68 protein-coding genes (2 of these 68 only partly in view) are annotated in these 54226 nt (G+C 53.5%); 29 read left to right on the forward strand and 39 right to left on the reverse strand.

Going from position 1 to position 54226, the window contains the following annotated elements:
• Together ACT53D_RS07230 and ACT53D_RS07235 are read right to left on the reverse strand one after the other, a co-directional pair.
• Window positions 1–50: the 5' end (the start) of a response regulator gene (locus tag ACT53D_RS07230; RefSeq protein WP_194747259.1), read on the reverse strand. The gene continues 319 nt to the left of window position 1, outside the view; the window shows 50 of its 369 coding nt (coding positions 1–50); its start codon is at window positions 48–50; the stop codon falls past the left edge of the window.
• Window positions 51–76: 26 nt separating this feature from the next.
• Window positions 77–1054: a methyl-accepting chemotaxis protein gene (locus tag ACT53D_RS07235; protein WP_476155355.1), complete on the reverse strand. Its 978-nt coding sequence runs from the start codon at window positions 1052–1054 to the stop codon at window positions 77–79.
• Between the two features lie 256 nt (window positions 1055–1310).
• On the opposite strand from ACT53D_RS07235, the gene ACT53D_RS07240 reads away from it, so the two are divergent.
• A complete protein-coding gene (locus ACT53D_RS07240) occupies window positions 1311–3374 on the forward strand; it encodes a putative bifunctional diguanylate cyclase/phosphodiesterase (protein ID WP_476155357.1) in 2064 nt (687 codons plus the stop codon).
• A 107-nt stretch (window positions 3375–3481) separates the two neighbouring features.
• Here ACT53D_RS07240 and ACT53D_RS07245 read toward each other — a convergent pair whose 3' ends face one another.
• From ACT53D_RS07245 to nifB, 14 genes are read right to left on the reverse strand one after another with little or no spacing between them, the layout of a single operon-like run.
• Window positions 3482–3712, reverse strand: a complete 231-nt coding sequence (locus ACT53D_RS07245) for a zinc ribbon domain-containing protein (RefSeq protein ID WP_379077282.1) — start codon at window positions 3710–3712, stop codon at window positions 3482–3484.
• A gap of 10 nt (window positions 3713–3722) precedes the next feature.
• A complete protein-coding gene (locus ACT53D_RS07250; protein ID WP_476155360.1) occupies window positions 3723–4595 on the reverse strand; it encodes an SIR2 family protein in 873 nt (290 codons plus the stop codon).
• A gap of 34 nt (window positions 4596–4629) precedes the next feature.
• Window positions 4630–5811, reverse strand: coding sequence for a DegT/DnrJ/EryC1/StrS family aminotransferase (locus ACT53D_RS07255; RefSeq protein ID WP_476155362.1), 1182 nt, complete (start codon window positions 5809–5811; stop codon window positions 4630–4632).
• A 1-nt stretch (window position 5812) separates the two neighbouring features.
• Window positions 5813–6079 (reverse strand): hypothetical protein, encoded by a 267-nt coding sequence (locus ACT53D_RS07260; RefSeq protein ID WP_194747268.1) that lies wholly within the window; start codon window positions 6077–6079, stop codon window positions 5813–5815.
• An 11-nt stretch (window positions 6080–6090) separates the two neighbouring features.
• On the reverse strand, window positions 6091–6297 hold the full coding sequence (nifT, locus tag ACT53D_RS07265; RefSeq protein ID WP_194747269.1) for a putative nitrogen fixation protein NifT: 207 nt from the start codon (window positions 6295–6297) through the stop codon (window positions 6091–6093).
• Window positions 6298–6318: 21 nt separating this feature from the next.
• Window positions 6319–7485, reverse strand: a complete 1167-nt coding sequence (locus ACT53D_RS07270; RefSeq protein WP_476155364.1) for a cysteine desulfurase family protein — start codon at window positions 7483–7485, stop codon at window positions 6319–6321.
• The gene (locus ACT53D_RS07275) at window positions 7482–7823 is read right to left on the reverse strand and encodes a DUF3024 domain-containing protein (RefSeq protein ID WP_194747271.1); all 342 of its coding nucleotides are present in this window, start codon (window positions 7821–7823) and stop codon (window positions 7482–7484) included. Before ACT53D_RS07275 ends, ACT53D_RS07270 begins: the two co-directional genes overlap by 4 nt.
• A 17-nt stretch (window positions 7824–7840) precedes the next feature.
• Window positions 7841–8125, reverse strand: a complete 285-nt coding sequence (locus tag ACT53D_RS07280; RefSeq protein WP_476155367.1) for a nitrogen fixation protein NifZ — start codon at window positions 8123–8125, stop codon at window positions 7841–7843.
• Entirely contained in the window at window positions 8122–8463 is a 342-nt protein-coding gene (locus tag ACT53D_RS07285; protein ID WP_194747273.1) for a nitrogen fixation protein NifZ, read from the reverse strand. The genes ACT53D_RS07280 and ACT53D_RS07285 overlap by 4 nt, the downstream gene beginning before the upstream one ends.
• Window positions 8441–9301, reverse strand: a complete 861-nt coding sequence (locus tag ACT53D_RS07290) for a 4Fe4S-binding leucine-rich repeat protein (protein ID WP_476155369.1) — start codon at window positions 9299–9301, stop codon at window positions 8441–8443. The genes ACT53D_RS07285 and ACT53D_RS07290 overlap by 23 nt, the downstream gene beginning before the upstream one ends.
• Window positions 9294–9815 (reverse strand): hypothetical protein, encoded by a 522-nt coding sequence (locus ACT53D_RS07295; protein WP_476155371.1) that lies wholly within the window; start codon window positions 9813–9815, stop codon window positions 9294–9296. The genes ACT53D_RS07290 and ACT53D_RS07295 overlap by 8 nt, the downstream gene beginning before the upstream one ends.
• Window positions 9816–9841: 26 nt before the next feature.
• Window positions 9842–10234: a HesB/IscA family protein gene (locus tag ACT53D_RS07300; protein WP_194747275.1), complete on the reverse strand. Its 393-nt coding sequence runs from the start codon at window positions 10232–10234 to the stop codon at window positions 9842–9844.
• A gap of 13 nt (window positions 10235–10247) precedes the next feature.
• The gene (locus ACT53D_RS07305) at window positions 10248–10466 is read right to left on the reverse strand and encodes a 4Fe-4S binding protein (protein ID WP_194747276.1); all 219 of its coding nucleotides are present in this window, start codon (window positions 10464–10466) and stop codon (window positions 10248–10250) included.
• 24 nt (window positions 10467–10490) lie between these two features.
• Window positions 10491–12050, reverse strand: coding sequence for a nitrogenase cofactor biosynthesis protein NifB (nifB, locus tag ACT53D_RS07310; protein ID WP_476155374.1), 1560 nt, complete (start codon window positions 12048–12050; stop codon window positions 10491–10493).
• Between the two features lie 309 nt (window positions 12051–12359).
• Between nifB and ACT53D_RS07315 the strand changes: the two genes are divergently transcribed.
• The 3 genes from ACT53D_RS07315 (at window position 12360) to ACT53D_RS07325 (ending at window position 13729) form a co-directional block, all read left to right on the forward strand.
• Complete coding sequence (locus tag ACT53D_RS07315) at window positions 12360–12611, forward strand: hypothetical protein (protein ID WP_476155376.1); 252 nt, start codon at window positions 12360–12362, stop codon at window positions 12609–12611.
• 65 nt (window positions 12612–12676) lie between these two features.
• A complete protein-coding gene (locus ACT53D_RS07320; RefSeq protein ID WP_476155378.1) occupies window positions 12677–13042 on the forward strand; it encodes a hypothetical protein in 366 nt (121 codons plus the stop codon).
• Between the two features lie 66 nt (window positions 13043–13108).
• Entirely contained in the window at window positions 13109–13729 is a 621-nt protein-coding gene (locus ACT53D_RS07325) for a hypothetical protein (protein WP_476155380.1), read from the forward strand.
• An 85-nt stretch (window positions 13730–13814) separates the two neighbouring features.
• On the opposite strand, the gene nifA is transcribed toward ACT53D_RS07325, so the two are convergent.
• Window positions 13815–15428 (reverse strand): nif-specific transcriptional activator NifA, encoded by a 1614-nt coding sequence (gene nifA / locus ACT53D_RS07330; protein ID WP_476155382.1) that lies wholly within the window; start codon window positions 15426–15428, stop codon window positions 13815–13817.
• Between the two features lie 385 nt (window positions 15429–15813).
• Between nifA and ACT53D_RS07335 the strand changes: the two genes are divergently transcribed.
• The 15 genes from ACT53D_RS07335 (at window position 15814) to ACT53D_RS07405 (ending at window position 27193) form a co-directional block, all read left to right on the forward strand.
• Complete coding sequence (locus tag ACT53D_RS07335) at window positions 15814–17058, forward strand: IscS subfamily cysteine desulfurase (protein ID WP_476155384.1); 1245 nt, start codon at window positions 15814–15816, stop codon at window positions 17056–17058.
• 10 nt (window positions 17059–17068) lie between these two features.
• Window positions 17069–17488 carry a Fe-S cluster assembly scaffold IscU gene (gene iscU / locus ACT53D_RS07340; RefSeq protein ID WP_476155386.1) on the forward strand — a complete coding sequence of 140 codons (420 nt, stop codon included), beginning with the start codon at window positions 17069–17071 and terminating at the stop codon, window positions 17486–17488.
• Window positions 17489–17497: 9 nt separating this feature from the next.
• A complete protein-coding gene (gene erpA, locus ACT53D_RS07345; protein ID WP_476155388.1) occupies window positions 17498–17860 on the forward strand; it encodes an iron-sulfur cluster insertion protein ErpA in 363 nt (120 codons plus the stop codon).
• Window positions 17861–17876: 16 nt separating this feature from the next.
• Window positions 17877–18200: an iron-sulfur cluster assembly protein IscA gene (iscA, locus tag ACT53D_RS07350; protein ID WP_275357062.1), complete on the forward strand. Its 324-nt coding sequence runs from the start codon at window positions 17877–17879 to the stop codon at window positions 18198–18200.
• Window positions 18201–18246: 46 nt separating this feature from the next.
• Window positions 18247–20121 (forward strand): Fe-S protein assembly chaperone HscA, encoded by a 1875-nt coding sequence (hscA, locus tag ACT53D_RS07355; protein ID WP_476155390.1) that lies wholly within the window; start codon window positions 18247–18249, stop codon window positions 20119–20121.
• Complete coding sequence (fdx, locus tag ACT53D_RS07360; protein ID WP_379077240.1) at window positions 20118–20456, forward strand: ISC system 2Fe-2S type ferredoxin; 339 nt, start codon at window positions 20118–20120, stop codon at window positions 20454–20456. Before hscA ends, fdx begins: the two co-directional genes overlap by 4 nt.
• Window positions 20457–21395: 939 nt before the next feature.
• Window positions 21396–22826 (forward strand): nitrogenase iron-molybdenum cofactor biosynthesis protein NifE, encoded by a 1431-nt coding sequence (gene nifE, locus ACT53D_RS07365; protein ID WP_476155392.1) that lies wholly within the window; start codon window positions 21396–21398, stop codon window positions 22824–22826.
• Window positions 22827–22839: 13 nt separating this feature from the next.
• The gene (nifN, locus tag ACT53D_RS07370; protein ID WP_476155394.1) at window positions 22840–24264 is read left to right on the forward strand and encodes a nitrogenase iron-molybdenum cofactor biosynthesis protein NifN; all 1425 of its coding nucleotides are present in this window, start codon (window positions 22840–22842) and stop codon (window positions 24262–24264) included.
• Window positions 24265–24283: 19 nt separating this feature from the next.
• A complete protein-coding gene (gene nifX / locus ACT53D_RS07375; protein WP_476155396.1) occupies window positions 24284–24694 on the forward strand; it encodes a nitrogen fixation protein NifX in 411 nt (136 codons plus the stop codon).
• A 212-nt stretch (window positions 24695–24906) separates the two neighbouring features.
• Window positions 24907–25380, forward strand: a complete 474-nt coding sequence (locus tag ACT53D_RS07380; protein WP_275357067.1) for a NifX-associated nitrogen fixation protein — start codon at window positions 24907–24909, stop codon at window positions 25378–25380.
• A gap of 9 nt (window positions 25381–25389) precedes the next feature.
• Entirely contained in the window at window positions 25390–25602 is a 213-nt protein-coding gene (locus tag ACT53D_RS07385) for a CCE_0567 family metalloprotein (protein WP_313983516.1), read from the forward strand.
• 9 nt (window positions 25603–25611) lie between these two features.
• Window positions 25612–25908, forward strand: coding sequence for a ferredoxin III, nif-specific (gene fdxB / locus ACT53D_RS07390; protein WP_313983513.1), 297 nt, complete (start codon window positions 25612–25614; stop codon window positions 25906–25908).
• 11 nt (window positions 25909–25919) lie between these two features.
• Window positions 25920–26315 carry a nitrogen fixation protein NifQ gene (locus ACT53D_RS07395; protein ID WP_194747293.1) on the forward strand — a complete coding sequence of 132 codons (396 nt, stop codon included), beginning with the start codon at window positions 25920–25922 and terminating at the stop codon, window positions 26313–26315.
• A 3-nt stretch (window positions 26316–26318) separates the two neighbouring features.
• Window positions 26319–26663 (forward strand): rhodanese-like domain-containing protein, encoded by a 345-nt coding sequence (locus ACT53D_RS07400; protein WP_194747294.1) that lies wholly within the window; start codon window positions 26319–26321, stop codon window positions 26661–26663.
• A 68-nt stretch (window positions 26664–26731) separates the two neighbouring features.
• Window positions 26732–27193, forward strand: coding sequence for a TOBE domain-containing protein (locus ACT53D_RS07405; protein ID WP_476155400.1), 462 nt, complete (start codon window positions 26732–26734; stop codon window positions 27191–27193).
• Between the two features lie 10 nt (window positions 27194–27203).
• Here ACT53D_RS07405 and ACT53D_RS07410 read toward each other — a convergent pair whose 3' ends face one another.
• The 17 genes from ACT53D_RS07410 to nifV form a co-directional block, all read right to left on the reverse strand.
• The gene (locus ACT53D_RS07410; RefSeq protein ID WP_275357071.1) at window positions 27204–27545 is read right to left on the reverse strand and encodes a hypothetical protein; all 342 of its coding nucleotides are present in this window, start codon (window positions 27543–27545) and stop codon (window positions 27204–27206) included.
• A gap of 61 nt (window positions 27546–27606) precedes the next feature.
• Complete coding sequence (gene modC, locus ACT53D_RS07415) at window positions 27607–28677, reverse strand: molybdenum ABC transporter ATP-binding protein (protein ID WP_275357072.1); 1071 nt, start codon at window positions 28675–28677, stop codon at window positions 27607–27609.
• Window position 28678: 1 nt separating this feature from the next.
• Entirely contained in the window at window positions 28679–29356 is a 678-nt protein-coding gene (gene modB / locus ACT53D_RS07420; RefSeq protein ID WP_228518670.1) for a molybdate ABC transporter permease subunit, read from the reverse strand.
• Window positions 29357–29376: 20 nt separating this feature from the next.
• The gene (gene modA, locus ACT53D_RS07425; RefSeq protein ID WP_228518671.1) at window positions 29377–30135 is read right to left on the reverse strand and encodes a molybdate ABC transporter substrate-binding protein; all 759 of its coding nucleotides are present in this window, start codon (window positions 30133–30135) and stop codon (window positions 29377–29379) included.
• Between the two features lie 24 nt (window positions 30136–30159).
• The gene (locus tag ACT53D_RS07430; RefSeq protein ID WP_476155404.1) at window positions 30160–31689 is read right to left on the reverse strand and encodes a porin; all 1530 of its coding nucleotides are present in this window, start codon (window positions 31687–31689) and stop codon (window positions 30160–30162) included.
• A 66-nt stretch (window positions 31690–31755) separates the two neighbouring features.
• The gene (locus ACT53D_RS07435; RefSeq protein WP_476155406.1) at window positions 31756–32583 is read right to left on the reverse strand and encodes a TOBE domain-containing protein; all 828 of its coding nucleotides are present in this window, start codon (window positions 32581–32583) and stop codon (window positions 31756–31758) included.
• Window positions 32584–32706: 123 nt separating this feature from the next.
• A complete protein-coding gene (locus ACT53D_RS07440; protein WP_476155408.1) occupies window positions 32707–33153 on the reverse strand; it encodes a hypothetical protein in 447 nt (148 codons plus the stop codon).
• Between the two features lie 10 nt (window positions 33154–33163).
• Window positions 33164–33523, reverse strand: a complete 360-nt coding sequence (locus tag ACT53D_RS07445) for a HepT-like ribonuclease domain-containing protein (RefSeq protein ID WP_476155410.1) — start codon at window positions 33521–33523, stop codon at window positions 33164–33166.
• Window positions 33520–34032 carry a tetratricopeptide repeat protein gene (locus ACT53D_RS07450; RefSeq protein ID WP_476155412.1) on the reverse strand — a complete coding sequence of 171 codons (513 nt, stop codon included), beginning with the start codon at window positions 34030–34032 and terminating at the stop codon, window positions 33520–33522. Before ACT53D_RS07450 ends, ACT53D_RS07445 begins: the two co-directional genes overlap by 4 nt.
• 27 nt (window positions 34033–34059) lie before the next feature.
• Window positions 34060–34383, reverse strand: a complete 324-nt coding sequence (locus tag ACT53D_RS07455; RefSeq protein ID WP_194747301.1) for a (2Fe-2S) ferredoxin domain-containing protein — start codon at window positions 34381–34383, stop codon at window positions 34060–34062.
• Between the two features lie 36 nt (window positions 34384–34419).
• Window positions 34420–34713 (reverse strand): ferredoxin family protein, encoded by a 294-nt coding sequence (locus ACT53D_RS07460; protein WP_476155414.1) that lies wholly within the window; start codon window positions 34711–34713, stop codon window positions 34420–34422.
• A complete protein-coding gene (locus tag ACT53D_RS07465; protein WP_476155416.1) occupies window positions 34710–36008 on the reverse strand; it encodes an FAD-dependent oxidoreductase in 1299 nt (432 codons plus the stop codon). Before ACT53D_RS07465 ends, ACT53D_RS07460 begins: the two co-directional genes overlap by 4 nt.
• A 2-nt stretch (window positions 36009–36010) precedes the next feature.
• Window positions 36011–37102 carry an electron transfer flavoprotein subunit alpha/FixB family protein gene (locus ACT53D_RS07470; protein ID WP_275357080.1) on the reverse strand — a complete coding sequence of 364 codons (1092 nt, stop codon included), beginning with the start codon at window positions 37100–37102 and terminating at the stop codon, window positions 36011–36013.
• Between the two features lie 34 nt (window positions 37103–37136).
• Window positions 37137–37982, reverse strand: a complete 846-nt coding sequence (locus ACT53D_RS07475) for an electron transfer flavoprotein subunit beta/FixA family protein (RefSeq protein WP_194747305.1) — start codon at window positions 37980–37982, stop codon at window positions 37137–37139.
• Window positions 37983–38154: 172 nt separating this feature from the next.
• Complete coding sequence (nifW, locus tag ACT53D_RS07480; protein ID WP_194747306.1) at window positions 38155–38490, reverse strand: nitrogenase-stabilizing/protective protein NifW; 336 nt, start codon at window positions 38488–38490, stop codon at window positions 38155–38157.
• A gap of 34 nt (window positions 38491–38524) precedes the next feature.
• Window positions 38525–39277, reverse strand: coding sequence for a serine O-acetyltransferase (gene cysE, locus ACT53D_RS07485; protein ID WP_194747307.1), 753 nt, complete (start codon window positions 39275–39277; stop codon window positions 38525–38527).
• Complete coding sequence (nifV, locus tag ACT53D_RS07490; protein ID WP_476155419.1) at window positions 39268–40416, reverse strand: homocitrate synthase; 1149 nt, start codon at window positions 40414–40416, stop codon at window positions 39268–39270. The genes cysE and nifV overlap by 10 nt, the downstream gene beginning before the upstream one ends.
• A gap of 464 nt (window positions 40417–40880) precedes the next feature.
• On the opposite strand from nifV, the gene ACT53D_RS07495 reads away from it, so the two are divergent.
• The 3 genes from ACT53D_RS07495 to ACT53D_RS07505 all read left to right on the forward strand — a co-directional run bounded on the left by ACT53D_RS07495 (window position 40881) and on the right by ACT53D_RS07505 (window position 43433).
• Window positions 40881–41369 (forward strand): helix-turn-helix transcriptional regulator, encoded by a 489-nt coding sequence (locus tag ACT53D_RS07495; protein ID WP_476155421.1) that lies wholly within the window; start codon window positions 40881–40883, stop codon window positions 41367–41369.
• Window positions 41362–42018: a nucleotidyl transferase AbiEii/AbiGii toxin family protein gene (locus ACT53D_RS07500; protein ID WP_476155423.1), complete on the forward strand. Its 657-nt coding sequence runs from the start codon at window positions 41362–41364 to the stop codon at window positions 42016–42018. Before ACT53D_RS07495 ends, ACT53D_RS07500 begins: the two co-directional genes overlap by 8 nt.
• 71 nt (window positions 42019–42089) lie before the next feature.
• Window positions 42090–43433: a DUF5677 domain-containing protein gene (locus ACT53D_RS07505; RefSeq protein ID WP_476155425.1), complete on the forward strand. Its 1344-nt coding sequence runs from the start codon at window positions 42090–42092 to the stop codon at window positions 43431–43433.
• A gap of 198 nt (window positions 43434–43631) precedes the next feature.
• On the opposite strand, the gene nifK is transcribed toward ACT53D_RS07505, so the two are convergent.
• The 3 genes from nifK to nifH all read right to left on the reverse strand — a co-directional run bounded on the left by nifK (window position 43632) and on the right by nifH (window position 47683).
• Window positions 43632–45191 (reverse strand): nitrogenase molybdenum-iron protein subunit beta, encoded by a 1560-nt coding sequence (nifK, locus tag ACT53D_RS07510; protein WP_313983461.1) that lies wholly within the window; start codon window positions 45189–45191, stop codon window positions 43632–43634.
• Window positions 45192–45205: 14 nt separating this feature from the next.
• The gene (gene nifD, locus ACT53D_RS07515; RefSeq protein WP_194747314.1) at window positions 45206–46663 is read right to left on the reverse strand and encodes a nitrogenase molybdenum-iron protein alpha chain; all 1458 of its coding nucleotides are present in this window, start codon (window positions 46661–46663) and stop codon (window positions 45206–45208) included.
• Window positions 46664–46807: 144 nt separating this feature from the next.
• Window positions 46808–47683 carry a nitrogenase iron protein gene (gene nifH / locus ACT53D_RS07520; RefSeq protein WP_228518672.1) on the reverse strand — a complete coding sequence of 292 codons (876 nt, stop codon included), beginning with the start codon at window positions 47681–47683 and terminating at the stop codon, window positions 46808–46810.
• Between the two features lie 437 nt (window positions 47684–48120).
• Here nifH and ACT53D_RS07525 point away from each other — a divergent pair, with 437 nt between their 5' ends.
• From ACT53D_RS07525 to ACT53D_RS07545, 5 genes are read left to right on the forward strand one after another with little or no spacing between them, the layout of a single operon-like run.
• Entirely contained in the window at window positions 48121–48573 is a 453-nt protein-coding gene (locus ACT53D_RS07525) for a group II truncated hemoglobin (RefSeq protein ID WP_476155428.1), read from the forward strand.
• Window positions 48574–48606: 33 nt separating this feature from the next.
• Window positions 48607–49197, forward strand: a complete 591-nt coding sequence (locus ACT53D_RS07530) for a hypothetical protein (RefSeq protein ID WP_313983453.1) — start codon at window positions 48607–48609, stop codon at window positions 49195–49197.
• Window positions 49198–49214: 17 nt separating this feature from the next.
• Window positions 49215–50027 carry an NAD(+)--dinitrogen-reductase ADP-D-ribosyltransferase gene (locus ACT53D_RS07535; protein ID WP_476155430.1) on the forward strand — a complete coding sequence of 271 codons (813 nt, stop codon included), beginning with the start codon at window positions 49215–49217 and terminating at the stop codon, window positions 50025–50027.
• Window positions 50028–50031: 4 nt separating this feature from the next.
• Window positions 50032–50910 (forward strand): ADP-ribosyl-[dinitrogen reductase] hydrolase, encoded by an 879-nt coding sequence (gene draG / locus ACT53D_RS07540; protein WP_476155432.1) that lies wholly within the window; start codon window positions 50032–50034, stop codon window positions 50908–50910.
• Window positions 50888–51289 (forward strand): ArsC/Spx/MgsR family protein, encoded by a 402-nt coding sequence (locus tag ACT53D_RS07545; protein ID WP_476155434.1) that lies wholly within the window; start codon window positions 50888–50890, stop codon window positions 51287–51289. The genes draG and ACT53D_RS07545 overlap by 23 nt, the downstream gene beginning before the upstream one ends.
• Window positions 51290–51340: 51 nt before the next feature.
• Here ACT53D_RS07545 and ACT53D_RS07550 read toward each other — a convergent pair whose 3' ends face one another.
• Both ACT53D_RS07550 and ACT53D_RS07555 read right to left on the reverse strand, forming a co-directional pair.
• A complete protein-coding gene (locus ACT53D_RS07550; RefSeq protein ID WP_379077169.1) occupies window positions 51341–52531 on the reverse strand; it encodes an ammonium transporter in 1191 nt (396 codons plus the stop codon).
• 344 nt (window positions 52532–52875) lie between these two features.
• Window positions 52876–53472, reverse strand: coding sequence for a hypothetical protein (locus ACT53D_RS07555; RefSeq protein ID WP_338656891.1), 597 nt, complete (start codon window positions 53470–53472; stop codon window positions 52876–52878).
• A 171-nt stretch (window positions 53473–53643) separates the two neighbouring features.
• Here ACT53D_RS07555 and ACT53D_RS07560 point away from each other — a divergent pair, with 171 nt between their 5' ends.
• Together ACT53D_RS07560 and gluQRS are read left to right on the forward strand one after the other, a co-directional pair.
• The gene (locus ACT53D_RS07560) at window positions 53644–53952 is read left to right on the forward strand and encodes a DUF3301 domain-containing protein (RefSeq protein WP_194747322.1); all 309 of its coding nucleotides are present in this window, start codon (window positions 53644–53646) and stop codon (window positions 53950–53952) included.
• A gap of 6 nt (window positions 53953–53958) precedes the next feature.
• Window positions 53959–54226, forward strand: partial view of a tRNA glutamyl-Q(34) synthetase GluQRS gene (gene gluQRS, locus ACT53D_RS07565; protein WP_476155437.1) — the beginning only. 605 nt of this gene lie beyond the right edge of the window; 268 of the gene's 873 nt are visible here — the first part of the coding sequence; the start codon lies at window positions 53959–53961; its stop codon lies off the right edge, out of view.

The raw sequence follows: 54226 nt of genomic DNA on the forward strand, positions 1-54226 counted from the left end.
ACGGATCGCAAAGAAGAAGAGTCATCTACAATAAGTATGGTTTTTGCCATGGCTAATTCCTTATTATCTAAAGCGTTTAAAAGAAAGTGATGTCATCTGCATCGTTGCTGGTGCTGGCCGGTGGCGCGGCACTCGCAGTGAAAGATTTTTTGCTGGCAGCAACAGCTGGTCTGGAGCGCTTGTCGTGGATCTGGGTTTGCTCACGCATGGTGTAAGTGGACTTCAATTGTTTTAACCATTCATCAACACTGCCCAGTCCGTTCACATCGTCCACGCGCTGATTCAGTTTTTCGATATCCTGCTGAACGTGGCTTAGCATTTGACTGACACGGTCCTGAAACTGCAATGAAAACAACACTTGATCAATCTCTTGTGCCACATGCTGGCTTTCTTTAACCATCTGCTGACTCTCTGCGACCACTTCATTCGCGGTATGGCCAAATTTATCCAGCACGGTATTCACAATCTGTTCGGCCTCAACCAGGGTTTGCGCATCTTTCTTTTCAAACTCTTTTGAAACTTGCGATACATTTTTAATCGCTTGCGACACACGATTCACGGTTTCAGAAATATGCGAGCCGGTACGGCCGGCATCTGAGGACAGTCTTTTCACTGCATCGGCCACCACAGCAAACCCGCGGCCGCGCTCACCGACACGCGCTGCTTCAATCGCAGCGTTGACAGCGACCATCCCGGTTTCCTTGGCGATGCGAGTGACAATATCTGCCATATCCAACAGTTCTTTGGTATAACTGGATAAAGTTGAAACGGCCTCTAGCAGCGTCTGCTTTTCTTCGATGCTGTTTTTGAGCAAGGCAATCACCATGGCTAACTGATCCTGGCTTAAATTGAGCAATTCAAGCAATTGCGCATTACTCTGCGATTGTCCATGGCTGGTGACCGCACGGACGCTTTGCGACAATCCTGCAAACTTGGCACTTAACTCATCAATCGAGCTACTGGTCAGTGTTTTTGCAGCATGGATCTGATCTGCCCATAGTGGCAGCACCGATTGGCACAACTGCTGTAATTCCTCATTGTGAAATTCAGGCATATCATTGCTGCTCGCGGTGTGATCGTAATAATTTTGCATTCATGGGATCCTTACAGTAGTGCCAATGAAATTACATTTGTCTAGCTCAATTTTAAGAGACTGACGGATGCGTTAATCCTCTAATAAGCGTGGGTTTATTTATCCTAATCTAATCCTAGAATCAGGCCTAAAGCCTGCGCTATTTATGGCGTTATAGAGAGACGAGCGGCGCATAACCGCCAACGTGAATTTTTCACGTTAAAACAAGGAATTAGCTATGAAAATGCAGGAACTCAACATCAAACGGACCTTGTTGAAATTCGTCTTCATTATGATTATCAGCATTACCTTGACCGTTGGCTGTCTGATCTGGATGACGCATAAAACCTACTTCTCACGCGGCGTGATCATGAATACCTTGATCCCGAATATGGAGGCGCTGAACGAGGTCAGAACAGAAACCCTGATGCTGATTGCCGATGTACGAGAGTCGCTCAGAACGCAGGATTTATATGAGCGCAATCACGTCCTGCCAGAAATATTGAACAAACTCCATGTGCTGACTAACAAGGTGGAGCAGTTGAAACAACTCCCTGCAATCAACTCGCAAAATGCCAGTTTGATTGACGAAATAGAGAGCAACTTCCATCTGTTTAAAGACGAACTCAACCAGTTACTCATCCAGCAACCGGCTGATAAGTCAGAAGCCTCAGTGACAACACGATTTACACCTCTGTTTCATGCCGGGAAAGCGACCATAGACAGCGTGGACACCGCACTGGCCGGGAATCTTTCGCAAACCTGGCAAGAGTTCAAGTCACTGGAATATCTTGAATTTACCAATATCGGTATTTATCTGGCCAGCATGCTGCTCCTGCTGGCCGTGTTGTATTTTGCGGGCAAAAAAACCTATGCAAAGATTCTGGTGGTATTGGGGTCAGAGCCAAATGAGTTTATAGGTGTGATTAATGGTTTGCTGGAAGGCAAGCAAACGCCGCCACAACAAGTGCAAGAAAACAGTCTGATGTTCCAACTGCAGCAGTCCTTGCTGTTTGACAGGGAAACCGGAGTGCTGAATAAACTGGGCTTTTTGCACCATTACCCGCAGCGATTCTCCGCAGACCAACCCGTCGTTGCGACCCTGATCAGGGTACAGTCACTCGAAGAGCTGTCAGAGTTTATTGGACCTGCCAGCACCACTGAACTATTGAACCAGTTTTTGGCACGGCTACAAGAAAGAGTCGTGTCAAATAGCATGATTGCACGCGTCGCCTATTCGAGTTTTCTATGGGTCAGAGAAGAATGCGGGGATGATAAAAAGCTGGTGACCGAAATTGAAACACTGATTGCACGCCTGCAAGCCCCTTATTCGCTTGGCATACGCGCCATCAAGATCAAGACCTTTGCCGGGATCATGAAGCTGCCGCAAGATACTGAAAACTTCAAGCTATTGATTCCCTACACGACGCTGACAGCAACCAAGGCGGAAAAAACACTCCAGCAGTACCTGTTTTTTGCCCCGGGTTTTTTACAAGAGTCTCTTGACTATATTGAAATGGAAGCCGCACTGTCACATGCGCTTGAAAACAAGGAATTTGAAATCTACCTGCAACCGCAAGTGGATATTCGCGACAACCGGATTGCCGGTGCCGAGGCCTTGATCCGCTGGAAACATCCGCTCAAAGGCTTTATCCCGCCAGATAAATTTATTCCTGTGGCTGAACGCAACGGGCAGATTCTGGAGATAGGTGACTGGATTTTGAATCAAGGCATCGCTTATGCCGTCGAAATCAATCAGAACCGACTTGACATGATCCCGATTGCAATCAATTTGTCTTCGCACCAGATTCAGGCGCCGCAGTTTTTTGACAGCTTGCAACAAAAATTAAGCCATTGGCAGTGCGATCCGGCCTGGATCAAACTGGAGATCACAGAATCTGTGCTGTTGGAGAAGAGTGAAGAAGTACTAAAAACCCTGTTACAGATCGCATCACTGGGCATTACAGTTTCGCTGGATGACTTTGGGACAGGCTACTCATCACTGAGCTATCTAACCAAATACCCAATCAGCCAGATCAAGATAGATCGTGCCTTTATGAACGACATTCCCTTACATCTGGACAATACCGAGCTGGTGAAGGCCATCGTCAAACTGGCCGAAATTCTGCACTTTGAAGTAGTGGCAGAAGGCATAGAGTCTCTGGAGCAGTTAAACTTTTTGAACACCACTTCGTGCAAGTTCGTGCAAGGCTATTACTTTTATAAACCCATGCCTTACAGTAACTTCAAGACACTGGTGACTGTCCCCAGCAGCCCCACTGAGTCAGTATTGCTCAAGTAAAACTCATTCCGTGAAGGTACTCTGGATACTAAGAAAAACTGTTAACGCGCGCGCCCTTTGCGAAGCTTATATAGAGCGTCGGTCAGGTTTACCCTAGGCATGGCGCATCACAGCTTTTTTCTTTCGGCAGCAGCGTAGTTGCTGAAGTGCCCTTCGCGCTTGGCTTGCGCCCTGGCGCTGGCGATGATGCCAGCGGTTTTGCCGGGTTCAGCCAGTCTGGACACTTGTTTTTGCAGCGTACCACCGCAATGCGGGCAGGCGGGCGCACTGGTATTGAGTTTGAGCAACAGCTCTTGAGTTTTGCCACATTGGCTACACTGAAAATCGTACAAGGGCATGGCGGGCTCCTCAGGCAGCGACCAGCGGTTGCGCCAGCTCGGCGGTTTGCAGCCAGTGCACAAAATCAGCCAGCGGCAGGTCGATACGGCGTATCTGCTGTTCGGCCAGAAATTTTTCTTCCATGCGAGTCAGCGGCCCGGCAATTACTGCCCAGTGCTGCGCCGAAGAGCGTTTCATAATCTGTCTGGCATAGGTGCGGGTGAGTTGGTGGTTAAATCGGCATCCCATAAACAGAAAGTGCGCGCCATGGCGCAGCTCCTGCACGCGAGGCGGGATCGGCGTCTGGATGTCGATTTCGGTCAGGACCTCGACATAGTCAGAATCGGAAATAATATAGTTTTGTGCGGGCTGGTTGCTGCCCAGCGGCTGATAAAGCACGGTGGTCCAGGCATCGGCTTCGCTGGCTTCTATGCTGTTGCCATCGGGCTCGACATAGTGCACCCATTGCCCGAGGTGCTCGGATTGTGACACGCCCTGTATCATGCCCCAGTTGTGCTGCCCGGCCAGCGCCTGTGCCATGGCATTGCTATACCAGCTATCCACCACCAGCAGCGGCTTCTTGGGCAAAGCGGCCAGAAAGCGGTGCAAGGCATTGGGGCTGGCCCCGGCGGCATAGGCCTCCGTCATCAGGTTGACCAGTGTTTTTCGGTGCTTGAAGTTCTCGATAAACTGGGCAGCGGCGGTCAGATTGTTGCGGATTTTGTGTGGCACGCTGACCTTGGTGGTGAGCATGGCCACCAGCGCTTCCGGCGTGGCGGGCACCTGGCAGGTGGTCGGCGCAAGTTCCAGCACGGCAGGCCCAAGATAGGGAATCACACTGCCTGCGTTCAGGCTTTGACGGATGGCTTGCAGTTCGCTTTCTGGCAGTGGTTGCGTAGGCATGTTGTATTCCTTGTGATGACGAAGTCTTGCAGGATTAGAGATAAATGGCCGCACCGGCGCCGACATTGATGGAGGCGTCCTTGGCGGTTTTGACGATAAAGGCAATCTGGTCTTCGCTGAGCCCGCCATGAAAAGGCAGTGCAATGGCGCGGTCTGCCACTTTTTCGGTGACCAGCAGATGCCCTTTGCGCATGCCGTAGTGCTCGACATAGGCACGTTGCAAATGCAGGGGTCTGCAGTAGGCTGCAGCCTCCACCAGTTCGGTGGACATGTCTTCGACCATGGCATCACGGCTACTGGCTGAAAAACGGGTGCCCAGATGCACGCAGTACAGCATCCAGTGCACCTCATCGACGCCGGGGGCGATATAAGGCGGTTTGATGCCCTCAAAACTGGAGATCTGTGCCTGATACCAGGCTTCGACTAGTTTGCGTTTGGCCAGTATCTCCGGCAGACGTTGCAGCTGAATCAGCCCCAATGCAGCCGTGAGCTCGCTGATACCGGCATCCAGCGGTGGCCGCAGGCTGGCACTGAGCGAGGCCTGGTCGTCATGGCCATGCTGACGATAATGCCTGAGCTTGAGCGCCAGCGTGTCATCATCGGTGACGATCATGGCGGCCTTGCCACAGCAGAGGGCAGACGGCTGGCTGAAATCAAACACCGCCACATCGCCAAAGCTGCCGGTGAGCTGTCCATGATAACGTGAACCGATAGATTCGCTGGCATCTTCTATCAGCAACCATTGCTGGGCACGTGCCAGGGTGCGCAAAGCTTGCCAGTCTGCCGGATGACCATTGGTATTATTCACCAGCAGTGCCTTGACCCTGGCCTGTGGTGCCCGCTGCAAGGCAGCTTCAATCTTGTCTGCTGCCAGGGTTTGCGACCAGTAATCGATCTCGCTCAACACCGGTTGCGCCCCGCTCCAGTGGATGGCATGCGCCAGATGACGCCAGCTATACGAGGGCGCAATGACGCTGTCGCCACTGCCTATGCCGGCCGCCCGCAGCACCAGCAGGCAGGCAATGGTGCTGCTGCTAACGGCAATGGCATGCTTGCGCCCCTGCCAGCTGGCAAAAGCCTGTTCAAACGCCGGGACAAGCGGACCTGTACTTTGTGCATTGCGCTGCAAGACCATGGCCAACGCAGCAGCCTCGGCTTCGCCATAATCGGCGCTGCTCAAGGTGATGGCACTGCCCGCATAATCCTGGTCGGCCATGTCAGGCATCCCGCTGGGTGAGTACGATGCCGGTGGCATGCTCGAGCTGACGGGTCAGTTTGACACAGTGCTCGCGGGTATCCAGCAAATACAGGTTGAAATCACTCAGGCGACAGTATGGCGCTTCATCCATATCGCGCTCGGCCATGCGCAGAAAGCTGATGTCCGGATAGCACTCGCGCAACATGGTCAGCGGGTTGCTGGTCACAGTACGAAAATCGCCCAGCGCCGTCACAATCTCGTTCAGGGTTTGTTCAGCAATACACATTCTGTTCTCCTTTACTCACCGATGCGTTTCGCTTCTACCGTCACCGGCAGACGAGTATCGGCGGCCATTTCCGGCAAACTCAGCAGCCAGCCATTGGCCAGCTTGACGCTGCCGCCCCACAACTCTGGCTTTTCCTGTTCGACAATCGGCTCTTCCAGATCCTTTTTCGGGACATAGAGCGACAAGCCCTGTTCGGTACGGCGTATCATCACTTTCATCGTGTTTCCTTTCAAATGGGGTTAGGCGGCCTGTTGCAGTTGCAACTGTCTGACGCTGGTGACCACAGCCGCCAGTAACTGCTGCATGTCTGCGGCGGTATGGTGTATGCCCAGCGAAAAACGCAATGAGCACAAGGCTTGTTGCTCGCTGCGGCCCATGGCCAGCAGCACATGCGAAGGCTGATTGCCGCCTGCGCTACAGGCACTGCCACGCGAGGCAAGCACCCCCTGTTTCTCCAGTCGCAACAGCAAGGCCTCGCCATTGAGGTCTTTACTCGAGTCCGCACTTAACCCTGCAAAACACAGATGGCTGGTATTGGCCACCCTGGGGCCGCCGCCATTGACCTCGACGGCAGGCAGTGCCCGCAGCACGGCCTGCTCAAACTGGTCACGCAAGGCCGCCATGCGGCTGGCATGGGTGGCAATGTCTCCGCCCAGCACATCGCAGGCGGTGGCCAGCCCGACAATACCGGGCAGGTTTTCGGTGCCACCGCGGCGGTGACGTTCCTGATTGCCCCACAGCATGGGTTGCAGACTCAGGTCTTTTTTCACATAGAGCACACCTGTGCCTTTAGCGGCATACAGTTTGTGCGCAGAAAACCCGAGCAAATCACATCCCAGTGCGGCGATGTCCAACGCTAGCTTGCCTGCGCTTTGCGCCGCATCGACATGCATGAGCGCGCCATGGCGGTGCGCAATCTCGGCCACCTCGGCCACGGGGAAAATCACCCCGGTTTCATGGTTGGCATGCATGAGGCTGACCAGAGCAGTGTGCGGCCCCACCGCTGCCAGCAACTCCGGCATGGACAATTGTCCCTGTGCATCAACGCCAATTTCCACCACTTCCACGCCCTGTTTTGCCAGCTGTGCCAGCAGTAATCGGGTGGAGGTATGCTCCACTGCACTGGTGACAATCTGCCGCCGCTCGGGCCGGGCGGCCAGTGCCGCCTGAATGGCCAGATGGTTGGATTCGGTCGCGCCACTGGTAAACACCACCTCGGCCGGGTTGGCCTGCAAAAAAGCCGCCACGCTGGCGCGCGCATTGACCAGTGCCTCGCGCGCCTGGCGCCCCAGCGGATGACTGCTGGACGGGTTGCCATAGTGCGTACTAAGCCAGGGCAGCATGGCCTCCACCACTTGCGGTAGCGGCTGCGTGGTTGCGTTATGGTCCAGATATAGCCATTTCATCGCCAGAACTCCCGATTCACATCTGCAATCAGCACATCCAGCAAGCTGGACAAACTGTGAAACTCCGCATGCGCGCGCCAGCATTGCCTGACATCATCCTTGCGATACAGGCGCCAGAAATCACCGGACTGGTATTCAATGCGGGCAATATCAATCTCGCCGCCCTGCGGGTCTACTGTGCGCGAACAGCACGGACTGCGCACCAGATAACCGTCGGTACAGGGCGTGACCGTGGCCGCCACGTATTTGTAGCGGCTGCGCCCAGCGAGCAGTTTTTCGATGCGCAGGCGATCCACCGCGTTGGGGTGTGGACACAGAGAGGTGACCGGCATTGCCATCACTGTGTGCTGGCCCCTTACACCGGGGCCAGCTCCTCTTCGAGCACGCCGATGACCTTACCATCGGCAAACTCCACCAAGTAGACCGGGAGGCCACTGTCTTCCACCATGCCAACATTGACCACCTCGCCGCGCGCCCCGGCCTCGGCCAGCAAGGCGGCTTCGGCGAGGTCGGGATAACTGCCATCATTGAGCAAGTCCACCAGAGTCATCACCGGCTGCCCCCACTGAAAGCGCGGCGTACGCGGCTCCCTGAGATTAAACCCGGCCAGACTGGCGCCTGCGTTTACGACTTCAGTCATGTTGATGCCTCCTCTGTCTGTTGCGCGGCCTCATCGGCCAGCAGGTCTTCATCGTCATCTTCTGGCGCATCGGCTTCCAGCTCCTTGCCACGCATGCCGACGCGGTAACCCAGCTCGTAAAAATCCACACCATAGATATAAAACTGCTGCAAAAACGTGCCTATGCTGGTGACATAGCCGACATCGCCTTTTTTAACCAGAATCTCCCCGACCTCTTTGCCAGGGAAAGTGCCATCGTTGCGCACATATTTTTTCGAGCGCACCTTTTGCCCATAGTCAAACCGGGGCGGATTCACCAGTTCGACGACATCACTGTCACGTACGATATTGGTCGCCATGGACACTCTCCTTAGGTTCATTCGGGTGGGACGGGACAGGGGCTTGCAGATTCGGATATAACCTGGCGACAGCCGCCATCGCCACCGCCTCATCGCTATCGCGGCTCATGTCTGCTAAAAACTCGGGCGCAATGCGCAACACCACTTCAAAACGAATGCGCCAGTCGTCATCCAGCCGGAATGCAGGCAACATCGCGACCGGCAAGCGGCGAATAGCCGTCAAACGGACTTCCTGCGCACTATCATTTGCCAGTAAAGGCAGCCAGTCCATGCCGATACGTTCCGCCACTTCGCGGCGTACCGAGGCATCGGCATCGTGCATCAGATAAAACAGCTGTGTGGGGGCAATGCGGCGTGCCACGATCACACGCACGTAATAATCGCTGTCATACAACAGACTGCCCAGTTCAGATTCGGGTAAGCGCAAAGCCACCCGGATGCGAACTTCACGGTCAGGGTCATAGATGAGTTTGTGCAACAAATGTGACGGCAAGCGCAAAGCAACGCTGGCACGTACGGTTTCATCCACATCACTGACCAGGCGGTTCAGGTGAAAAACATCCAGAAACTTGGCCGCCACTGCCCGCACTTCAAAATAGGGGTGGTCAATATAGCGCACGGCCAATGCCGGATGCTGGCTAAAAAAGCGGTCTATGCGTTTGGCATAGCGGTCATGCACACAACTGCGCATCAACTGGCATAGCCCCTGCGCATTTAATTCCGCATGCTCACACCCAGCACATGACAAGGCGTTACCCTGCCAGTCAACCGCAGGCAAATCACTGTCCATCCAGTGTCTTTCTGCCTGCAAGCGATCCATAGATCCGGGCTCAATCATCCTCAGCCTCCCGGTCTGCCCGATCCAGCACATCCAGTAGCAACTGACCGCCCACTTTGTTGGCCGGATCCAGCTGCATCAGTTTTTCTGCCGCCTCCCGTCCAGCCTGCAACCGCTGTAGCCGCATCAGCAAATAGGCATAAGCCTTGAGACAAAATAGATAAAAGCGGTGGGCGGGTTCATCACTTTCAAACTGACCATGTTGCGGACTGACAAGCCGCCAACTGAGCGGAAAACCGAGCTCCAACGCGGTCATTGCCATGCATTGCTCGGCCACCCGCAGCGCCTCCTGCAACCGGGCCTGATAGAAATAAAAACGGTATTCCGCTACCTTGACGGCAGGATTGTGGGGCGCCATCATGCGCGCCATGACCAGATGCGTTTCGGCCCGGCTGCTGTCGGCGTAGTGAATGCTGGCCAATCGGAGTTGCTCGCTAGCCACAGCAGGCAAGTCGCGGTAGCGCTCGGCAAACCAGCTGTTTTCCAGCACTTCCGGTTTAAAGTCAGCATCCATGGCCGCACCCTACCCGCTGACAATCCTCAGGATTTCCGCTGGATACTGGAGATACTGACTGTCGCCGGGCCGCCATGGCTGGCATGGTCGCCATGACCACCGCCACTGCTGCCACAACCGCAGCTACCGCTGTTAGGCGTCAAAAAGGTCAGGCCAGACTCCATCGGGCTATCCATAAAGTCCACCACGGCACCATCCAGTAACATGCGCGATTCAGCCGGTAAAAACAGGCGTACGCCGCTGGCCTCAACAATGGCATCCCCGGCAAAAGGCGCGGCCTCCACGCTAAACTCAGAGCTCAGGCCAGAACAGCCACCAGGGCTAACTACCAGCCGAAAACCGTGCTGGTCTGTGCCGCCGTTAAAACGAATCATGCGGCTGATAAACTTTTCTGCCTTGGGGGTGATCGTCAGTTCCATATCGGTTCTCCGTTTATGCCTGATAACGCGGATAGGCATTATCAATAATGCAGGTGTTGTCTACCGGGCACGCAGCCACACACTGTGCTTCATCAAAATGGCCGATACACTCGGTACATTTTTCCGGCTTGATCATGAACACGCCATTTTTTTCATAAATGGCCTGGTTAGGGCACTCCGGCTCGCAGGCTGAACAGCCTGTGCATTGGGAAGTTACAATTTTGTATGCCATGTGAGGTCTCCTTTACTGTATGGCTCAGGCTGCTTTAAATGCGCCTTGTCGAATCGCAGCATCGCCGCGTGGAATATGGGTAATTTCGCCGCTGGCAACGCGGGCACGGTAACCGGCAAACCAGCCCAAAGCGGCTTTTTCAATAAACTCGTGGGCGTATTCCTCCACCGGCTCTATGCCTGCCGCCAACAATTCATCGCGGGGGCAAGCACCGATTTTCGACACCAGCACGGCATGGCAGTCATTAATCGCATTGACGATGGAGGGCAATTGCTCATCCTCGCCATAGCCGCCCTGGCAATACAAATCTACCCGGCGGTGACCGACAAACGTGGTTGAACTGGCTGTGAGTTCGTAAATCTGGAACTCGTCGGCATGGCCAAAATGCTGGTTGACCTTGCCGCCACCAGTGGTTGCCACTGCCACCAGCACTTTCATGCCATCATCAGCGCCCTGCTCGGCCAGTGCCGATTGCTTAGCCGCATGCTGGGCCTGTCGCTCGGCTTCGACTTGTTCCTGGTAAGCGCGGCGTTTCTCGATGTCGTACACCACGTCCATCTGCTCAATCTGGTCCAGGGTAAACTCATCACTGCGGTCTTCACCCAGCAAGCCCACCGCATCGGCGCGGCACTGACGGCAATGCCGCATCAGGTTAGCGCCGCCCATACAGGCATCCTGCACATCCTTGAGCTCCTGCGCAGTTGGCCCGCGCTGGCCATTGAGGCCAAAGTAAGTGCCATGCTCAGCCTCTGAGATCAGCGGCATGATGTTATGCAAGAAAGCACCACGCGCTTTCACCGCACGGTTCACCTTATACAGGTGCTCGTCGTTGATGCCGGGAATCAGCACCGAGTTGATTTTGGTGAGAATGCCACGCGCAGTCAGCATCTCCAGGCCCAGCATTTGCCGCTCGGTCAAAATCTCGGCGGCTTCGCGACCGTAAATGCGCTTGTGGTTGTAAAAAATCCAGGGATAAATCTGCGCACCCACATCCGGATCTACCATATTGATGGTGATGGTGACGTGGTCCACATTGTATTTGGCAATCTCGTCCACATAGTCCGGCAACGCCAGCCCGTTGGTTGAGAGACACAACTTGATGTCCGGTGCCTGCTCCTGCAACTGGCGGAAAGTCTCAAAGGTCTTGGCCGGGTTAGCCAATGCATCCCCAGGCCCGGCAATGCCCAGCACCGTCATCTGCGGAATCTCGCTCGCCACTGCCAGCACTTTTTTCACTGCCTGGTCCGGCGTCAGCTTTTGCGACACCACACCGGGGCGGGATTCGTTAGAACAGTCATACTTGCGGTTGCAATAATTGCACTGGATATTGCAAGCCGGCGCCACCGCCACATGCATGCGCGCATAATGGTGATGGGCTTCCTCGGAATAGCACGGGTGATTTTTAACCTTATCCCAGATTTCCGCAGGCATATCCCCCTGACCATCGGAGGAGCCGCAACTGGCTTTGCCTTCGCCACCAGTCGTACTACAACCGGAAGCCGCCTGACCAGCAACCTCCACCTTAATGCCGGGTAAGGGACGCAAGCGACTTGTGCTCGCTGGGCTTTCTGCCGAAATTGCCATTGCATGCTCCTCAATATGAATTTACAAGGAGTATTGCAATTCGCATGCCATCTGATAGATAAAAAATAATCCATTAAAAATCAATGGATTATATGGATAATTGTGGGTGATTTGGATTGTCAGCTATGTGACAAAGAGGGAAGATGATTGTCGGATTGCTAACAGCGTTAAGGATCAAAACTCAGATGATTGCAACCGACCTATCGACTCTTGCCGACCTTTTCACAACTATGGAATTGTCACAACCAAACTATCCTAATGGAATGATGATTAACTTATAATCATTTTTTTCACGTTAGGAAATTTCACATGCGAACTCAAAAAGGTATTTTTGTTCCCCTCCCTGAAGGATATCAAGCAAATGTTCACGGAAGAACAAAAATGTTTGATGCATCAATTACAGGTTTATATATCACGTATGATTTGCGTAGGGCTTGGATTAATTATGCGGGGCCTGATGCGGATAAATGCTACGACGTCATTGAAATTCCCTGTGATCCAGATGTTCTTCGGGATCTCGCAGCAAAACTAGAAGAGTTGGCAAGGGTTGTTGAAAACTAATCCTACCCAATCATTCAAGGGTACATGCTAAAGCTTGCCCTTTAATTCAGAAGTTAGGAATCGCTATGCAGCATAACAAACTCACTATCGAAATCCTTACGGAAGACAGGGACCTACTCACTGCTCTTCAAAACGAGAAGTTTGACGATGTAAGACTAATGACAAGGGCTTTCACTTGTGATTCTGCTGATTGGATTCCGCCAGTTGAGAGAGTCCTCACATATATTGTCGAAACGTCTAATACCGTCGTCTGGTCTCTTTTGGCTGCTTGGCTTTATGATCGATTTAAGACCAAACCACCGGAGCAAATTATCATCGACAACATAACTTTATCTACACCTCAAGAAATGGTGATAGTAATAAATAACAAGATTGAGGTTGTTGAACGAGAGCTAACAAAAATCGAAGAATCAATAGATGAAAAACACTAAATCTTTAGCAAGCTGTGCTGGCTTTAGCATAGCCTTATCTCCCCTTAATTCAGAAGTTAGGCGACTATGAGAACGATTAAAGAAATTAGTGAAGACGCGATTATTGTCGTCAAACAAGTTAGATTCTTGCAAAAATGGATATCCTTTTCGCATGGTCGCGTCACTTTCGTAATGCTCCTACTTGGCATTTGCTTGATTGGTATCCAGTATTGGTATCTGAATGATTTGCTGGCTAAAGCTCAACAGAACAGGCAAAACAAAGCCTCTAAGGTTGTTGAGCTCGTAAAAGCAAATGGCTACCAGTTCGCATTGGATGCCGTCGAGCTATGTCTGGAGGCAAAAAGAGACCAGACCAATCTTCAAAATTGGTACTGTCAGCAAGCAATTAATCAGTACAAGAATGCCTCCACAGATTGGCCTCAAGATCGAGTAAATGAGGTGTCAGAAAAGTTTGCATATGGCGCTATGAAAAGTGACCTATCTCGTTACATGCGAAGCCTTCAGGTTGACAGAGTTAGTCTTGCCCCTGCCTCAGAAGAGGAAAAGGTTCTGGAGTTGCTTCTTACCAAGACAATTGTCGCACTATGGGTTATCGTTCTTATTGCGGTCATGCTTGGTACATATCTTTTGCTTTGGATACTTCCGAATCGTCAGCGGACCACTCCTGTCGCTCGAATTGAGACATGAAGTAAAACTTCATGTTTCTTCGCCTTAGTAGCTACGCCGTTCGCCATTAATCCTAGACTGCAGTTTTCCCCCGCTGGAAAACCGATTAAAACCGCTTCACCTCAATATTGTATTTCTTCAGCGCATAGCCCATCTGCCGTGGTGTCAAGTTAAGCAACCGTGCGGCTTTGGCTTGTACCCAGCCACTTTTCTCCATCGCTTGCACCAGTTGTTCGCGCTCGGTCAGGGGCATTTCTTCAGCCGCCTCTTGCGGCGGTAACTCGACTGGGGGCGGTGGGCTGGCCGGGCTGACATTGACTGGGGCAATTGGAATTACAGTGCCTTGGGCTTGGTATTTCCACAGGGTGGAGGATAGGCAGTGGTTGGTCTGGCAAGGGATATCCACCTCGCGGATCAGGTGACTGCGCGCCATGGTGGCAAAGCGTTCAACGCAGTTTTCGAGTTCGCGCACATTGCCCGGCCAATGGCAGTTGCTGAGGACGTTCATGGCTTCTGGGGTGATACTGACGCGGGCGCTGTTTTCTTTGTTGAATTTGCCCAAAAAGTTTTCTACCAGCAAGGGAATATCATCGCGGCGCTCGCGCAAGGCAGGTAACGAGATGGAAATAACATTGATGCGGAAGTAGAGGTCGGATCGAAACTCGCCTTTGTTGACGGCTTCTTCTAAGTTACGGTTGGTGGCGCAAATGAGCCGTACATCAACCTTGATAGTTTTGTTGCCGCCAACGCGTTCCAGTTCGCGCTCCTGCAATACACGTAACAATTTGACCTGAAAGGCGGCTGAGGTATCGCCAATTTCATCCAGAAACAGCGTGCCGCCATGCGCTTGCTCAAAGCGGCCTTTGCGCTCTTGCATGGCGCCGGTAAAAGCGCCTTTTTCATGGCCGAATAGCTCGGATTCGAGCAGGCTCTCGCTGAGTGCCGCGCAATTAACCTTGATAAACGGCTTGTTTTTACGGGAGGAAAGAAAGTGGATAGAGCGTGCGATGACTTCTTTGCCGGTGCCAGACTCACCACGCAGCAACACCGTGCTATTGCCGGGAGCGGCCATATGTACATCGGCAAACACCTCGCGCATGCGTTTCGACTGGCCGATGACATTGTCTATGCTGTATTTACCGCCCAGTTCTTTTTGCAGGCGCTGACGCTCCTGCATTAACTGTTCACGGTCACTGGTGACTTGCTGGTTAAGCAATATGGTTTGCCCTATCAGGTTGGCCACCATGGTCAGCAGCTGCAAGTCTTCTTCAAACAGGCCCTGTTTATCCTCGGCAAACCGTTCAAAACTGAGGACGCCTATGGTTTCACGGCCGGTTTTAATCGGCACCCCCAAATAGGCGACGGTCATGCCATCCACCGCGCGGTGCGCACCAGTTCGATTCAAAAATAATGGCTCTTGCACCAGATCGGGAATCACGGCTGGCATGCCCATCTGGCAGATTTTGCCGGTGACGCCCTCGCCTACCTGGAAACGTGCACGCGCGACTTCTTCTTTACTAAAGCCCACAGAGGCAAGCACCTGCAAACTGTCGCCATCGTCTCGCACATAAACCATGCCGCGCTGCATGCCGAGGTGATTCGCTACCAGGTTGACCACTTGCCGCAAGGTCTTTTGCAAATCCAGCGATGAGCTAAGGATCTTGCCTATTTCATAAATCGTTACCAGTGCCACATGGCTGGAATCAGACAAAGTCGCCATCATTCACACCCGTCGATATCGTAATTAGCTTGAAATCAGCAATTTTCATGCCGAAGCAGTGCTTATTGCTTGCCTGAAACGGTAGTCTACCTCTGCAACCATCCCCAGGCGCACAGCGCGGGCCTTATGGTTTAACCATGGTTGGCTACAAATGACTTTTTTGCCGCAAGCGCCTAGCAAAACGGCATTTGCCTAAGCCGCCCCTATTCAGCGTGAATCTGACTGATTTACCGTTTGTCGCAAACATGACAAAGGCGACAATCCGGCGCATGTCTGCCATTTTTATAAAAAGATTATTTAAATCAAAAAGTTAATTCGTATTTTTAGCCTGTGGCACAGAGCTTGCTGAAACAGGGCTAACCCCCTCTTTTGTCAGGTTGATTGTATGAAACCGATATACCTTGATTACTCTGCCACCACGCCCGTCGATCCACGCGTGGCCGCAAAAATGATGATTTATCTGACTGAGCAGTTTGGCAATCCGGCCTCGCGCAGCCACCCCTACGGCTGGGAAGCTGAAGCCGCTGTTGAGGAAGCACGTGGCCAGGTGGCTGCGCTGGTCAATGCCGACCCGCGTGAAATTGTCTGGACCTCGGGCGCGACAGAATCTAACAACCTAGCGATTAAAGGCGCGGCGCAGTTTTATGCCAGCGGCAAGGGCAAGCACATCATTACCGTCGCTACCGAACACAAGGCGGTGCTGGATACCGTGCGCGAGCTGGAGCGTCAAGGCTTTAGCGCCACCTATTTGTCTCCGCTAGAAAATGGCCTGGTCGATATTGAAGCCTTCAAGGCGGCCATCCGGCCCGATACCGTGCTGGCCTCAGTCATGCTGGTGAATAACGAAATCGGCGTGATTCAGGACATTGCCACGCTGGGCGCAATTTGCCGTGAAAACAATGTGATTTTTCATGTGGATGCAGCCCAGGCGACCGGCAAGGTGGAGATCGACCTGAAAGCATTACCGGTAGATTTGATGAGCTTTTCCGCCCACAAAACCTATGGCCCCAAAGGCATTGGCGCCTTGTATATCAGCCGCAAACCACGTGTACGGCTGGAGGCGCAAATGCATGGCGGCGGCCATGAGCGCGGTTTCCGCTCCGGCACCTTGCCGGTACACCAGATTGTCGGCATGGGCGAAGCATTCCGCATTGCCAGGGCTGAAATGGCAGAAGAAAACGCCCGCGTCCGCTTGCTGCGTGACCGCCTGTGGGCAGGCCTGTCACAGATTGAGGAGTCTTACCTCAATGGCGATTTACAGCAGCGTGTACCGCACAACCTCAATGTCAGCTTTAACTACGTTGAGGGTGAGTCGCTGATGATGGCGATCAAGGAACTGGCTGTGTCTAGCGGCTCCGCATGTACCTCGGCCAGCCTGGAGCCTTCGTATGTGTTGCGCGCCATTGGCCGTGAAGACGAACTGGCCCATAGCTCTATCCGCTTTTCGATTGGCCGGTATACCACCGAGCAGGACGTGGACTTTGCCATTGCGCTCATCGGTGCCAAGATCGGCAAACTGCGAGAACTCTCGCCGTTGTGGGAGATGGTGAAGTCCGGCATTGATTTATCTTCCGTGAGCTGGGTGCACGGCACCGAATCGCACCGCGAACCCAGCGCGGCGGCTGTTTAAGGAGACACATATGGCTTATAGCGACAAGGTCATCGACCATTATGAAAACCCGCGCAATGTTGGCAGTTTTGACCAGAATGCCGAGGATGTGGGCACAGGCATGGTGGGCGCACCGGCCTGCGGCGACGTCATGAAGCTGCAAATCAAGGTCAATGCCGAGGGGGTAATTGAGGATGCCAAATTCAAAACCTATGGCTGTGGCTCGGCCATTGCCTCGTCCTCGCTGGTGACCGAGATGCTCAAGGGCAAAACCCTGGATCAGGCCATGGACATCAAGAACAGCCATATTGCCGATGAACTGGCCTTGCCACCGGTAAAAATCCACTGTTCGGTATTGGCCGAAGATGCCATCCGCGCCGCCATTTCCGATTATCGCAACAAAAACGGGCTGGAACAGGGCGAATACGACGCCTGCCAGCCCCACGCCTAGGAGCCCGACATGACTGAAGCCGTTTTGAGTGAAGAAATTGTATCGACCCCGATTATTTTTACCGACAATGCCGCCGGCAAGGTGAGCGAAATGCTGGCAGAAGAAGGTGACCCCAGCCTCAAGCTGCGTGTGTACGTGACCGGTGGCGGCTGTTCCGGTTTTCAGTACAGCTTTGCCTTTGATGACCAGGTCGCCGAAGATGACATGGTGGTGGAAAAAGCCGGGGTATCGCTGCTGGTAGATGCCATGAGTTTTCAATACATGATGGGCGCCACCATAGACTATCAGGAAGGCCTGGAAGGCGCGCGCTTTGTCATTACCAACCCTAACGCCACCTCCACCTGTGGGTGTGGCAGCTCGTTCTCGGTATAAACCACAGGAGTCGAACATGACTGTTACTCTCACCCCCAGCGCCGCCGGGCGTGTACAAAAATTCCTGGAAAGCCGCGGCAAGGGCCTGGGCCTGCGCGTCGGTGTTAAAACTTCGGGCTGCTCCGGCATGGCCTACACGCTGGAATTTGTGGATGAAGCGCGTGAAGAAGACCAGATTTTTGAAAGCCATGGCATCAAGGTGCTGGTAGACCCAACCAGCCTGGTCTATCTCGATGGCACCGAACTGGACTACACCAAAGAAGGCCTCAACGAAGGCTTTAAGTTTAGCAACCCCAATGCCAAGGCCAACTGTGGCTGCGGCGAGAGTTTCAGCGTTTAAGTTTCACAGCGGGGCATGCCCGCGCAGCGTATCCTGAGGAGTGACTATGGCACTGTTGCAAATTGCAGAACCGGGGCAAAGTGCAGCGCCCCACCAGCACAGACTGGCGGTCGGTATTGACCTCGGCACCACCAACTCGCTGGTGGCCACCGTGCGCAGTGGCGAATGTGTGGCACTGGCCGATGACCATGGTCGCCACCTGCTGCCTTCGGTGGTGCGCTATCAGGTGGCTGAGACCACCGTGGGCTGGGAGGCCAAGTTTGCCGCCGCCAGTGACCCGCGCAACACCATCGTCTCGGTCAAGCGCCTGATGGGACGTGGCCTGCAAGACATACAACACCTGGGGCAGTTGCCTTATCGCCTGGTAGATAGCCCGGGCATGGTCAAACTGGAAACCGTGGCCGGGGTGCGCAGCCCGGTCGAAATTTCTGCCGACATCCTCAAAGTGTTGCGTGCACGCGCCGAACACAGCCTGGGCGGTGAACTCACCGGCGCCGTGATTACTGTCCCTGCCTATTTTGACGATGCCCAGCGTCAGGCCACCAAGGACGCCGCCACACTGGCCGGTATCAATGTCTTGCGCCTGCTTAACGAGCCGACTGCCGCCGCCATTGCTTACGGGCTGGATAACGCCGCCGAAGGCGTGTATTGCGTCTACGACCTCGGTGGCGGCACCTTTGATTTTTCTATCCTGCGCTTGAACCGTGGCGTATTTGAGGTACTGGCCACCAGTGGTGATTCAGCCCTGGGCGGCGATTATTTTGACCTCGCCATCTACCAGTGGCTGTGTAGCACATTGCAATTGCACACGTTAGACGCTGCTGACATGCGCAGCCTGCTCAATGAATGCCGTCAGGCCAAAGAGCGCCTGACCAGCCAGGGCAGCACCGAACTCCGTTGCAGCCTGTCCAGCCACGGCGACATCCACGCCATCCTCAGCCGCGAACTGTTTTTTGAGCTGAGCCAGCCTCTGCTGGCCAAAACCTTTAGTCCGGTGCGCCGTGCACTGCGTGATGCAGGCTTGCAAACAAACGACATTCAGGGTGTGGTGCTGGTCGGTGGCGCCACCCGCATGCCGCAACTGCGGCAAGCCGTGGCCGATTTTTTCAAACAGCCACCGCTCACCAACCTCGACCCCGACCAGGTGGTGGCGCTCGGTGCCGCCATGCAAGCCAATGCGCTGGCAGGCAACCGCTCAGACCAGGAATGGCTGCTGCTGGATGTCATCCCGCTGTCGCTGGGCATGGAAACCATGGGCGGCCTCAGCGAAAAAATCATCCCGCGCAACGCCACCCTGCCCACGGCACGCGCGCAGGATTTCACCACCTTTAAAGACGGCCAGACCGCCATGAGCTTTCATGTGGTTCAGGGCGAACGCGAACTGGTGGCCGAATGCCGCTCGCTGGCCCGCTTCGAACTGCGCGGCATCCCGCCCATGGTAGCCGGCGCCGCCCGTATCCGCGTCACCTTCCAGGTCGATGCCGACGGCCTGCTCTCGGTCTCTGCCATAGAGCAAACCAGCGGCGTCGCTGCGCAAATCAGCATCAAGCCCTCCTACGGCCTGAGCGAAGACGAGATCACCCGCCTGCTGCGTGCGGGTGTCGATCACGCCGAACACGACAAGCGCATGCGCGCCTTGCGCGAAGCCCAGGTGGAAGCCAGACGCTTGCTGGACGCCACCGAAACCGCCATGGCCGAAGACGGCCACAACCTGCTCAGCAAAGCAGAATGGGACCATATCTGGCAACATATTTACGCGCTGGCGGAAACCCTGATCATGGGTGACAGCAACAAAGTCGAAGACCTACGCCATGCCACCGAAGCCCTCAACAATGCCTCCGCCAGCTTTGCCGCACGCCGCATGGACCAAAGCATACAGCAGGCACTCACAGGCCAGCATCTGGAAAGCCTGACCGTATGACCCAACTCACCATCCTCCCCCACCCCGAACTCTGCCCGCAAGGTATGCAGATTGAAGCCAAACCAGGCAAAGTGTTGTGCGACACCCTGCTCAATGCAGGCATCGCACTTGAACATGCCTGCGACGGCGTGTGTGCCTGTAGCACCTGCCATGTGATCATCCAGCAGGGTAATGCCAGCCTGGCAGCTGCCAGTGATGAGGAAGAAGACCAGTTGGATAAAGCCTGGGGATTAACGCCGCAATCAAGGCTGGCGTGCCAGGTGAAGATAGGCAGTGAAGCGTTGACGATTGCTTTACCGAAATATAGTTTGAACCATGCCAGAGAGATGGATTGAGGACTTTTGCTGTTTAAGCTGGATGACGGTGTAAAAACGTTATTCTGCTGACTGTTTAATTGATTATCGTAGCTTTAGGGAGGCATGGATGCCCACGCGGATGATTGATTTTTGTTTGTAATGTTCTTTTTCGCCTCTCGGCGAGTCACTTTCTGGTGCTTGTCCCCCAGAAAGTAACCAAAGAGGACGACACCCAGCCATCACGGCCTACGGCTCCCTTGCGTTGCTCGACAAAGTGGGCGGCCATCGAAACTCGCCCTGACAAGCCACACACTTCGTGGCTTGTTGCGGAACTCGAACAGCCGATGGCCGACATCCCCCACTTCGTCTGTGCTACTCAGCGTGATGGGATGGGACTCATCTCGCCTAACTCACACTGGTAAAGTTTGAACCGTTCAAAAAAATAATTCTTTTGTTAAATCCTATGATGCTGGCACTCGCATGGTTTTCGGGGTCCCCATCTGCCGCGCCGAGTAGCGCAGGCAAAATAAGGTGAAGCGAGCGGCTGTCCGAATCCCGCGGTAGCCTGCGCAGTGTGCAGGCTACTAGGATGAGTTCTGCGAGCGCTTATGCCTAAGTCCGGTAAAGCAACGGACGAAAGTCCTAAACCGAGCAACGCAGGAAACAAGCGGAAGTTGGGGTGCACTTTCTTTTGGTTACTTTATCTTTGTGCAAGCAAAGAAAAGTACCTCGCCGAGGGGCGAAAACTATCAATGCTTTAATCCTCGATTGATCTAATCCAACATCATCGCATCCGCGTGGGCATCCATGCCCACCCTACAACATGCCATCTATCCCCACACCGATTGTCGCATTTGTCTGCTTTCCGACATTCAATCACTTCAAATAATGTTGTTTAAATTCATACAGTTAAAACACATACACAGCGTGGCACACTCCTTGCAATAACCACAACAAGAACTCCACAGGTGTCTTGTCATGGTAAGTTTGAACGAAAAAATTCAGGACGTGTTTAATGAACCCGGCTGCGATAAAAATCAGGCCAAGGATGAAAAAGCACGCAAGAAAGGTTGCACCAAGCAATTGACGCCTGGCGCTGCCGCCGGTGGTTGCGCGTTTGATGGTGCCAAGATCGCCTTGCAGCCGATTACCGATGTCGCTCATCTGGTACATGGGCCGATTGCCTGTGAAGGTAACTCCTGGGATAACCGTGGCGCCAAGTCCTCTGATTCCAGTCTCTATAGAACTGGCTTTACCACCGACATGAACGAACTGGATGTGATTTATGGTGGTGAAAAACGGTTGTTCAAGGCGATTAAAGAAATCATCACCAAATATGACCCGCCTGCGGTGTTTGTTTACCAGACCTGCGTGCCTGCACTGACCGGCGATGACATTGAGGCTGTGTGCAAGAAAGCCAGTGAGAAATTTGGCAAGCCGGTGATCCCGGTGAATTCGCCAGGCTTTGCCGGGCCGAAAAACCTGGGCAACAAGCTGGCGGGTGAAGCATTGCTGGCGCATGTGATTGGCACACAAGAGCCTGATTACACCACGCCGTATGACATCAACATCATTGGTGAATACAACCTGGCCGGTGAGTTATGGCAGGTCAAACCGCTGCTGGATGAATTGGGCATCCGCGTGCTGGCCTGTATTTCCGGCGATGCCAAATACCAGGAGGTGGCGCAGTCGCACCGGGCCAAGGCGGCGATGATGGTGTGTTCCAAGGCCATGATCAATGTGGCGCGCAAGATGGAAGAGCGTTATGGCATTCCGTTTTTTGAAGGTTCGTTTTACGGCATTGGCGACATGAGCGACAGCTTGCGCCAGATTGCCCACCTGCTGATACAGCAAGGTGCAGATGCCGAGTTGATGACGCGTACCGAAGCAGTGATTACGCGTGAAGAAACCCGCGCCTGGGCGGCGATAGCCGACTACAAATTGCGCCTGAGTGGCAAGCGCGTGTTGCTGATTACCGGCGGCGTCAAATCCTGGTCTGTGGTGTCAGCCTTACAGGAAGCAGGCATGGAGGTGGTGGGCACCAGCGTCAAAAAATCCACCGAGGAAGACAAGGAAAAGATCAAGGAAATCATGGGCGAGGATGCCCACATGATAGACGACATGCGGCCACGCGATATGTATGCCATGCTCAAGGAAGCAAAGGCCGACATCATGCTCTCGGGTGGGCGCAGCCAGTTTGTGGCGCTCAAGGCCAAAATGCCGTGGCTGGATATTAACCAGGAACGTCACCATGCGTATGCGGGCTATGTGGGCATGGTGGAACTGGTCAAAAACATCACGCAATCGCTGTATCACCCGGTGTGGCAACAGGTGCGGCAACCAGCGCCGTGGGAAACGGCGGTCAGCAGCGATGAGCCGCCACTGACCAGCGGCGACATCGCGGCCTGAAGGGAGCAAGACCATGGCACAAGTACTCAACCCCGGTAAAGCCTGTAGCGTCAACCCGCTCAAGATGAGCGCACCCATCGGGGCGGCGCTGGCCTTTATGGGCTTGCAGCACTGCCTGCCTACCCTGCATGGTTCGCAGGGCTGTACTTCATTCGGGCTGGTATTGTTTGTGCGGCATTTCCGCGAAATGATCCCCATGCAAACCACGGCCATGAGCGAGGTCACCACCATCCTTGGTGGCATGGACAATATCGAGCAGACCATCGTCAATATCAGGAAACGCAACCAGCCGTCCATCCTCGGCATCGCCTCTACCGGGCTGACCGAAACCAAGGGCGATGATGTGGATGCCTATCTCAAGCTGATTGCGCAAAAACACCCAGAGCTGGCCGACATGCATATCCTGTATGTATCGACGCCTGACTACGTGGGCGCGTTTCAGGATGGCTGGAGCAAGGCGGTGCTGAAAATCGTGCAGCACTTTGCCCAGCCTGTGAGCGTGCGCCATGCGCGCCTCGTCAATGTGCTGGCTGGCAGCCATTTAACACCGGGCGACTTGCAGGAAATTCGCGACATTGTCGAACTGTTCGGTCTGGAGGCGGTGATAGTGCCCGATATTTCTGGCTCGCTAGATGGCCATATTCCAGACGACTTTACACCGACTACACTGGGCGGCACCACGCTGGAGCAGTTACAGACCCTGGGTGCGGCACGCTATACGCTCGCTATCGGCGAGCAGATGCGCCCGGCAGCGCAGGCGCTGGAAGCCCAATGTGGCGTCCCCTACCGTCTGTTTGAGCGGCTGACCGGATTGGCCGCCAGTGATGAATTTGTGCAATGCCTGTCCGAACTCACCGGCACCCCCGTGCCGATGAAACTGCGCCGCCAGCGCAGCCAGTGTCAGGACGCCATGCTGGATGCGCATTTTTATACCGGCGGCAAAACCGTCGCTATCGGTGCCGAACCCGACATGTTGTGGAGCTACGGCCAGTTTTTGCTAGAGATGGGCTGTGACTTGCGCGCGGTGACCACCACCCACTCGCCGTTATTGGCGCAACTGCCTATAGAACAGGTGCAAATCGGCGATCTGGAAGATCTGGAAGTGCTGGCACAAGACTGTGACCTGCTGCTCACCCACTCGCACGGCAGGCAACTGGCCGAGCGCCTGCATCTGCCTTTTATCCGTATCGGCATCCCCACCTTTGACCGTATCGGCGCCGCACACAAAGTTAGCGTGGGCTACCGGGGCACGCGTGATCTGGCATTTGAACTGGCCAACACCTTTCTGGCACAGAGCCATGAACCGGCCCCTGATCACTGGTATCCCACACCGGCTACAGAGGCCGGTGCTGCCAGCGGCTGTAACAGTTGCACGCCTGCTGGCAGTTGCCACAGCGCAAGCGACATGCATTTAGAAAGCACTGTGCATTTCAGTTAACCCCGTAAAGGAAACCCATATGAAAGTCGCATTTGCTACACAGGATTTAAAACGGGTCGACGCCCACTTTGGCTGGGCCAAGCACCTGGCCATTTATGAGCTGACGCCAGAAAGCTGGACCTTTTTGCACTCGGTGCCCTTTGATGGCGATTTAAAAGAAGACGGCAACGAAGACAAGCTGGCGCCCAAGCTGGAAGTCATTAAAGACTGTGCGCTGCTGTATGTGGCGGCCATCGGTGGCTCTGCCGCTGCCCGTGTGGTGGCGCACAAGATACACCCGGTCAAAGTCACCGCCGATGAACCGATAGAAGAGATTCTGGGCAAATTGCAGGACGTGCTCAAAGGCACCCCGCCCCCCTGGTTACGCAAAGCCCTGCTCAAAGACCAGACAGCCGCGCTGGATTTTGATGAGGAAGAAGAAACGGTATAGGTTTTAAAGGCTATTTACCACAGAGACACCGAGAACACAGAGCAGAAAGTGCACTCAGCAAACTAAGAACTTCTCTGTGACCTCTGTGCGCTCTGTGACTAATTAAAGCTTTTAAATTCATTTTGAGCCACCAAGGACACGGAGTGCTCAGAGAAAACCGAAGGCGTTTGAGTGTTAATGCGGTAAGCAATATTTATTTATAGGAGAAAAACATGACAGCAGTCGCTGAAGCGCCAGTAGCGAGTGATCCCTGGACCTCGCCATTTGTGATCGAACTGATTAAGCAATGGCGGGCGCAAGACACCCATGGCGCATGGGAAGGCAAGGATAATGCGACCTTGCTGGCGCCTTATATCATTAGTAAGGAGCAGCGCCGCGAGATGCCAATTATCGGCGACCCCGACCCGGAAACCTTGTGGCGGCTAGAATTGTTTTATAACGCGGTGGGCCTGGCGGTGGAGCGGGAAACCGGCGTCATGGTCTCGCCCATGATGAAAATGCATCACGAGGGCTTTGGCAAAATGCTGCTGACTGCAGGCCGCCTGGTGGTGGTGAACAAGCATCTGCGTGATGTGCACCGCTTTGGTTTTGAAACCATGGACAAGCTGGCCGCCGAAGGCCAGAAACTGGTACAGGCCGCGGTGGACATGATACAAAAGTTTCCCGAAGTGGTGAATTACGGTTAGGAGCGCGCCATGAGTGACATAGAAACAAGTGACGTAGACACCATCAAGGCCGAGGTGAAAAAGCTGAATGCCCAGGCCACCCAACTCAAAATGGACTTGCATGACTTGTCCGAAGACTTACCGACCGGCTGGGAAAAAATTCCGGAAGTGGCCGAGAAAACCTTCAAGGCCTATCAACAACTCACTGCTGCCCGCCAGAAATTGGTGGCAGCCGGTGGCTAGGAGCTTGCCATGGCATTTAGCGTAACCTTACCCAGCGGCGTGGCGTGGACGCCGCAATTTGCCGAGCAGATCGCAGAGGAAAAGTGCATAGGCTGTGGCCGCTGCTTTCGTGTCTGTGGCCGTGATGTGCTGGAGCTGGTGGGCATTACTGAAGACGGTGACCGCATCGCCATGACGCTGGGCGACGATGAGGATGATGAGTATGAAAAGAAAGTCATGACCATCGCCCATCCGGAAAACTGCGTGGGCTGCGAGGCCTGCGCCAAAATTTGTCCGAAAAAGTGCTATACCCACGCCCCGGCCTGAGGGGAACCCGTATGCAACAGAGCCTCTCCCCGCCCAGTGCTGTTGTAGCAAGTTCCCTAGCCTCATCTGGCCATGGCTGGGACGAGTTTGAGGATTTGATTGCATTATTGATGGCACATGCGCTGGATCAACACGTGAACACCTATGCACTGGCAAGATTGATTGCAGGCACCTGCTGCAGCGGCGCCAACCATTTGTGGCAAGACCTCAAACTGTCCAGCCGCGCCGAACTGTCGCAACTGATGCGCGACTATTTCCCGGCGCTGGTGGCCAAAAACAGCAGCGACATGAAGTGGAAAAAGTTTTTTTACCGGCAGCTGTGCGAGCAGGAAAACGTATTGATATGCAAATCGCCCAGTTGCGGTGTCTGTGTGGATTATGAATTATGTTTTGGACCAGAGGAGTAAGCTATGACTTGGCAAACCATTGCTGCGGCACAAGCCGCTGAAATGTTGAGTAACCCGGAACGCTTTGCGGAAATCGCGCTGTTTGATACCCGAGATATGCACAGTTACCAGAGTGGCCATCTGCCAGGGGCCGACCAGCTGTCCGAGTACAAACTGGAACAGGTCTTGCGCAGCCTGCCGCGCAATATCCCGGTGATGATTTATTGCTATCACGGCAATGCAAGCAAGGTGTTTGCGCAGATGTTTGACGACTTCCGCTACAAGGAAGTCTACAGCGTGGATGGCGGCTATGAAGCATTGGCACCACTGGTGCAGGCGCTGCCGGAAAAGCTGGCTCACGCTGCGTAATATAGCAGCGTTGACAGCCGCAGGCCCGACGCTGCGGTTGATGTTTTACAGCGCGCTTGCATACACTAATGGTATCTCAACCCGATCAGGAAAATATCGTCATGAAAATCAGCGCACGTAACCAGTTCCAGGGAAACATCACTGCCGTACACCCTGGCAGCGTACATACCGAAATCGAAATTGCCCTCGGCAATGGCGACACGCTAGTGGCCATGGTCACCCACAGCAGTGCACACAGTCTGGGCCTGACCAGTGGCAAATCGGTGCTGGCCCTGGTCAAAGCCTCTTCCATGATGGTGATGACAGAAAGCGAGGGCTATGCCCTGAGCGCACGTAACGTGCTGCGCGGCGTGGTGGCACAGGTGATCAGCGGGCCGGTCAGTGCCGAAGTCAAACTCGATTTGCCGGGCGGCAATGCCGTATTTGCCAGCATTACCCATGAAGCCGTTCGTGAACTGGGGCTCAGGCAGGGTGCCAGTGCCAGCGCGGTATTCAAAGCCTCTGCGGTGATACTGGCAGTTGCCAGCTAGGCGTTTTCCCTCAGAGGCTGGCCACCCATTCCGCTGGCCGGGTATGAAAGCGTGGCTGGCAAGCATCCAGTTGATCAGAGATGGTGGTAGTTTTTAACCAGCCACCGTCTTTCAGACGCCAGGCCATCACCCGTTCGTAATAGACATCGATGCGTAGCGGAAACTCATCGATATCAAAGCCCTCTTCCGACAAGACAAAACTGTGGTAATAAAAACACTTACCCCCGTCGGCGGCGTAGCCATGGATCTTGGTAGCTTGCAGTGAGGGTTCATCGTGCCTTTCAAAACGCTCGGCGCGAATCACTCGCTGTTGTTCAGCAACAGACAAATTGGCATAGAGTTGTTCTATCATGAGTGGACTCCTTTCTTGTGCATTCAAGATGCGGATGCGTCGTGCATGGCGCGAAACGCGCCTACTCCATCAGTGCCACCGATTTGACCTGTAGCCAGACTGACTGACCGACAGTGATGCCCAGGGTCGACGCCGAGCGTTTAGTGAGTCTGGCAATCAGCACCGAAGCTCCCACCTTGACACGGATCAGCATGACACCGGGATGCGTGTCTATGGCCATGGCATCGACCACACCCTGCAACTGGTTCTGGATACTGCTATCGGTTTGTGGCCGGATGGCCACACTGACATCACGGGCCTGAATATGTACCCGCAGCTGACGCCCCAGCGGCAGATCTCGCTGCCTGGTCCAGACGCTGCCACCGTCAAATGCCAGCCGCATCAGATGCCATTCCTGGTCAAGTTCGCTGACCTGCGCCTGCAGGACCACGCCGCTGTCCTCCCCTAGGCGGATCGGAGTATCCAGTTGCGCCAGCGTCTCCAGCAATGGCCCTTGTGCCAGCACTCTGCCGGCTTGCAGCATGACGATATGGTCAGCCAGGCGTGCTACTTCGTCATGAGCATGGCTGACATACAGCAATGGAATGTCCAGATTGTCATGCAGGCGCTCCAGATAGGGCAAGATTTCCTGTTTGCGCGCATAATCCAGGGCAGCCAGCGGCTCATCCATCAATAGGAGCCGCGGCCTTACTGCTAAGGCCCTCGCCATGGCCACCCGTTGTCGCTCCCCCCCGGACAAATGTGCCGGGTTTCTACCCAGTAGCGGCGTCAATTCCAGCAAGGCGATGGCCGCCTCCAGATCTGCTGGCCGCGCCTGCGTATTGCGCCTGAGGCCAAAACGCAGGTTTTCCAGCACCGTCAGGTGTGGAAACAGGCTGGCCTCTTGAAACACATAGCCGATGGGACGGCGATGTGTAGGCAGGCAATACGCACCCTCCTGCCAGCGCTCGCCGTGAAAGCGCAGATAGCCCTCCCTGGGTTGCTCCAGCCCGGCAATACAGCGCAATAGCGTGGTTTTGCCTGAACCGGAAGGGCCAAACAGGACGGTGATGCCGCGCCCGGGCAGGGTGAGGTCTACATCCAGAGTAAAGCTTGGCCTGGCCAGATGAAAACGTGCCTGTATCTCGCCCATGTCAGTAACCCCTGTTCGGTTGCGTGCGCCACACATGCAGCGCCAGCAACACCAAAAACGAAAACAGCAGCATGACCGCGGCCAGTGTATGCGCCTGACTATATTCCAGGGCTTCCACATGATCATAAATCTGTACCGAAGCGACGCGGGTTTGTCCCGGCACATTGCCCCCTATCATGAGTACCACCCCAAACTCGCCTACCGTGTGGGCAAAGGTGAGCATAGCTGCCGTCAGAAATCCCGGCCAGGACATCGGCACAACCACACTGAAAAACGTATCCAGTGGCGAAGCACGCAAGGTTGCTGCTACCTCCAGCGGGCGCTCACCGATAGCCTCAAACGCGGTGTGCAAGGGCTGCACCATAAACGGCAGGGAATATAGCACCGAGGCCAGTACCAGCCCCCAGAAAGTAAACGGTAAACTGCCCAGACCAGTGGCCTGTGTCAGCTTACCCAGCGGGCCTTGTGGTCCCATCGCCAGCAACAGGTAGAACCCTAACACTGAAGGTGGCAGCACCAGCGGCAAGGCCACGACCGAGGCCACCAGCCCTTTCCACCAGACGCGGCTGCGTACCAGCCACCAGGCGACGGGCGTGCCTATGATGAGCAATAGCAGGGTGACCAGACTGGCCAGCTTGATGGTCAGCCAAATGGTCTGTATATCCTCGATGCTTAACATGATGTTTCCTGTGTGATGCCTCAGGGCAATTTATAACCGTTTTTGGCAAAGATGGCACGCGCCTTTTCTGACTGCACGAACCCGTAAAACTTGCGGGCGGCATCCGCATTATTATCTATGCCATGCTTGAGGATGACCACGCCCTGCGCAATCGGCTCATAACTCTCTTCTGGCACAGCCACCCATTTACCCTTGCCTGTAGTCTCCGGTGCAACGACAATCGACTTGGCACTGAAGCCAACATCTACCGCTTTGCTATCCACGTACTGGCTTACCTGGGTAATGCTCTCGCCATAGACCAGTTTGGGTTCCAGCGCCACTTTCACCTTGTAGAACTCCATGGCCTTGAGTGCCTGTTTGCCAAACGGTGCCAACTTTGGATTGGCAATGGCCACTTTGCCGACAGCTGCATCCGTCAGTCCGGCCACGCCCTTGCTTAAATCGGCCCCGGTTTGTGACCATAGTACCAGCAACCCGTAGGCGTAAGGCTTGGGCGCAGTCACGGCAAAACCTTCTTTATACAAACCCTCGGGAAACTCCATATCGGCAGACATGAATACATCAAAGGGCGCGCCCTGGCGTACCTGAGTGGCAATTTTGCCAGAAGCGTTGAGCACGCTTTGTGCCTCGATGCCGGTTTCCTGTTTAAACTCGGCAGCCAGGTCATCGAACACGTATTTGAGGTTGGCCGCAATGGCCACAGTAAAAGGTTCGGCAGCCTGGACCTGCATGGAAACTGCCAGCACGCTGGCTATCAACAGTTGTTTGAGTGATCGCATGGGATCTCCTTGTCTGAATAAAAGTTAAAAGTCGAATTGGGCACGCATGGTGACGGCGTCTTCATGATCCAGCGTATACGTTTTGCTGCTACCTGAGACGGTGGCAGAGGTGGTCACCGGGGTATCAAAATGGGTGTGCACATAGTTGGCAATCACACGCACATAGGGCGTCAGCACCCAGTTGGCGCCTATCGTCCAGGCATCAAACGCATTGCTACGCCCGCTTGCCAGCTTGCCGGTTCCAGTAGCGTTAGTGCTGACAAAATCACCGCCATCAAACTTGCTGTAACGTGCCCCAAGTTGCAACGCACCCCAGCCCTCCCCCCCCCAGACAAAGTCCTGTTTGGGACGCAAGCGGCCAAACATGCCATCTTTATAGGTGCTGGCAAAAGTTTCGCCGCTCACCAGCCAGTTGAGGCTGGCATACCATGCGGTCAGGTCACGATCAAACCCCGTGCCATCAAAATTTTCACGTATATGTTCTGCCTGTAGCTTGACCGGACCGTGTGCCAGCCCAAGTTCATAACCCTCACGCGTACGGTCAACTGCGCGCGTAAAACCTTCACTGGTAGAAAATACGGTGTAACCGCGGCCTTCGGTCAGTACATTCAGGGTTGGCACGCTGCCAGGTTCCTGTTGACCCCTGGCATAAAAGCTGCCGACATGCAGGACACTGTCTTTCCAGTCGGCAAACTGGGCAATATTGCCGACCACACGTACCAGCGCATCCTTGTTGTCATATTTGGCATCGGTTTCATCACCATTCGCAGTGGCCGTGTTAACGCCTTTGCCATCAGTCCATGAAGCGTTGTAGAACAACCCTGGCACAGGTTCGCCAAACACCATCACGCCGCGGTCAAAAGTGGCACCCAGCAGATAGTCCGTGCCTGCCCGTTCCTGAAAATCTGTAAAGTTGGCATTCATGGCACGCTCAAGTCCATAAAAAGGCTTGAACTGACCTGCGCGTAATTTGAATCCGTTAAAGTGCAGGTAGTCGACGTGCGCATAGGTCAGGCCGACACTGCCATTATTGGCCGTACCGCTATATTCGGCTTCCAGTCTTGCCGTAAAATCCTTCATCGCCACATTGGCACCCAGCCGGGCGCGACGAATGTTGAAGGTATCTGCGGCTGCAATATCCGGAGAGAAACTGCGGTAGTCGGCTTGCACGCGCCCATTGAGGCCCAGTTTCCAGGCACCACTACCATCTTCAAAACTCAGGCCATTTTTAAAGTTGGCGTACACTGGCTGGCCACTCGATTTGCCACGGGCAGATTGTAGCGCCTTGATTTCATCGGCCATCGCGTCCATCTTCCACTGCTGATCACGCAAGACCTGTTTGTCATCGCTCGCTACCCCTCTGGTTTCCGCCGGTTTTTCTAACCGTGCCTGGAGCAACTTCAATGCATCTGCCATCTGTTGCATTTGTGTTTGTTGTACTTCCAGCATGTGCTGCAATTGCGCGATGCGGGCATCGGTTTCAGCATCTGCCCACGCCTGGCTGGTTGGCATCCCCAGCCAGGCCAGACTGACCAGTATGGATACTTTTTTCATGTAAAGCGCTCCCTGATGTATTCAAAGACTCGATATAAAGCAATATATATAGCGATAGAGAAAAAACTACTCGCTCACCCCTAAAATCACACTGCTGGCTTTAAAGATGGCTACCATCGTTTTACCAGCGGCCAGTTGCAGTTCGGCCACACTGTCATTGGTCACGGTCGCGGTGATCACATTGCCTCCGGTGCTGCGCAGGCTGACTTCGGCGTTGACACCGCCCTGGTGGACTCGAGTCACCTCGCCGCCCAGTTTGTTGCGTGCACTCAGGCCAGTCGCGGCTTCAGGACTGGCGAGGATCACCCAACTGGCCTTGACCAGTGCCCAGGCCTCGCTGCCCACCTGCAAGCCCAGCTCATTCAAGCCATCATGGGTAATGACAGCGTGTATCTGGTCGCCGCCAGTCAATTGCAGGGTCACTTCAACATTGACCTGCGCCTGCTTGATTGCCACCACCTTGCCAAAAAACTGGTTTCTCGCACTGGTTTTCACTGTCAGCCTCCGCATCCATGTATAAATGTTGTCAAAATCAGCGATGCCATCACTGGCCGCCTGTAAAAATTTCTGGTGCTCACGCCTTAACACGCGACTGGCATCCACGACACGGATGCCGGCTTCAGTCAATTGCGCCCCGCCCCCACCCTTGCCACCTGTGGTAGTCTGCACCAGTGCGTCGCCAAAGAAACTGTTCATGGCATCCACCGCATCCCAGGCCCCCTTGTAACTGAGTCCTGCCAGTTTGGCCGCCTGCGAGATAGAGCCGCAGCTACCGATATGCTCCAGCAGTGCCAGGCGACGGTCTGTCAGCAAGCCAGCCTGGCCATCACTGCCTTCGGGGCCCAGTACCAGTGAGCCACTTACCTGCATGGTCTGCGTCATCTGCGTTGTCATCTTTCTGTCTGCCTTTGTCATGTTTGTCACATTTGCTACGCTATAAAGTAGATTATATAGCGATAGGCAAGACTATGCAGTTTTTGTGCCAGCTGCCATGATAGACACCGGAAAAACTGCCAGTTACTGCCCCTCACCTCGCATAAACCAGTCAAACACCTGTCGCAATAACAATAACTCCTGCCTGTCAGCGCTACGCAAGGCACTCATATGCCTGAACTCACCGCCAAATAAGGCGATTTCGGACTTGGGCGCATCCGGTGTCATGTAACGACAAAGATGAATGCGTAATGGACCTTCATCAGTGGTGACCCAGGCCGTAAAATCATGCTGGTATTGCAGTGTGTCAGCAGGCACATTCAGGGTTTTGACGATTTCTACCCCTTGTGCTGCCGTGAGGGGCTGGCGCAACGGCTGGTCAGGCTCTGCTAATACGCTGGCACTGGCAGGCAAGGCAGCCGGTGCCAACAACCCGCCATGGGGCCAGCGCACGAACAGCAGTGCAGTACTGTAATTATCAAAATGACAGACAATCACACGTTGCGGCAGTAGGTTGGTGGCAGGTAGCATCATCATTCTCTTATACAGTCATACTGAACAGTGCCGGTTGTTGCTGCCTGAACACGCGCAGCCACATCAGGGTCGCTGGCACCATGGAGCGGATCGCAAACCAAATGGCATCGCGCTCGAAGCCGCCCGACGAACGGACTTGTGACAGCAGGACATTCCAGCCTGCCCAGTCGATTTCCGACATGGCCGTTTTGTTTTCCATAGGCAGCCGGTCTACATTTTCGGCAATAATACGCAGGTGGCGCAGGGTTTCAGCCTGGGTGAGTTGGCTGCTGAAAAAACCCTCTGGAGCGACATCCTCGGTGAGGGTCAGCACTGCCTCGCAGGATTGCAGCATAATATTAAGCATGGTGGCGCTAGCCAGGCTCATAGCGGGACTCCATCGGCATAAGCTTGTATGACTGAGGCGCCAACCGTGTCTTGTGGATCGATCTCCTGCAACTTGCTCAGTATTTGCCGTGCCTCTGACAGGCGTTGCTGACGCAGCCGGATATAGGCAAACGCCTTGAGACTAAACAGGAAAAAATGTTGCGGCGAATCGACCTGTGTCCAGTCGCAGCTTTGCGCGGTGAGTGATTGCCAGTGGCTGTCGATCTGCGCCAGCCTGGCTGCCGTGTCCAGCGCCATATGCACGGCCCGCTCGGCATCACTGAGACGATTGTGTACGGCATACAGCTTGTACAGTGTGTAATACACATGCAGGCAGTCGGGCGAGGCCTGTTGGGCTCGTAGCAACAATGATTCAGACTCGCGCCAGTCACGGGTAGCCGCGGCGGCAGCCAGATATCCGGCTATCGGTGACGGCAAATCCTCGTGGGCGACAATACCGCTCGGTCGTGTTGCGCTCAGAATATGCCCCGACGATTGCGGGGCTGACATAGGCCGAACGTGCATCTATCGCCTCGCTTACCAGACGCTGTCCGGCACTTTCAGGCGCTCGACCACTTCGCCTGCCAGCAGGTGCTTGTCTATGATTTCGGTCACGTCGTCTTTGCTCACACCACCGTACATCACGCTTTCCGGGTAGACCAGCACATGCGGGCCACTGTCACAGGGGCCCTGGCAGCCGCTAAACGTCACTGAAAACTGCTCCCACAGGTTGCGCGTCTGCACCTGTTGCCAGAACGCCTGCAAAATATCATTGCTGCCCCGTCCCTGGCACGAGCCGCGCGGGTGGCCCGGTGGCCTGGCCTGGTTACATACAAAGACTTGTCTTGCGGGTTTACTCATGGGGATGTCTCCAACAATGCAATACAAAAAAGGGGATTAGCCGAACTTGAACAGGATGCCGTAGCCACCACGCGGGTATTCCCAGGCCACATTGCAGTGCTCGTTACAGATAATGCGGCAGGTGCCACATTCCAGGCAGCCATCACTGATCACGGTGACATTGCCGTTACCTTCCATGGTCCAGCAGCCAGCGGGGCAACACACGGTACAGGCATGGCTGTCACAATGGCGGCAGACGTCAGCATCCTTGATCTCGATATGCGGCTTGCCGCTGTCCACCTTGTAGCGGTTCTGGAACAGTTTCTCTTCAACCTTGACGACAATACTCATTCAAAAGCCCTCCATAACTTGAACGCATCTCCCATCAGGCCCATCAGTGAGCGGCGTTGACGGAAGCTGTGGCGTATCTGCTTTTCTTTAGATTTTTTATCCACCCCATCCACAGTCAGCATGGTGTGGGCGGCTTTGGACAACAACTCGGGATAGTCATTAAAAAACTGCGGATTTTTGTGGAAGATTGCAGGCATGTCCTTGTATTTTTTCAGGTCTTTCATGACAAAGCTGTCGTTGAGCGTGGCCTCGTAGCGCTTGAGGTTGGCCTTGCTGAAGGGCAGGCCCTCGGCACGCAAGGCAATCAAGGTATCCGCCGCCACCATGCCGGTGGTCATGGCCAGATTGGAACCTTCGCGGTGCACGGCGTTAACAAACATGCCAGCGTCGCCAACGATGAGCCAGCCATCGCCAAACAAATCCGGCATGGCGTTGTAGCCGCCTTCTGGAATCAGGTGCGCGGTATATTCTTTCATCTCGCCGCCTTCAATCAGCGGCTGGATGGCCGGATGCGCTTTCATTTGCTCCAGCAAGGCATAAGGGGTGATTTGCTGGGCTTTGAAGTCGGACAGCATACAACCGACGCCTATGGTCACCGACTCGCGGTTGGTATAGAGAAAACCCGTCCCCATCATGCCCTTGGTGATTTTGCCCGCCATCTCGATGACCACGCCCTCTTCGCCCTTGACGTTAAAGCGTTGCTCGATAAGATCGGTTGGCATAAAGTGGATTTCCTTGACCGCCAGCGCCACATCCTTGGGATGCAGCTCGGGGTGAAAGCCGGCTTTTTTCGCCAGATAGGAGTTGACCCCATCGGCCAGTATCACCGCATCGGCATAAATCTCACCGCCCTGACGGTCGGTGCGTACACCGATGACACGCTGGCCATCCAGCAGCAGTTCGGTCACCGTGGTTTCGCATATGACCAGCGCCCCGGCCTTTTGCACGCGCTCGGAAAACCACTTGTCAAACTGCGAACGTATCATGGTGTAGCGGTTATATGGCGGCTTATTAAAGCTGTCCGAGCGGTAGTGCGAACCCATGTAGGAGTCGTCATCCAGCACCCACATGCGCTGTTCGATGATATGCCGCTCCAGTGGCGCATCGTCCCTGAAGTCAGGAATCAGTTTTTCCAATGCATCCGAATACAAAATCGCACCTTGTACGTTTTTCGAGCCTGAGCTTTCACCACGTTCCAATTGCAATACGCTGAGTCCGGCCTGTGCCAGACGCAAGGCGGCGGCGTTGCCAGACGGGCCCGCGCCCACAATGATCACATCAAATTTTTCACTCATGCTTAGCCTGCCTTTCTTGCAGTTGCCAGGTGTGCCTTAAATGCCTCGGTCAGCGCCGGTAATATGGTCATGGCGTTGCCGACAATGCCATAGTGAGCAAAGTCAAAAATCGGCGCATTAGGGTCGTTGTTGATGGCGATAATCACATCCGAGGCATCCATGCCCACGCGGTGCTGGATGGCACCGGAAATGCCCACCGCGATATAGAGTTTTGGGCGCACGGTTTTGCCAGATTGCCCGACCTGACGGTCCAGTTCCACCCAACCGGCCTGCACCACGGGGCGCGTAGCCCCGACTTCGGCACCCAGCACTTGCGCCAGTTCCCAGATCAGTTTGAAGTTTTCCGGCTTTTTCATGCCGCGACCACCAGCGACGATAATGTCGGCAAATGGCAGTTGCGGTTTGTCTTGCATCTCGTCCGGGATAAACTCCAGCACTTTGGTAATGATGCTGCTTTCTATCATGCCCAGGGTGTCTTCAATGATGCGGCCATTGCGCGTCGCGTCGCGCTCTGGCATTGCCATCACACGTGGCCGCACCGTGGCCATTTGCGGCCGATAATTCAGGGTCTGAATGGTACACAGCAAGGAGCCGCCAAAGGTTGGGCGACTCGCCAGCAGGCTGCGCACGTCGAGGTCGATATTGAGCTCGGTACAGTCAGCAGTGAGGCCGGTTTTGAGCGTGGTGGCGACACTGCCTGCCAAATCGCGGCCCAATGTGGTTGCACCAAGGAACAAGATTTCAGGCTGGTATTTGTTGACCAGATCGGTCAGCCCTTTGGTATAAGGCTCGTTACGATAATCTTGCAGCAGCGGGTCTTCAATCAGGTAGCACAAGTCTGCGCCATGGTAAAAGGCCTCCTGGCAAAAACTGCGGGTGGTCTCTCCGGGGGGACCCATCACCACGCCGGCCAATTCCACACCCAGCATATCGGCCAGTTTGCGGCCTTCGCCCAATAATTCCAGCGAAACGGGATGTATGGCGCCGCGCTCATGTTCAATAAACACCCAGACGCCTTTATACGCTTTCAGACGCTCATCAAGCTCAAATTTCTTCTTGCCTGCCGGTGCCGGTTTTTTGGTTTCTTCACTCATATGGATTCCTTTACTTCATGCTCCCTGGATCTGTTCAAGCCGACCGCTTCAGCAGCTCTTTCTCGATGTTGGGAAACTTGGTAAACATTTTGGCGAGCAAGGTCACGCTCAGGTCTTTGGGCTCGTTGCTTTCGCATTGAATGATCTCGGCCTTGGTCGCGCGTGGTGTCGGTGCAAACACTTTGGAAACCACGGTAGGCGAGCCTTTCAGGCCGGTTTTGGTCGGGTCTTCAATCCCGGCGGCGTCTTTGTTCCAGATTTTGACCGGATAACGGGCAGCACGGAACATATTGGCCATGGTGGCAAAACGCATTTCGTTATTGCCTTCGAGCACGGTAATCAGGCTGGGGATTTTGGTTTTGAGCACCTGCACGCCGCCCTCAGAACGCCGCTCGACCACGATTTCCTGCTTGTCAGTATCCAGGGAACGGATTTTTGAAACATAGGTGAGCAACTGCATCTCCAGCCGTTTTGCGACGCCGGGGCCGACTTGCGCAGTATCGCCATCAATGGTCTGCTTGCCGGTAAACACCAAATCAACAGGAATATCTTTGCTGATCTGCTGGATGGCCGCAGCCAGCGCATAGCTGGTGGCCAAGGTGTCAGACCCGGCAAAAATACGGTCGGTCACCAGCACGGCATCGTCTGCGCCATAAGAAATCGCCTTGCGCAAGGCCGCCTCGGCCATCGGTGGCCCCATGGTGAGCACGGTCACGCGCGCACCATATTCATCTTTCAGGCGCAACGCTTCTTCCAGCGCGAACAAATCATACGGGTTCACAATGGTCGGCACCCCCTGACGCATAATGGTGTTGGTCACCGGGTGCACCCGAATTTGTGCACTGTCTGGCACCTGCTTGATACAAACCACAATATGCATATCGAATCCTTCCTTTTGCCTGACTTTACCTTGATGACAGACCAGAAACACCCGGCCTTTTATTTCAGTATTGCAACAACCATGCCATGCTAAAAAAATTATTTTTATATATAAAAATCAGTAAGTTACAAGAAAAACTCACATTAAAATTATTTGTCGCAAACCCGACAAATCAGGCACGTTGTGAAGGCAATGTTTGTTTCAGACTGTTGAGATTAAAAGTCTTGCTGCCATCGGCTTCCTGAAACACCTTGAACACTTTTTCAGTAGCGGCGTTGGAGCGCACGAAGTCGTCATAAGCCGCATGCAACAAGCGCTGATAGGCATTGCGCTGCTCGTTCTCGGGCAAGGTCTGGCTCACAGGGTCACGCACCAGATATTGCTGAAAGCGTTTGAGGATATGCAGGCGATTGACATGTACCACCTGCGGGTCATAGGCGACACCGAGAAACGCGAAAAACTCTTCGGCAGCAGAAAAAGATTGCATCTGTGATAACAAGGCACTCATCAGGGTTCTCCAAACATAAAAAGGAAATGCAGGCTCAGGAATCGAAACGTTTGCGTGCACGCGCCTCGGCGACGCTGTGCTGTATCAAGGCTTCTGAAGCGGCCTGCTGGTTGTCACGCATCGCCGCCAGGGTATGCTCCAGTTGATCAATACGGTCTAGCAAAGCTGTGACCGCTTTGCCCACCGGGTCCGGCATCAGATGGTGGTCGAGGTCTATGCCCTGCTGTGGCTGGCGTCTGGCGTTGTCAGGCAGCACCACGCGACCGGGGATACCGACCACCGTCATCCTGGCCGGAATATCATGGATGACCACCGAGTTGGCGCCTACCCTGGCCTGTGCGCCCACCACCACCGGCCCAAGAATTTTGGCACCTGCGCCGACCATGACACCATCGCACAGGGTAGGATGCCGCTTGCCCGGATTCCACGACACACCGCCCAGCGTCACGCCGTGATAGAGGGTGACATCGTTGCCGACCACCGCGGTTTCACCGATAACAACACCACAGCCATGGTCGATAAAAAAGCGGCGGCCGATGCTGGCGCCAGGGTGGATATCAATCTGTGTCAGCATGCGCGTGACATAACTCAGCCAGCGCGCAGCAAACCGCCAGCCATGCCGCCACAAGCCATGCGAGATACGGTGCAGCAAGGTAGCGTGCAAGCCGGGATAGGTCAGCAACACTTCCAGCCGGTTGCGTGCAGCCGGATCACGCTCAAACACGCAGGCGAGGTCTTCGCGCAACAGGGCTAGCAAGCCAGACTGCACTGGCGAATTTACATGCATGACAGTCTCCCCGGTGTGGTCTGGCCTTCGAGATAAAACAGTTTGAGCTCATCACTGGCCGGGCTGCGCTTGGTGTTCACTGCAAACTGGCGTATGCGTTGCAGCAGCCATTCGGTTTCGTGATGTTGCACGCGTATACCCAGCTGCGCATAGACATGGCGCACACTGTGGCTACCGGAATGCTTGCCCAGCACCAGATGCCGTTCTCGCCCGACTGCAGCCGGGTCAAAGCCTTCGTAGGTGGCCGGGTCTTTGAGCAGGCCATCGACATGCATGCCGGACTCATGGGTAAACACCGCCGCACCGACGATGCTTTTATTGAGCGCCACGGCCCGCCCCGACGCCTGCGCCACCAGCTGCGAAATCTCTGGAAAGGCATGCATGTCCAGCCCCACATCCAGCCCGTGGATGCGCCACAGAGCGGTCACCACTTCTTCCAGCGGCGTATTGCCCGCACGCTCACCCAGGCCATTGACCGTGGTGTTGACATGGCTGGCCCCGGCACGAATTGCCGCCAATGCATTGGCAGTGGCCAGGCCGAGGTCGTCATGCGCATGCATTTCGATGTCCAGCGAAGTGACCGCACGCAAAGCCGCAATGCGCTCATACGTGGTAAACGGATCAAGGACGCCCAGGGTATCGGCATAACGAAAGCGGCAAGCGCCCGCCGTCTCGGCCACCGCCACCACCTGCTGCAAAAACTGCGGGTCGGCGCGGGAAGCATCTTCACCGCCCACTGACACCTGCAAGCCCTCTTGACAAGCCTGCGAGACCACCTGCGCCACCTGCTGCAACACCCACGCCCGGTCACGCCGCAATTTGCGCTCAATATGCAAATCCGACACCGGCAAGGACAAATTCACATGACGCACCCCGGTGCGCAAACATGCCAGCAAATCGCCCTCGGTCATACGCCCCCAAACCATTAGCCTGGTCGGCAATTGCAACGCCGCAATTGCGCGTATATCGGCAATTTCCGCCTCGCCCATGGCCGGGATGCCCACCTCCAGCTCTGGCACCCCAATCTCCGCCAGCGCCAAAGCAATTCGCAATTTTTCCTCACGGCTAAACGCCACCCCCGCCGTCTGTTCCCCATCGCGCAAGGTGGTATCGTTGATGACTAGCTTGCTTTGTCGCATCGTGACATCTCCGCATGTATTACCCTAGAGATAGCACAGGCTGTGCCAAGATGCACGAATCCAATATATTCTTTTATAAACAACAGGTTAAAAAATAACCAGAAGACAATTTCGATTGTAAGGTTTGCGACAAAGAAGGGTGTTATGTGACGAGCGTCCGGGTCAATATCCATTGCTTGGTATGCCAGTTGGCGAGATTAAATGAAGTACAAGACGCTTAAATGTTCGTACTCCTGCAATCACCATGACATGGCTTAGCCACTAGCAGTGTTCATGTGAAAAAGGAGTGATTAACGCATCAAGAAGGAACTCAAAACGCGCGCGTTTAACGCTTTAAGATAGCGATCTTTTAAACAAACCATAGCGCGTACCGTATGCTATAGCACCCTACAGAATCTGTAATACTGACAAATAAAAGTAAAGTATGCTTTACTTTATTTACGGACAAGCTTAAACTTTTTGCTATGAATATTCAAACAATAGGATCAATTATTAAACACGAGCGCGTAGCATGTGGCCTTAGTCAAAAGGCACTTGCTGAAGCTGCACATCTATCAAGAGTAACAATTGTTAATCTTGAAAACGGCAAGGTGGGCGACATTGGCGCTGTGAAGTTATCTGAGTTGGCGGATATTGTTGGCAAGCCACTATTTTCAACGGGTAAACCGATGAACTTTGTACAGATGTTACTTGGCAGCGTTAACACGAGTTACAAAAACACCATGACTCAGGATGAATTGGAAGCCGTCATGCTGAAAGGTGAAGTGCCAATGGGCTATGAAGGTCAGCTGTTTCATTTAATTGAAGAGGCCTCAATTGCCTTGTTGACCGGCGCAGTGAAACAGCTGGCAATGCAACAGCAGGCTAACCCAAAACATCTTTGGAAAAACCTTGCTAAATTGGCAATGGCCATAGAATCACCCAAGCCATTTTGGCAGGCGATCAATGGCTAACCCGTTACAGTTCCCTGCTGGTGTTTGGCAAAGCTTGCTCACGCAAGCTTTTAGTCTCATAGATGCAGTGGCAAAGGATGGCGTTGAACTGCCACGTTGGAGCCTCGGCGGTGGCACGGTGCTGATGTTTCACTATGCACACCGTTTATCTAAAGATATTGATATTTTTGTGCCAGACCCTCAATTTTTGGGGTTCATAAATCCGCGCCTGGGTGGAAAAGGTGAAGAGATTACCCAGCAATACACCGACAGCTCTGAATACCTCAAGCTTTATCTGCCAGAAGGTGAAATTGACTTTGTAGCATCATCGCCCTTAACCTCAACCCCTTTTGAGAGTCGTGAAGTTTTAGGGAGAGAAGTATTATTGGAAACGCCTGTAGAGATCGTAGCTAAAAAATTATGGCATCGGGGCGATAGAGTAACGCCACGTGACTTGTTGGATTTGGCCGTGGTGATTGATCATGCGTATGATGCAATTTTGCAAAACAGAATGATATTCACAAAAAATCTGGAAGCGTTTATCCATCAATGTGAAACAAGAAAATCTATTTTAGCGCCAGTCTATGCAGCAATTGAAAGACTCGATTGCGATTTAACCTATGGTGACTGCTTGGAAAGAGTTAAAAGGCTACAGCGTGATTTAAAGTAATTGTTGATGCTGTTAAACAAACCTTACGGGGTACCGCAGGCGGGTAAGCCCTACAAAACTAGGATATCTAAGTGAATAACAAAAAGAAATCAAAAGCTTTTTACTTTGATAACCTCGTCAACAAGCAACTTGATAAATTTCTTGAACCTGCCTCTTTAATTTCAGAATTATTTCTGGCGAAATTACGGGAAAACAAGATTCATTTGGATGCTCAGGAAGTCGCTAGCTTACAAAAAGCTATTGAGCACTTAATAAAATCTAGTTTATTCAGTTTTAATCTGGATGATAAACATTTAGTAAGCTCAGGGCTGAGTGAACAAGAGTTAACTGAAATAATTGAGAGTTTTATTACCGGACTGAGCGAGCAGATAACGAATACTGTTGAACGTCTCTCCAACTCATTAAAAACTATACTTTCTGAAGTATGCGAGAAACTAGCTCAAGACCAGTTTTCTAGTCTGAAAAAAAACTGTGCTGATACTTTAGAGCTTATTCAATCAGATATAAAAAAATTCGAGCTGAGACTAAGAGGATATTGGGGTCGTTCGCTTGATTGGTTGGAGGTTCTGATTGGTATTTCAATTGAGTCAGGTGAATTGATTTACCAAACGCATGCGTTATCAGAATTAGAAAAATCCCCTTCTGAAATATCTGATCGCAACCAAATATTATTTGCCCTCCACGCACGCGCATGTCAAATCGCTGGTGAGATTTTAGCTCTTCTTAAAACTGGTTTTGCAGATGGTGCGCATGGTAGATGGAGATCGCTTCATGAAGTTTGCGTAGTGGGCATCTACATTTCGCAATCTTCTGAAGAAACGGCAAAGAGATACTATCACCATAGGGCAATTGAAGATCTAAGGCATATGGAATCTGAGTTAGATAGATTTCCTTATTTGCAACACGACAAAAATGCCATGAAATATTATAAGTCCCTTAAAAACACCACAGAAAAACTCATAAATCAATTTGGTATTGGCTTTGAAACAGATTACGGTTGGGCTGCTGAAAGCTTAGGGAAGCGAAAGCCTACATTTCGCGACTTAGAAGCAGCTGCAGAAATTGATAGTTTAAGAGTGAAATATAAAAAAGCTAGTTTAAATGTACATGGATCAGCGAAAGGTACCTTTGAAAGATTGGGGGTACCTAAATCTGCAGGATTGGGCGTTTTGGCTGGAAGAAGTGATCATGGCCTTGAACACGCAGGCCAATTAACAGCTATGTCGCTTGGGTACTTTACTATTTATTTGCTGTCAATTGAGCCAACTGTGGATATGATTGTGCGAGCGAACCTCGTGAGCGAGATTTGGCCTGAAGTTTCAGGTAGCTTTTTGACGACGGCAACTAAGTTGAAAAGAAATATCTCCAAAAAGGAAGATTCAAAAATAGTTAGGCGTTTTGAAAGAAAACGCTAATCTAACCACATGCTCTCGCGCACAACAAAGCGCCTGACGGCTCCGGCAGTTTTTCCCTGTTCTCAAATAAAAAAGCCCCCCAACCGGGAGGCTTAAACACTCAACAATCGATCATTGCAAAGTGGGGGAAGAGACAGGACTACATTGCTACCGGGCCAGACATCGAACCGCCCTACCCGGTAGGCTTTCAATCACAGGCTAGCGGATAATATCGAAGCTGTAATCGGTGGTAGCGATGCCATTGGTGCTGATGTCCATCTGGTCAAAGATTTTGTCCAGGATAGTGACCAGCACGTTAAGGGCACCTTGATAGCCCCACACCGGATAGCGGTGTTTATGGTGGCGATCAAAAATCGGGAAGCCCAAGCGGATCAGCGGGATACCGGTGTCGCGGTCCAGGTATTTACCGTAGGTGTTGCCGATCAGGAAATCGACAGGCTCGGTAAATAACAGGGAGCGCATGTGCCACAGGTCTTTCTTCGGGTAGACCTTGCAGTTTTTACCAAACGGGCTGGCGTCAAACAGCGCCTGTACCTTGGCGGCCCAGGCATCGTCACCATTGGTGGAGAGTACCGTGGTGGGCTCAGCACCCAGTTCCAGCAAGAAGCCGGTCAAGCCAAGCATGAGGTCAGGGTCACCGTACAGGGCAAATTTCTTGCCGTGGATATGGGCACTGGAGTCGGCAATGGCATCCACCAGACGGCCACGTTCTTTGGTCAGGCTGGCAGGAATAGGCTTACCTGACAGTTTGGAAATAGCCATCAGAAACTCATCCGTGCCTTTCACGCCTACCGGGTGATGCAGCTTGACCACTTCCTGGCCTTTGCTCTGGATATAGTCGGCCGTTTTTTCGGCACAGATGGACTGCATGACGATGGTGCCTTTGGCATGAATGGCGTTGGCAGTGTCTTCCAGTGTGGTGCCGCCATCATACATGCGGAACTCGCCATCGGTCGGCGTATCCCAGGCGTCGGACGGATCGCACAGCATGGTTGGGGTGATGCCAAACTCGTTGAACATGCGTTTCACTTCACGGTTGTTGCCGACCACATAGCCGTCAAACCCGCCGATAAAGTTGATGCTGTCATTAGGCTTGCGCTCCAGCGCAGGCACGGTGCCGGCTTTGCCATCCCAGAAGTAGTTGAGAATGCCTTTGAGCGCGTTATCGTAGCCGGTGATATGGCTGCCGACAAACGCTGGCGTGTGGGCAAACGGCACATCATAGTCGGCCGGGATGGAGCCTTTTTCGCGTGAGGTCTTGATAAAGGCATTCAGGTCATCGCCGATCACCTCGGCCATGCAGGTGGTAGAAACTGCAATCATTTTTGGTTTGTACAAACTATACGAGTTGGCCAAACCATCAATCATGTTGTTCAAACCACCAAATACTGCCGCATCTTCAGTCATCGATGAAGACACGCAGGAAGTCGGCTCTTTAAAGTGACGGCTGAAGTGCGAGCGGTAGTATGCCACGCAGCCTTGTGAGCCGTGCACAAAGGGCAATGTCCCTTCAAAACCATTCGCAGCAAATACGGCCCCGAGTGGCTGGCATGCTTTTGCCGGGTTCACGGTCAACGCTTCGCGGGCAAAGTTTTTCTCTTTGTACTCTTGCGTTTTGGCGTATTCCACCTGCTTTTTCACTTCATCGGCAGGCACGGCAAATTCAAAATTCTTTTTCTTGTTGGCGAACATTTCCGTATATTCTGGTTCGCGAAACAGTTCAAAATGGTCTAAAACCTTATCAGCATTCTGGCTCATGTTCAGTTCTCCTCTTAAGCCGCTTGTTGCCATGGCGCTTTGGTCAAGCCCCATACCGGGTTGTTAATCGCCATGTCCATGTCACGGGCAAAAATCGCAAAGCCGTCATAGCCGTGGTAAGGGCCGGAATAATCCCAGCTGTGCATTTGACGGAAAGGCACGCCCATTTTCTGGAACACGTATTTTTCCTTGATGCCGGAACCGACCAGATCTGGTTGCACGGCTTCCACAAACTTCTCAAACTCGTAGCCGGTCACATCGTCATAGATCAGGGTGCCGTCCTTAACATAGTGAGTGGTACGCTGATAGTCATCGTTGTGGCCAAACTCGTAGCCGGTACCCACCACTTCCATGCCCAAATCCTCATAGGCACCAATCACGTGACGGGGACGCAGGCCACCGACAAACAGCATGACTTTTTTGCCTTGCAGGCGTGGTTTGTACTTGGCAATCACGGCATCGGTCAGCGCCTTGTATTTGGCAATGACCTGCTCTGTTTTCTCCTTGATACTGTCATCAAAGAAGCTGGCAATCTTGCGCAGGGATTCTTCGATTTTGGATGGGCCAAAAAAGTTGTACTCTACCCATGGGATCCCATACTTCTCTTCCATGTGGCGGCTGATGTAGTTCATCGAGCGGTAGCAGTGCAGGATATTGAGCTTGGCCTTGGGCGTGTTTTCCAGCTCGGCAATCGAGCCGTCACCGGACCACTGGGCAATCACGCGCAGGCCCATTTCTTCGAGCAGGATACGGCTGGACCAGGCATCGCCACCGATGTTGTAGTCACCAATAATGGCCACGTCATACGGGCTGGACTCGAATTTGTTTTTTTCCGGGTCAGTTTTGTCAAACACAAAGTCGCGCACGGCGTCGTTGGCGATGTGGTGACCCAGCGATTGCGACACGCCACGGAAGCCTTCGCAACGCACAGGTACAATCACTTTGCCTTCATACTCTTTGGCTTTTTTCTTGGACACGGCTTCGATGTCGTCGCCGATCAGGCCAATCGGGCACTCGGACTGTACGGTAATGCCCTTGTTGAGCGGGAACAGTACCTGAATCTCGTCGATGATTTTTTCCAGTTTTTTGTCACCGCCAAACACGATGTCTTTTTCCTGGAAGTCGGAGGTAAACTGCATGGTGCCGAAGGTGTCGATACCGGTGGTACCGATGTAGTAGTTACGGCGTGACGCCCAGGAATACTGGCCACAACCGACCGGACCATGCGAGATATGCACCATGTCTTTAATCGGTCCCCACACCACGCCTTTGGAACCGGCGTAGGCACAACCACGGATGGTCATTACCCCTGGCAGCGATTTGATGTTGGATTTCACATCACACTCGGATTTGCCTTCTTCATACACATTCAAATGTTTTGCACGTTTTTTGGCGGACTTTTCAGGATAGGCTTTTAACACCTCCTGAATCAGCTCGGCGCCGTTGACTTTTGTTTCAGCAGTCGCACTCATCGTTGTCTCCTATGTTCGACTAAAAACCAGTGATAAAAAGAAACTTTTCAAAAATTGTTGAAATTGCCCGGAAGTAACCTCCTCAACTTTTGAAACCGTCTCTGGAGGGGTTGGCAAGGGGCAAAGCCCCCTGCCAAAGACTCATTAAGCTGCAGTCGCCGCTTTACCAATCAGTGTTTCATCCTCTTTCTTCATGATGCCGAAGTCCATCAACAGGTCTTCCAGCTCATCCATGGTGATCGGGGTCGGGATGGTACCGTTACCGGCGTTGGCGTGAACTTTCTGCGCCAGTTGACGATATTCCTCAGCCTGCTTGGAGTCCGGGGCGTATTCCAGCACGGTCATACGACGCAACTCGGCGTGCTGCACCACGTTGTCACGTGGCACAAAGTGGATCAGCTTGGTACCCAGTTTGCCTGCCAGGGCTTCTGCCAGTTCCAGTTCCTTGTCAGTCTGGCGTTCGTTACATACCAGGCCACCCAGACGCACACCGCCGGAGTTGGCGTATTTCAGAATACCTTTAGAAATATTGTTGGCGGCATACATCGCCATCATTTCGCCGGACATGACGATGTAGATTTCCTGTGCCTTGTTTTCACGGATCGGCATGGCGAAACCACCGCACACCACGTCACCCAATACGTCGTAGGACACATAATCCACGCCGTCATAGGCGCCGTTTTCCTCGAGGAAGTTGATCGAAGTAATCACACCGCGACCAGCACAACCCACGCCAGGTTCTGGACCACCGGATTCCACGCAACGGATGTCGCGGTAACCGATTTTCATCACATCTTCGATTTCCAGATCCTCGACAGAACCCGCTTCTGCCGCCAGGGACAATACGGTGTCCTGTGCTTTTGCGTGCAGAATCAGGCGGGTAGAGTCGGCTTTAGGGTCGCAACCGACGATGAGGATTTTCTGACCCATTTCGGCCAACGCAGCCAGCGTGTTTTGAGAAGTGGTGGACTTGCCGATGCCACCTTTGCCATAAAATGCAATTTGACGTAATGCAGCCATAATTGAAGCTCCTTTAGGTTTAAATGAAAAATTCGTCGCTGTACGCAGCCATCTTCCGATTCCGAATCGCAACCTAATCACTTTTCTTATCAGGCGATGGATGGGTGTCGGCCATGTAGGCTGTGTATGGCAAGGAGCGTGCCAACAGAGAAAATAAAAATTAAGTGATTGATTATTATTGATATTTTAATAAAAACACAGACCACACCTCCTTAAATCCCCTCTGTCGCAAACACGACAAAAGCGGCGCCCAGCGTGCGGTATGAAACAAACCTTTCTGCATACGGTCAGCCGCCTTTCAATGCGTTGCTTCATGCATCAACTGGCCGCCAAGCCGCATCCAGGCTTGATCCTTGCCTTCTGCAGATCAATTGGCATAGCTGTTGGTATAACACTTGCTGAATCAGGACTATCTGTCAGTTCCTAGAGAGGTCAGGATGCATCAGCCATTACCCCCCATTAATCCGGCTTTGGATACCAGCCGACACAAGCCAATCGCGCAAATTCAAGGCAATCCGCACTTTGCACAAATCGGTGGAGAAGCTGCCATTACCCATCTGGTCGAGCGCTTTTATTTTCATATGAATACGGCACCAGAAGCTGCAGCGATCCGCGCCATGCATGCGGCAGACCTGTCCGAAACCAAGGCTGTTCTAGTGCAGTTTCTGATCGAATGGCTGGGTGGCCCCAAGGTGTATAGCAACACACGCGGACATCCGCGCTTGCGCCAGCGACATGCCATGTTTGGCATCGGCGAGGCAGAAAGGGATGCCTGGATGTTATGCATGCGACGTGCCGTGCTGGAGGTGGTGGCAGATGCCACGTTAAGGGCACAGTTGGATCAGGCTTTTTTAAAAACCGCAGACTTTATTCGTAACCAGCCAGCGTAACCCCTGGCTTCATTTCTTTAGGAGAACATTGTAATGACTACCATGGAAAGCACCATTTTCGGCAAACTCAACTCAGAGCACCGCTTGCAAAACCCAGTGTTTAAAGATGCCACCAAAGTGCCAGGGCGCTTTGGGTTTCGTGGCGAACTGGCGATTAAATTTGCCCCGCAAGTGGCTGATGAAGCGCGTCCACCTGAAATTACCTGTGACCAGGTCATGGCCTACGCGCAGGAAGGCGAAAATGGCATGCCATTTTTTACTGGCTACCTGCTGTCTTTCGGCTATCTGGAAATGCTGGTTGAAGCATTGAAAGATGCCCTGCTGCCTGAAGGAAAATACATCCTGTTTTGCAACAATATCGACCTCTTGAAAAAATACACGGTCAAGATGAACGGCAGCACTTTTTACATCCTGCCAATTGATGAGGCCACGGTTTATAACGAGTTGCTGGAACTGTTGCACCTGGAAAAGAATGATCTGAAAAAACTGGATACTGCGGGCAAACTGGATGCGGTGATTGCCAAGGCCATGAGTTTTAGCGCCAACTATCCGGAAATCACCTATGAAGAAGGCCTGCAATTGATGGGGCCAGTACGCAACCCGAATGAAAACCGTCCGGTTTAAGGCTGCATCTCGCTGGCATGCAGGCGGAAGAAAGCCCGCAAGACTGGTACAGCACCAACCTGGTTGGTCTTCCGGCCGGATTGCTGGGCTCGGTCGCGTTTAACCGTCACCCGCAGCCCCTGCATATTGCCGGAGCACGCGAGACCCACAGCGGGCTGTTTCGTTTGCTGCACGCCAGCCACAACGCCGAAGAAGCCGCTGACAGGTTTGCCCACTATATGGCCATCGCCTTTGATTTGCAGCGGCCAGCCACAGCACAAGGCCCACGCCGTTTTAGACCCAGCTACCTCAAATTGCTGGAGGGCTGGGGCTTTGATGCCAACAGCCCGCAGGGGGCGGTGCTCAAGGGCTGGGTGGAAAGTCGCTTTGGCCTCACGCCCAGCTTTCACCGCGCACCGCTGGGGCATTTCCCCTCCCCGGCCTGGGTCACCTATCTGGAAGAGAAGTTTTGCAGCCGCTTTCATAACTACAGCATCCATATGCAGCTTGATTTGTTATACGAGTATTGTCAGTTTGTGATTGCGCGTTTTGGCTTGCCAACCTCGCACCCCACACTGACCCTGTGGCGCGGCGTGAACCTCAACGAAGAACCGACCCTGGGGCAACATGGGCTGCGTGCCGGGCTGTGCAGGCTGCGGCTTAACAATCTGGTGTCATTTACCCGCAACCGCGAGCGCGCCGACGAGTTTGGTGACTGGATATTGCAAGTGGAAGTGCCGCTGGTCAAACTGTTACTGTTTCCCGGCTTGCTGCAACACAGCCCACTGTGCGGCGAGGAAGAAGTCATCGCGCTGGGTGGCGAATACGAGGTCATGGCCCGCTATGCCTGACCTCATGCAACGTGCGCTGGGCGCATATCTGGGCATGGCGGTCGGCGATGCGCTGGGCGCGCCAGTGGAGTTTATGACTGCCAGAGAAATCGCCAGCCGAGGCCAGCATCGCGACATGACAGGCGGTGGCTGGCTCAAGCTCAAACCCGGTCAGATTACCGACGACACCGAAATGTCGCTGTGTCTGGGCCGCGCCTGGCTAAGCCACAATGGCTGGCATGCCGAAACGGCCGCACGCATGTTTGTTGACTGGCTGAAAAACCAGCCGATTGATGTGGGCAATACCTGCCGCCGCGGCATCCGCCGCTATTTGCTGGAAGGCAGCGTACAAGGCCCGCCTTCCGAAGCTGATGGCGGCAATGGTGCGGCCATGCGCATGGCACCCATTGCCATCGCCACCTATCACCTACCAGACCAGTTTGAAAAAATCACGCTGGCACAAGCGCACCTCACCCATCACCACCCATTGTCCGATGCCGCCTGCCTGACGCTGGGCAGCATGGTGCATGCACTGTTCAATGGCCAGGGTGGTGCGGGCTGCCGCTTGCTCGCGGCAGCACTGGTCAAACAGTACCCGGCATTCAAATTCGACCCCTATCCGGGCCGGGCCAGCGGCTATATTGTTGACACCATGCAAACCGTGCTGCATTTTTTTCTCAACACTGACAATTTTGAAGACTGCCTGATTGGCACCGTGAACCAGGGTGAAGATGCCGACACTACCGGCGCCATTGTTGGCATGCTGGCGGGTGCCCGCTATGGCAGTCAGGCCATTCCTGAACGCTGGCTGCATGCCCTGCCACTCACCATCCGTCAGGAAATCGAACAACAAGTCCCCGCACTCTTGCAAGGAGGTCTAGATGAGCACCATATTGTTTTATGAAAAACCCGGTTGCAGCAACAACAGTCGGCAAAAAGCCCAACTGGCTGCGGCCGGACACACGGTGATTGCCAAAAATCTGCTCACCGAGCCTTGGACACGTGAGCGCCTGCTGCAATTTTTTGGCTCATTGCCGGTGCACGCCTGGTTTAATCCGGCCGCCCCCAAAATCAGGGATGGCGAGATAGATCCGGCCACGCTGGATGCCGACACCGCATTGGCCATGCTGCGCGCCGAACCACTGCTGATCCGGCGGCCACTCATCGAGGTTGACGGTCAGCGCATGACAGGCTTTGACGCCAGTACCCTATCTGTTTGGTTGGGACAGCCCATCTTGGTCAACACTGCGTCGCAGAGTTGCATGCGGCACCATCCCTCTTAGCGTTGATGACTGCACTAAAACAGCATCAACATATTTCTAAAGTGATAGGCCTTAATCCCCAGACACCGACGGGATTTTATGGATGCTCAAATCCGCGCCATCAAACTCTGACTCGGCATCCAGGCGGATACCTACGATTTTCTTTAATGCGCCGTAAACGATGGTTCCGCCCACTAGCGCGATCACTACACCCAATGCAGTACCTGCCAGCTGGCTCATCAGGCTGACGCCGCCCATGCCACCAAGACTGGTCGCACCGAAGATACCTGCCGCGATACCGCCCCAGGCCCCACACAAGCCGTGCAACGGCCAGACACCAAGCACATCATCGATTTTGAAGCGTGTTTGCGTGAGGGTGAATGCCCAGACAAACAAGGTGCCAGCGACTGCGCCAGTGACCAGTGCGCCGAGTGGGTGCATGACATCAGAACCGGCACAGACGGCCACCAGACCAGCCAACGGGCCATTATGCACAAAGCCCGGGTCATTTTTACCAAGCAGCAATGCGGCCAGCGTGCCACCCACCAGCGCCATCAGTGAATTGACCGCTACCAGGCCGGAAATGCCTTGTATGGATTGGGCGGACATGACGTTAAAACCGAACCAGCCTACAGTGAGTATCCATGCACCCAAAGCGAGGAATGGAATATTGGAAGGTGGATACGCATGCAAACGGCCATCTTTGGTATAGCGACCATTACGTGCGCCCAGCAGTATCACCGCAGGCAAGGCAATCCAGCCGCCCATGGCATGCACGACCACCGAACCGGCAAAGTCGTGAAAGTTTGCACCATAACTGACCTTCAGCCAGTCCTGAAACCCAAAATGAGCGTTCCAGGCAATGCCTTCAAAAAACGGATAAACAAAGCCAACCAGCAAAAATGTTGCGGCCAGTTGCGGGTTGAATTTGGCGCGCTCAGCAATGCCGCCAGAAATAATGGCAGGAATCGCGGCGGCAAAGGTGAGCAAGAAGAAGAACTTGACCAGACCGTAACCGTTTTGCACGGTGAGTGTTTCGGCACCATTGAAAAAGTGGATGCCGTAAGCAATGCCATAGCCAATAAAAAAATAGGCAATGGTAGACACACAAAAATCCACCATAATTTTAACCAGGGCATTCACCTGATTTTTTTGACGTACTGTGCCGACCTCCAAAAAGGCAAAACCGGCATGCATTGCCAAGACCATGATGGCCCCCAGCAATACAAACAGGACGTCATTAGCTGTCACTAATGATTCCATTTCGCTCTCCGAATTCAATAATTATTGATTGGCGTTTTGTCTGAAAGACACGCCTTTTTAAAATGCGCAGGTTTCAAGCAAATATCAGGCCATTATTAAGTGATTGATTTTAAAAGGAGTGGAGATTAGGCACTGGCAAAAACGCCCCAAAATAACTCAATCAAAAGTGCATTGCACATTATTGGTGCAAAATTAGGGCATATTTAAACAAAACTACTTAAAGATGCTCAAATGCTGATGAATGAGGCATGCCATGCGAACTCATCGAGAGTTTGCGTCAACAAAACGCGGATAAAGCGGTGGATAACCGTATCGTCGTATGCCAATACGGAGGAGGGACAGACTTATATGATCTCGACCGGTTGCAATTGCTTGAGCATTTCGACCGCCTCAGGATGCGCAGACCAGAAATAGTAAAATTCACGCACCGCGTTTAAAAATAGGTGACGGGTATTTTTGAGATTAAATAGCGGCAGGGTTGCGTCAGCGGTGATGCGGTAGGCGTTTTTTTCTGTGAGTGGTGCTTCACGCAAGCGCAACAACATGAGCTTTGCCATGCGCGTACGCAGTTCAATATCCATCTCCTGCTTGTGCTCCATGGATTTGAGCGCTTTGACGTAGCCGTTAAGCGGCCATAATTCTGCTGTTTCAAACTTCTCGGACTGCAACGCCGGCCAAACGGACTGCAAATCAATCACCGCCGGCTGCCAACCGATAGGATGTAATTCAAAGCCGACAGTATCGGCATATTGCATGACGGCTTTCACATCGCCGCGCCAAAAAGGATAAAACTCGCGGATAATGGTCAGGATTTCTGGCCAGCGCTGGGCTTCCTTGTCGGCCAGACAATCGTCCACCGCTTGCCGGTAGACCGTGCTGCTGCACTCCTGGTCTTTTAATAGCGGCGTTAACTCAGCCAGCACCGCGTCGCGCTGTGCCATGATGGCAGCATCAGCGCCCTTGCTGTGCAATAAATTATAATAAGCTTGAATCGCATCTGCTTCGCGGCTTGAATTCATCGTTAACAACACTAAATAAGAATGAAATGAATATGAAACGGATTATTGGTCATCATACACTGAAAAAGATAATCGTCTTAAAGGAGAACAACGATGGCTGAATGGGCCTTATTAGCCATTTTGATGGCGGGCGCATGGTATTGGATGGATACGATTTCGAAACGTGAGATCGCGCTCAAGATTGGCCGCCAGTTGGCTGAGCGCTGCCATCTGCAGTTTCTGGATGAAACCGTGGCTTGCGCCCGCGTCGGTTTTGCAAGGGACGGCAATGGTCGCATGCAGTTACAACGCACGTATACCTTTGACGTCTCCAGCCAGGGCATTGAGCGCATGGCCTGTCATCTGCAATTGCGAGGCGGCCAATTGGTAGCCTGGCATATTCCGCCTTACGTCACCCAGTAAAACACCATGGTGGTTGGCCGCTTTGCCCCTTCGCCTACCGGCCCCTTGCATTTTGGCTCACTGGTCGCCGCCGTCGCCAGTTACTGCGATGCTAAAAGCCAGGGCGGCCGCTGGCTGCTACGTATAGAAGATGTAGACACCACCCGCCGCGTAGCCGGCGCCAGCGCAGACATGATTCGCACCCTGCAGCATTATGGCTTTGTTTGGGATGAGGCAATCGTCTACCAAAGCGAACGCACTGAGCATTATGAGCAGGCCCTGGCGCACTTATGCC

This window comes from Methylophilus sp. DMC16, assembly GCF_056314045.1.

Coding starts and splice junctions, on each gene's coding strand:
- ACT53D_RS07445 (WP_476155410.1), bottom strand. CDS start 33,523: ATGAGCCTGGCTAGCGCCACCATGCTTAATATTATGCTGCAATCCTGC.
- cysE (WP_194747307.1), bottom strand. CDS start 39,277: ATGCATGTAAATTCGCCAGTGCAGTCTGGCTTGCTAGCCCTGTTGCGC.
- ACT53D_RS07535 (WP_476155430.1), top strand. CDS start 49,215: ATGCAGGCGGAAGAAAGCCCGCAAGACTGGTACAGCACCAACCTGGTT.
- nifX (WP_476155396.1), top strand. CDS start 24,284: ATGAAAGTCGCATTTGCTACACAGGATTTAAAACGGGTCGACGCCCAC.
- ACT53D_RS07240 (WP_476155357.1), top strand. CDS start 1,311: ATGAAAATGCAGGAACTCAACATCAAACGGACCTTGTTGAAATTCGTC.
- ACT53D_RS07435 (WP_476155406.1), bottom strand. CDS start 32,583: ATGACAACGCAGATGACGCAGACCATGCAGGTAAGTGGCTCACTGGTA.
- ACT53D_RS07525 (WP_476155428.1), top strand. CDS start 48,121: ATGCATCAGCCATTACCCCCCATTAATCCGGCTTTGGATACCAGCCGA.
- ACT53D_RS07550 (WP_379077169.1), bottom strand. CDS start 52,531: ATGGAATCATTAGTGACAGCTAATGACGTCCTGTTTGTATTGCTGGGG.
- ACT53D_RS07470 (WP_275357080.1), bottom strand. CDS start 37,102: ATGAGTGAAGAAACCAAAAAACCGGCACCGGCAGGCAAGAAGAAATTT.
- ACT53D_RS07250 (WP_476155360.1), bottom strand. CDS start 4,595: ATGCCTACGCAACCACTGCCAGAAAGCGAACTGCAAGCCATCCGTCAA.
- fdxB (WP_313983513.1), top strand. CDS start 25,612: ATGGCATTTAGCGTAACCTTACCCAGCGGCGTGGCGTGGACGCCGCAA.
- ACT53D_RS07275 (WP_194747271.1), bottom strand. CDS start 7,823: ATGGCAATGCCGGTCACCTCTCTGTGTCCACACCCCAACGCGGTGGAT.
- ACT53D_RS07440 (WP_476155408.1), bottom strand. CDS start 33,153: ATGCTACCTGCCACCAACCTACTGCCGCAACGTGTGATTGTCTGTCAT.
- nifD (WP_194747314.1), bottom strand. CDS start 46,663: ATGAGTGCGACTGCTGAAACAAAAGTCAACGGCGCCGAGCTGATTCAG.
- nifV (WP_476155419.1), bottom strand. CDS start 40,416: ATGCGACAAAGCAAGCTAGTCATCAACGATACCACCTTGCGCGATGGG.
- nifA (WP_476155382.1), bottom strand. CDS start 15,428: ATGGCGACTTTGTCTGATTCCAGCCATGTGGCACTGGTAACGATTTAT.
- draG (WP_476155432.1), top strand. CDS start 50,032: ATGCAACGTGCGCTGGGCGCATATCTGGGCATGGCGGTCGGCGATGCG.
- ACT53D_RS07335 (WP_476155384.1), top strand. CDS start 15,814: ATGAAACCGATATACCTTGATTACTCTGCCACCACGCCCGTCGATCCA.
- fdx (WP_379077240.1), top strand. CDS start 20,118: ATGACCCAACTCACCATCCTCCCCCACCCCGAACTCTGCCCGCAAGGT.
- ACT53D_RS07530 (WP_313983453.1), top strand. CDS start 48,607: ATGACTACCATGGAAAGCACCATTTTCGGCAAACTCAACTCAGAGCAC.
- ACT53D_RS07295 (WP_476155371.1), bottom strand. CDS start 9,815: ATGGATGCTGACTTTAAACCGGAAGTGCTGGAAAACAGCTGGTTTGCC.
- ACT53D_RS07455 (WP_194747301.1), bottom strand. CDS start 34,383: ATGAGTAAACCCGCAAGACAAGTCTTTGTATGTAACCAGGCCAGGCCA.
- ACT53D_RS07305 (WP_194747276.1), bottom strand. CDS start 10,466: ATGGCATACAAAATTGTAACTTCCCAATGCACAGGCTGTTCAGCCTGC.
- ACT53D_RS07465 (WP_476155416.1), bottom strand. CDS start 36,008: ATGAGTGAAAAATTTGATGTGATCATTGTGGGCGCGGGCCCGTCTGGC.
- ACT53D_RS07475 (WP_194747305.1), bottom strand. CDS start 37,982: ATGCATATTGTGGTTTGTATCAAGCAGGTGCCAGACAGTGCACAAATT.
- nifW (WP_194747306.1), bottom strand. CDS start 38,490: ATGAGTGCCTTGTTATCACAGATGCAATCTTTTTCTGCTGCCGAAGAG.
- ACT53D_RS07245 (WP_379077282.1), bottom strand. CDS start 3,712: ATGCCCTTGTACGATTTTCAGTGTAGCCAATGTGGCAAAACTCAAGAG.
- hscA (WP_476155390.1), top strand. CDS start 18,247: ATGGCACTGTTGCAAATTGCAGAACCGGGGCAAAGTGCAGCGCCCCAC.
- ACT53D_RS07235 (WP_476155355.1), bottom strand. CDS start 1,054: ATGCCTGAATTTCACAATGAGGAATTACAGCAGTTGTGCCAATCGGTG.
- ACT53D_RS07405 (WP_476155400.1), top strand. CDS start 26,732: ATGGTATCTCAACCCGATCAGGAAAATATCGTCATGAAAATCAGCGCA.
- nifE (WP_476155392.1), top strand. CDS start 21,396: ATGGTAAGTTTGAACGAAAAAATTCAGGACGTGTTTAATGAACCCGGC.
- ACT53D_RS07300 (WP_194747275.1), bottom strand. CDS start 10,234: ATGGAACTGACGATCACCCCCAAGGCAGAAAAGTTTATCAGCCGCATG.
- nifB (WP_476155374.1), bottom strand. CDS start 12,050: ATGGCAATTTCGGCAGAAAGCCCAGCGAGCACAAGTCGCTTGCGTCCC.
- ACT53D_RS07395 (WP_194747293.1), top strand. CDS start 25,920: ATGCAACAGAGCCTCTCCCCGCCCAGTGCTGTTGTAGCAAGTTCCCTA.
- ACT53D_RS07500 (WP_476155423.1), top strand. CDS start 41,362: ATGGCTAACCCGTTACAGTTCCCTGCTGGTGTTTGGCAAAGCTTGCTC.
- nifK (WP_313983461.1), bottom strand. CDS start 45,191: ATGAGCCAGAATGCTGATAAGGTTTTAGACCATTTTGAACTGTTTCGC.
- ACT53D_RS07315 (WP_476155376.1), top strand. CDS start 12,360: ATGCGAACTCAAAAAGGTATTTTTGTTCCCCTCCCTGAAGGATATCAA.
- ACT53D_RS07270 (WP_476155364.1), bottom strand. CDS start 7,485: ATGAAATGGCTATATCTGGACCATAACGCAACCACGCAGCCGCTACCG.
- modC (WP_275357072.1), bottom strand. CDS start 28,677: ATGGGCGAGATACAGGCACGTTTTCATCTGGCCAGGCCAAGCTTTACT.
- ACT53D_RS07495 (WP_476155421.1), top strand. CDS start 40,881: ATGAATATTCAAACAATAGGATCAATTATTAAACACGAGCGCGTAGCA.
- ACT53D_RS07460 (WP_476155414.1), bottom strand. CDS start 34,713: ATGAGTATTGTCGTCAAGGTTGAAGAGAAACTGTTCCAGAACCGCTAC.
- ACT53D_RS07380 (WP_275357067.1), top strand. CDS start 24,907: ATGACAGCAGTCGCTGAAGCGCCAGTAGCGAGTGATCCCTGGACCTCG.
- nifN (WP_476155394.1), top strand. CDS start 22,840: ATGGCACAAGTACTCAACCCCGGTAAAGCCTGTAGCGTCAACCCGCTC.
- ACT53D_RS07325 (WP_476155380.1), top strand. CDS start 13,109: ATGAGAACGATTAAAGAAATTAGTGAAGACGCGATTATTGTCGTCAAA.
- ACT53D_RS07385 (WP_313983516.1), top strand. CDS start 25,390: ATGAGTGACATAGAAACAAGTGACGTAGACACCATCAAGGCCGAGGTG.
- modA (WP_228518671.1), bottom strand. CDS start 30,135: ATGCGATCACTCAAACAACTGTTGATAGCCAGCGTGCTGGCAGTTTCC.
- iscA (WP_275357062.1), top strand. CDS start 17,877: ATGACTGTTACTCTCACCCCCAGCGCCGCCGGGCGTGTACAAAAATTC.
- ACT53D_RS07560 (WP_194747322.1), top strand. CDS start 53,644: ATGGCTGAATGGGCCTTATTAGCCATTTTGATGGCGGGCGCATGGTAT.
- ACT53D_RS07280 (WP_476155367.1), bottom strand. CDS start 8,125: ATGACTGAAGTCGTAAACGCAGGCGCCAGTCTGGCCGGGTTTAATCTC.
- modB (WP_228518670.1), bottom strand. CDS start 29,356: ATGTTAAGCATCGAGGATATACAGACCATTTGGCTGACCATCAAGCTG.
- nifT (WP_194747269.1), bottom strand. CDS start 6,297: ATGAAAGTGATGATACGCCGTACCGAACAGGGCTTGTCGCTCTATGTC.
- ACT53D_RS07255 (WP_476155362.1), bottom strand. CDS start 5,811: ATGGCCGACCAGGATTATGCGGGCAGTGCCATCACCTTGAGCAGCGCC.
- ACT53D_RS07545 (WP_476155434.1), top strand. CDS start 50,888: ATGAGCACCATATTGTTTTATGAAAAACCCGGTTGCAGCAACAACAGT.
- ACT53D_RS07260 (WP_194747268.1), bottom strand. CDS start 6,079: ATGTGTATTGCTGAACAAACCCTGAACGAGATTGTGACGGCGCTGGGC.
- iscU (WP_476155386.1), top strand. CDS start 17,069: ATGGCTTATAGCGACAAGGTCATCGACCATTATGAAAACCCGCGCAAT.
- ACT53D_RS07290 (WP_476155369.1), bottom strand. CDS start 9,301: ATGATTGAGCCCGGATCTATGGATCGCTTGCAGGCAGAAAGACACTGG.
- ACT53D_RS07400 (WP_194747294.1), top strand. CDS start 26,319: ATGACTTGGCAAACCATTGCTGCGGCACAAGCCGCTGAAATGTTGAGT.
- ACT53D_RS07450 (WP_476155412.1), bottom strand. CDS start 34,032: ATGTCAGCCCCGCAATCGTCGGGGCATATTCTGAGCGCAACACGACCG.
- ACT53D_RS07430 (WP_476155404.1), bottom strand. CDS start 31,689: ATGAAAAAAGTATCCATACTGGTCAGTCTGGCCTGGCTGGGGATGCCA.
- erpA (WP_476155388.1), top strand. CDS start 17,498: ATGACTGAAGCCGTTTTGAGTGAAGAAATTGTATCGACCCCGATTATT.
- nifH (WP_228518672.1), bottom strand. CDS start 47,683: ATGGCTGCATTACGTCAAATTGCATTTTATGGCAAAGGTGGCATCGGC.
- ACT53D_RS07320 (WP_476155378.1), top strand. CDS start 12,677: ATGCAGCATAACAAACTCACTATCGAAATCCTTACGGAAGACAGGGAC.
- ACT53D_RS07285 (WP_194747273.1), bottom strand. CDS start 8,463: ATGGCGACCAATATCGTACGTGACAGTGATGTCGTCGAACTGGTGAAT.
- ACT53D_RS07410 (WP_275357071.1), bottom strand. CDS start 27,545: ATGATAGAACAACTCTATGCCAATTTGTCTGTTGCTGAACAACAGCGA.
- ACT53D_RS07555 (WP_338656891.1), bottom strand. CDS start 53,472: ATGGCACAGCGCGACGCGGTGCTGGCTGAGTTAACGCCGCTATTAAAA.